Raw genomic sequence first — 57,671 nt, 5'->3', positions numbered from 1 at the left:
TGCCGTCATTATTGGCACATCCTCTTCTACATTCTAGCCTATACATCGCTAGGCTCCTCTCTTTTCAGGAAGAGACTAAGAAAGGGTTTATCCAGCTACAGGGCCACCGCCACCTTCTTTCTTTCCTTTCTCTTTCTTTTCCTCCTTCTCTTTCTCATCCTTCCACTCCTCCCAGTAGATAGTTTCAGACACCAGCGAGCGAGTAGCAACCTTATTGCTCTGCGTGCGCGATGATTCAGGGATAAAGCGAACACGCACGCCCTTAATCTGCTTTGCTGTCACTTCTTCAGGCTTCGCGATACCCTTATCAGCATTGATGGTATAGTAGAATGTACCCACACCCTCCAGTTTCACCGTGCGCCCCTCGCCCATAAAGGAAGCCATCACACCGCCAAGATCCTTCAATACAGCATACGTGTCACCACGACTCACCGTCGAAATCAATGCCAAGCGGTCTGCTACCTGGTCTGTTGTTACTGGTTTTCCAACCGTCACTACCTGTGGATACCACAGGCCTGTAATCTTTTTCTTTACTTTTTTGAAAAATGCCATAATATTAATACTTTAAAGTTGATAAATATAATTTGTAAATTATTTTCTTAATTAAGATAGTCTCACCCCTATTCTCAGGGTACCTCGGTATAGGACTAAGGGTATCTCAGTATAGGACCGAGGTACCCTTAGTCCTATACCGAGATAGTCTATTTTACAATGCATTGATAGTCAATATATTACAAAAGAGCATAAACACTCTTATGTTTGTAAATATTTTTCGCATTAATTATTCCCAAAATCTGAAAATGGCTGCGCTCTGAAGCCAAAGTGGCGCCCCATAGCCCCTCCCATAGTCATATAACCATTAGAAAAGTTAATTGAGTTCGCCTGGTTGTTGCTACTCCCAGCACTAGCACTAGATGACCAGTAACCACCGTAAGAACCAACCTGAGATTGCTGACCAAGGATAGAGTAGCCCAACGCAGGTAGGTAGAAGTATTTATTAGCATCAGCTGCCGTAGGCAAGCCTGGAGTCCAACTGGTATTACTATAGCTACTTGGCATTATACGTAGATCCGTTATATTATCTGCAGACTTCTCTGTATTATAATGACCTTCTGCAATCAGTACTGATTTCTTCTTAAACCACGCTCCACCTTTATATAAGTGTCCCATAGTTGTCCAAAGCCTATCGGCATCCCAACGAGGATCACCGTACACAACATACCAACTCAACTCATTAGCATTAGGAAGTGTCTTGAAATAGGAGGTCTGTGCATCATTTCTTACACCACTTCCAAGGTAACTATCATTATACCATCGGGTAGGATCTGTAGCCTTACTCTGCGGATAGAAGGTAGAAGTTGTAGCACCAGATAGGTAACTACTGAGTGTTGGCTGCCAAAGCGGATTCTTATGTGTCCATTCGAATCCTTTCCAGTATTGCTCCTGCGCATCCCACATGTAGTAATGGTCACCATCGTAATCCTTTATGTCAAGGTTAGCTGTCATATCGTAATAGGTGTTCTTGTCGTAATTGAAAGCACTTAGGGTCTTGGTGATAGTTCCCTCTACGTTGGTGGCAATATCTTTTAAGGTGTATTTTACCGTGAGCGTATGTGTACCCGGCTTGATGAGTACATAGGCACTGTTATCTGTTACGCTGGCTACTTTCTTTATTGGGAAACCGTTAGGAGAAACGCTACTTCCGGCTGTTGTAACAACAATCTGTTTGCCTGTACCTGTACCAGTAAGCTCGCCACTTGATGGGTCAAGCGTGTAAGTTCCTGTGATGTTATTGTCGGAAGTTACTTCAACTTTTGTAAGGTAGCAATCATTTAAGGTTGCGTTTGGGTTATAAGGCTGGAGAACAAGGATCGCTGCTTGATGATCAAGCGCAAAAGAGAATGAACCACCACCTACGGTTCCTGTTGCTGTGGCTGTTCCGCAGTCGCCTGACACGCCAAAGTGAGCGGTGCTGTTTGGCTCTGATTGGCTTTGAGCTGCTGGAATGGTTACCTGATCATTGCTACCATTCTTGCCAGGATAGTAAACCTTATAAGTTGTATGATTCTTGAACTTTCCTGGTACCTTAAATTTAAAAGAAGCAACCTTGCCTGTTGGGGCATTGCTACTCTTCTGCCATGTGCCGTCGTCGTCCTTTACATAAATATAGTCGCCTGCTTCCCAATAGAAATTACCACTGGTGTAGTCCATTGAGGTACGGGTCTTAGCCTCATCGCCTGCAACGAAAGTTGTTAGATTCTTATCGTTATCAATCTCTGTGCCTGTTGTGCCTTGTGCTACGTCTTCATTAGCGCACGATACGAACGCCAACGCAAGGCCGCAGAAAGCGGCAAACGATAACAGGCGTGTCTTAAATAATTTCTTTTTCATTGTCTGTCTTTTCTTTGTGATTTTAATTCTGTTTAATAACTCTCATTTAGTCTTCCCATGATGAAGAAGTTCCCTTACTACTCTCTTCTAAATCCTCCCATTCAGCTACAGCTTTAGCACTTGATGGGCCAGAAGCGTGATGGCCTGGGTTGTGCTGGCTAGGAAAAGAGGTAGCCATAAGGTTACTTTCTTCATTCATGTGTGCTATCTGGCACTGTGGCACGAGATAGACTTTTCGTTCTTTTGTTTTCATCATCTTTTTGATTTGATTAAAATAGTTGTTATTTACTCTCTATGTGGCTTTGTCGCTCACCTTTTATTATATACATCCTGATGAATTCATTATCTATTCTTCTTAACCGCTTGCCCTCTCCTCTCTACAGGCAGACAGCATATCACTGCTGCCTGCCCGAGAAATCAACGAGAGAAAACAAACTATTATCAGAGAATTACAATTATCTTTTGTGATAAAATCAGTACTTAAAACGTCCTTATTTTGCTTTCTTGATAGCTCGCAAACGGGCACAAAAAAGCGAACAAAGGAAACTCCTAGAAGTCCTTTGTTTACAAGGGTTACGCCACGCTTCGCGCGCGCGTAGGATGGAAGAAAAAAAGTATGATTAAACGCTAGGTGCGCCTGTGTGTGTGTGTGTGTGTGTGTGTGTGTGTGTGTGTGTTAGCAAAATATCTGAAATTACCAAATATAAAGCACTAAAAAAGGCAAAGAAATCAAAGTTTCTTTGCTGCGCTGGATTGGTCTGATATGTCATTGCTAATTGTTTCACGGCTGCAAAGATAAGACATCTTTTTAGAATTGGCAAGGAAATCTAGAAGAAATGTATAAATTAGACAAAATAAGCGAGAAAAGACAAGGTAACAAAAAAGCGAGGAGCCCAATAAGGTTCCTCGCTTTATATGAATAGGATATTGATTTATCCGAAGTTATCGTACATGATTGCATCCTGATCAACACCGATGCTGTCAAGATAGTCTGTAACAGTCTTGATAAGCATTGGAGGTCCACAGAGGTAGTACTCACAATCCTCTGGTGCCTCGTGATCCTTTAGATACTCATCACGGATACAGTTTACTGCAAAACCAGTGTAATACTTCACGCCAGCCTCATCAGCCTTAGGGTCTTGACGGTCGAGAGAGAGGTGGAAATGGAAGTTAGGATATTCCTTCTCAAGTTCCCAGAAGTCTTCCAAGAAGAATGCCTCACTGAGTGAACGCGCACCATAGAAGAAGTGCATCTCACGATCACGAGTGTGGAGGGTCTTTGTCATGTGCATAATCTGCGCACGCAAAGGAGCCATACCAGCACCACCACCAATCCAAATCATCTCCTTACCAGAAGTGAAGTTAGGATGGAAGTCGCCATAAGGTCCACTCATCATCACCTTATCACCCTCCTTAAGAGAGAAGATGTAAGTAGAACCAATACCAGTTGGTACGTTCTGGAAACCAACCTGCGGACGTGGCAGGAATGGAGGTGTTGCAATACGAACAGTCAGTGTGATGATGTCACCCTCAGCTGGATAGTTCGCCATAGAGTAAGCACGAACAGTTGGCTCTGGATTCTTTCCCTTCAGAGAAAGGAGGTTAAATTGCTTCCAAGGACCAAGGTATTCCTCACCGATATCGTTCTTATCGAAGTCCTTATCATAGTCAATGCAGTCGTAAGCAGGAATAGAAATCTGTGCGTAAGAACCTGGAACGAAGTCCATGTGCTCACCAGGAGGCAAGGCAACCTTGAACTCCTTGATAAAGCTTGACACGTTCTTGTTAGAGATAACGGTACACTCCCACTCCTTAACGCCCATGACAGACTCAGGAACCTTGAGTGACATATCACCCTTCACCTTACATTGACATCCGAGACGCCAATGATCTTTAACATCCTTACGGCTAAAGTGAGGACGTTCTGAATCGAGAATCTCACCGCCACCTTCTACTACCTGCAACTTACACTGGCCACAGCTACCCTTACCACCACAAGCAGAAGGGAGGAACACACCGTTCTCATTCAGCGTAGACAGAACTGAGCTACCCTGATCAACGGTCATCTCCTTATCACCGTTAATTGTTATCTTTACCTTTCCGCTTGGACTGAGATACTTCTTAGACACAAGCAGAAGAATCACCAACACAAGGATGGTGATAAGGAATACCACAATACTTATTGTTATGAATTGTCCCATTGTTTACTTAGATTTTAAGACCTGAGAAGCACATCATTGCCATTGCCATCAGTCCTACTGTAATAAATGTGATGCCAAGACCCTGCAAAGGCTTTGGTACATCAGAATATTCCATCTTCTCACGAATAGCACCCATTGCCACGATAGCCAATGTCCAGCCAAGACCAGAACCTGTACCATAGACAAGTGCGTCCCATACAGTACCAATATACTGTGTGCTTGCTGGGTCAAGACCGATACGCTGCTGCATAAAGAGTGAAGCACCCATGATAGCACAGTTAACGGCAATCAGCGGAAGGAAGATACCCAACGCACCATAAAGTGAAGGTGAGAACTTCTCAACAGCCATCTCCACAATCTGTACGATACCAGCGATGACAGCGATAAAGAGAATGAAACTAAGATAAGTAAGGTCAACACCCTCTGCAAGACAGTCTGGACCGAGGACCTTAGTCAGCAAAAGATAGTTGATTGGTGTGGTAACAAGCAACACGAATGTTACGGCCACACCAAGACCCAATGAAGTCTTTACGCTCTTAGATACCGCAAGGTATGAACACATACCGAGGAAGAACGCAAATATCATATTGTCCACAAAGATGGACCGGAAGAATAAACTAATAAGATGTTCCATAATTACTTCTTGTCTTCTTTATAGAAATATGCACGATGAACCCAAATAACACAACCGAGAAGGATGAGTGCCATTGCTGGCATTGACATCATTCCGTTGTCCATATAACCTGCATCATAGAGGCTTTGTGGGAGAATCTTGAAACCGAGCAATGAGCCACGACCAAAGAACTCACGAACAGCACCTACAACAACAAGTATCATAGCGTAACCTAAACCGTTGCCGACACCATCAAGGAAACTTGGCCAAGGCTTGTTTGTCATAGCAAAAGCCTCAAGACGTCCCATAAGGATACAGTTGGTAATGATAAGTCCAACATAAACTGAAAGCTCTACACTCACATCGTAAGCCACAGCCTTAAGAATCTGACTAACAATCGTTACCAGAGCTGCAACAACCACCAACTGCACGATAATACGAATACGGTTAGGGATTGTGTTACGGATAAGTGAAATAATAACATTAGAGAATGCCGTAATAATGGTAACGGCAAGTCCCATAACTATTGCCGGCTTCAGCTGTGAAGTTACGGCAAGGGCAGAACAGATACCGAGCACCTGGACCATAATTGGATTGTCCAGATTCAGCGGATTGCTGAACACCTCTCTATTTTGTTTTGAGAATAAATCCATATTCTTATTGTTCTAAAGATTAGAATATTATTTGCTGTTCAGGAATTTAACGTAAGGCTGAAGTCCACCCTTGTCTGCATGGAACATCTCTGTTACACCATTACTGGTAAGCGTTGCACCTGTTACGGCATCTACCTGCGTAGATGGGTCTTCGATTTTCTTTTCAACAGCAAGTGCTATCTTCTGAGTATCGTTTCCACTAAAGAGATGCTTACCCTTGAACAAATCCTGCCATGCCTTGTTGTCTTTGATTTCAGCACCGAGACCAGCAGTCTCACTCTCGTGGTTGAAGTAAGCACCAAAGACGGTTCTCTTATCACCATTGATAGCGATGAAGCCATTGATAGGTCCCCAAAGACCATTACCATAAACAGGGATAACATACTTATCTTCACCGTTTACCTTACAACGGAACAAAGCGAGTTTGCCTTCCTTGGCATCCTTACTATTCAACTTAAAGCCGGCATCAACGCCACCCTGCTTTCCAGCCTCAACGACCTTACCATCTGCATTGATGATATCATCTGCTATGATAATCTGCTTCCAAAGCTTAACAGCCTCCTCATTGCTCATATCACGATTCTGATTGAGTGCAAAGAGAATCTGCTTCTGCTGATCAAGCTGTACATTAGCATCCTGCATTGGCTTCAATGCTTGGAATACGAAAGCAAGCAAAAAGGCTACAATCAGCACGAGGATGGCAGAATAGATAATTGTATAAGAATTACTATTTGTTTTCATTTCTTCGTCCTCCTTATTTATTTAGCACGCTTTGCGCGCTTGCTGATGTTTGACTGAACTACACAGTAGTCGATGAGTGGGGCGAACATATTACCAAAGAGGATAGCAAGCATCATACCCTCTGGATAACCTGGGTTCAATACACGGATGATGATAGCCATCGCACCAATGAAGAAACCATATACCCACTTACCTGTCTCTGTACGTGCTGAGGTTACTGGGTCGGTTGCCATGAAGACTGCACCGAAGCAGAAACCACCTAAAACAAGGTGTTCATACCACTGAATTGGTGTTGCACCAGTTGAATGGAAGATAAGTCCCATCACAGTACCACCGAGGAATACGCTCAACATTGTCTTCCAGCTGGCGATGTTTGTCCAAAGAAGGATTACAGCACCGATAGCGATAGCGATAACAGATGTCTCACCCACAGAACCTGGGATAAGACCTAATACCATATCACATACAGATGCGTTCACACTTGTTCCCTGTGCAATCTCACCCAATGGGGTTGCCATTGTGAAACCGTCTGGCAAGGTATAGCCGAGACCTAAGATAGAATCCTTTGCTACCCAGATGCTATCACCCGTCATCTTACTTGGATAAGAGAAGAAGAGGAAGGCACGTGCAGCCAAGGCAACGTTAAAGATATTCATACCTGTTCCACCGAAGATTTCCTTCGTGAAGATGACAGCAAAGGCTACTGCAAGCACAAGAATCCAAAGTGGTGTGGTCACAGGAATAATCAATGGAATCAGAATACCTGATACAAGATAACCTTCCTGAATCTCCTCACCCTTCCACTGTGCCCAAGCAAACTCAATACCTAAGCCGACAATGTAAGACACAAGAATCTTTGGCAACAGGGCAAGCATACCATAGAGGAACATTCCCCAGCAGGTAGCATCAGCCAACTTACCAGCTGCTAAAGCGTTCTGATAGCCGATATTGTACATACCGAAGAGCATAGCTGGTACTAATGAAAGTACCACCAAACTCATAATTCGCTTCGAGTCAATAGCGTCATGGATAGAAGTTCCGCTCTTTGATGTCTCGTTAGGAACATAAAGGAACGTCTCGAAACCATCGTAGACACTCTTGAAAGCGTGAAGCTTTCCGCCCTCTTCAAAGTTTGGGCGTATCTTATCGAGATAATTTCTTAAACTCATATTACTTTTATTATAGGGTTCTTAAAGTCCAAAGTTTCTGTTTCTTGAATTGTTACCAAACGTTTGTAATGTTTGTACAAGCCGTTTGTAATATCTGTACAAGCCGTTTGTAATCATCTTACTAAGCTCTGCCAACATCATTCTCTGCCAACGAGAACTTTCCGTTACGTCAATGACTACTGGCTGACTGCTGACGGATAACATTCTGAGAAAACTGAACTGAAACTGAAGTTAAAGTCATTGTGGGCTCATAAGACCCCTATGCATTCTCTTTTCTAAGGATATCCAAGCCCTCACGCACAATCTTCTGCAAAGGTAACTTAGAACTATCAACGAACTCAGCGAGTGCAAAGTCTTCTGGACTTACCTCATAGATACCCAACTGCTCTTGGCTGTCAATATTGCCAGAGATAATTGACTTGATGAGGTACTCACTGTAGATATCCATTGGTAACACTCTGTCGTACTCGCCACTCATAATCATGTGACGCTCTCCACCCTTGACACGTGCATCGAGATTGTACGCCTTCTTGCCCTGCAACCAAGTGAAGTAGCTGTGAGAAGTAGAGAAGTCATTGAAACGAGGGAGCATCCAACCGAAGATTTCGTGTACGTCATCACCCTCTGGAATCAATGTTATCTCTGAAGTATGTGCACCAAGCACTGATTCTTCATTAGCGATGACACCAGTGAGAGGATTACCGTTGAGGATGCGAACATGACAGCCATCAGCGATGTTGTCTACAAGAATCTGCTTCAATGGAGTACCAACGAGGGCATCTACATAACCAGTCTGCTTTACCATACTACCTGCAATGGCTACACGACGAGTGAGGTTTACCTTACCGGTGTTAAACAAGCGACCAAAGAAGATAACGGCTGTTGGCTCAACAGTCCATACCACTTCGCCCTTATTAACTGGGTCGATGTGATTTACCTGTACACCAACATTACCTGCTGGGCAAGGACCATCGAAAACAGTTACCTCAACATCCTTTGCTCCAGTCAACGCTGAAGCCGACTGCTTTGCACCAATACCCAAATAAACCTTTGCAATCTTAGCGAGAGCTGTCAAACCAGTCTGGAAGTCTTTCTCCTGACCATTCAACTCAAACTCGAAGTCATTCTGCAAAGGTTTATCACGAAGTGCAGACACGAAAATTGCCTTTGGTTCTGTGTCTGGACGTGTAGCAACAGCATAAGGCAGTTGATTGATATAACCAAACAATCCCGCCTGCAGCAATGAAGCCTTGACATCATCAGCGGATAAGCCCGCCACGTCCTTCACGCCGAAGTCAGCATACTCCTGCTGCGCATCGGCAGCAATCTTCACACGCAACACCTTACGTCTTTCTCCGCGCTCAACAGCTGTGACGGTACCGCTCACAGGAGAAGCGAAGCTAACTTCAGTGCACCCTTTGTCAACAAACAATGGGTCACCAGCTCGGACATGATCACCTTCACGAACGGTCACCTTAGGTGTCAATCCTGGGAAGTCATCTGGAACCAAAGCGTATTCCGTAGATGATTTCACAGGTAACATCTGTTCCTGCGCGCGTCCTGTAAGGTTAATGTCTAAGCCCTTTCGTAACTTAATTACATTTGCCATAACAATGATAAAGCGATTTTTATATTATTTCATCTTAATATTTTCAACCCTAAATAAGCTTCACAAAACATAAGATAAACAATCCTTTGCTTGCCGAGCGTAGCTTATTTTCTGCAAATGTAGCAAATTTTAAGCAGATTTGGCACATTTAGATATAATAATTTCAGTATAAAATGGTTTTTTTGTAGTTTTGTAGACGCATTGAAGAAACTTAGAACAATTATACGATGGGTTATATGGACCATAGCGGGTCTTTACATAACCACAATCGTACTGCTACACATACCAGCAGTACAGGGTTTTCTTGCCCAAAAAGTAGGCGACGTAGCGGGCAATAAATTGGGTACAGAAGTACACGTAGGACGTATTGATTTAGGCTTTATCAATCGTTTCGTATTAGACGACATTCTCATCTATGACCAAAGTCATAAGAAGATGTTATCGGCATCACGAGTAGGAGCAAGGGTCGACATCTGGCATCTCTTACGTACAGGTGAGATTAATATTTCCTCTGCACAGCTTTTTGGTTTACGGGCAGAACTATACAAAAAGAGTAAAGATGCCAAACCTAACTTCCAATTTGTATTGGATTCATTGGCATCTAAGGACACAACAAGTCACACTCCTTTACACTTGTCCATTAATAGTCTTGTGATTCGACATGGCAACATTAAATACGATTGTTTAGATGCACCTACCACGCCTAACAAACTGAATCTGAACCATATCAACGTAAGTGACATCTCGTCTTACCTCATTCTTAACAAGTTGGATGACACGAGTGTGTGGGCTGATCTTAGGGCATTGGCTTTCAAAGAAGCATCAGGTTTAGAGGTGAAGCAGTTGGCTTTTGAATTAAAAGCTAATCAACAGCAAGCCGCATTACATGACTTTATCTTCGATGGAACTAACAGCAAGATTGCGCTAAAGGAGTTACTTACAACTTACAAGTTCAATAACAAGAAGTTGGATTTCAATACTTTACATTACACCATCAAGGGCTTCAAAGCTGCAATAAAGCCTTCCGACTTTACCCCTATCCTACCCGATTTAAAGCCATTGACGACCAGCTATACAGCTACAGTTGATGCAGAAGGTACAAGTCAGTCTGTATTGGTAAAACATCTTAACGTCTCTGATCAGACTCTTTCGACTCAAATTAAGGTGAAAGGATGGGTAAGAAACATCCAAAAGAGTCCTATTTGGGACTTCACTTTCAGCCCACTGAAGGTTAGCAAGAACACCCTTCAATCCATCACAAAAGTTACGCACAAACCCCTCCCTAAACCATTGAATAACATTGGTAGTATCTACTATCGTGGTACTTTCGCCCATAACATGGGGAAATATACAGCAAAGGGACTGCTAAACACAGATGCTGGTAACGTTCAGTTAGCTACTGTTATTCACGGAAAGAACATCCAAGGAACGGTTAGTACTACCGAATTGAATCTTGCGAAAGTACTTGACAACAACGACTTTGGTAAGTTAAGCACGAATATCAAGGTGGAAGGCAACACCAACCTATCCTATATCGCCGCAAAGGGTGACGTTTCCTCTTTCTATTATAAGGGCTATACTTATAAGAATATTCACCTTGATGGAATCTATAAGAACGACATTTTCATAGGTAAAGCAGCGATAAACGACCCTAATGGAAAGCTGAATATCGACGGAAAAGCTGCCAACATAATGGCTTTCATGCAACACAAAGAAAAACTATCTACCGACATCTCAATCATTGCTGATGCCGTCAACTTACACAAACTTCAGCTAACAGAGGCGTTAGGTAACAGAACAATCTCCTTTACTTCTAAGATTAAAGGACAGGGTGCGAGCTTGAATGATATCATAGGAAATCTCGATGTCAACAACTTTGCTATGATTGGGGAAGGTCAGAACATTATCCTTAACCAGGTAAGTATCAAGACTAACAACGGACTCTTAGGTAAGTCGCTTGACGCAGAGACTGACTTTGGTGAGCTACACCTTGCTGGACAGTATGATTATAATCAATTGCCACAAAGCATAAGACGTATCTTAGGACATTATATCCCAAGTCTTTTCTCACCACCTCCACGCTTTAACATGGGAATTGGCAAGGCAAGCTATGCCTTCACTTTGCGCCTAAATGACACGAAGTTTATCAATAGTCTGCTGAATACTAATATTGTTTCTTCACATGCTATAAGGCTCGCAGGACTTGTAAGAGAACGCCAGAACGAAATAGACTTACACGTCAATGCGCCCGACGTAACCTACTCAGGACAGCAGATTAAGAATCTCATCTTGAACATTAAGAGTGAGCCACAAGGCTTGCAGACCACTATTTCTGGTGAACGAAAGGGAGAAACTGGAGCACATGTCCTTATCAACGCACAGGGATTGATTGCAAACAATACCGTTACTTCCAACATTTCTTTTCGTATACCGGGACTTTCTCCTATATACGGAAATGTCAACAGCATTGCCTCTTTCTCTCGTCGTCATGGCGACTTAGAGACTCGCTTGCACCTCAACCCATCAGAAATCAACTTCGATTCCATTGCGTTACAAGTGCAACCTTCCGATATCTCTTATCATCGGAACAATCTGACCATCGACCACTTTGAGCTTTCCAACCACAACCAGCATATCATTGCTAATGGTCAGACGTCTGGAAATCAAAGCGATTCTATCCTTGTAAGATTCAAGGATATCAACGTTCCATATATTCTTAACCTTGTTGACTTCCAAAGCGTTAAGTTTGCTGGTACGGCTTCTGGTACAGCTTCTATCAAATCGTTCTTCCATCATCCACAGATGCAAGCGAAACTTGAGGTGCAAGACTTCCAATTTGAAGATGGAGATATGGGTACGCTCTTTGCGGAGGCAAACTATAATGACAAAGAAGGTAAGATTAATATTGACGCCTATGCTGACCCAGGTGATGGCACACGAACAGACATCCAAGGCTATGTAGACATTAAGAAAAGCTATATCAACCTTCCTATCTTTGCCAATAACACACATCTCTACTTCCTAAAGAGCTTCTGTGGCTCTTTCATGGACAAGATTCAAGTGCAAGGAAACGGCTGGTGTAAAGTCGTCGGACCCCTTAGTGCCATCAATCTTGAAGGTGACATGCAAGTGCATGGAAGCGTATATGTAAAGCCAACAGGTGTTACCTATAAGATGCGCGACGCACGTGTTCGCATCATTCCAAACGAAATTATCTTTGGAAACGACACTATTACTGACCCACAAGGACATATCGGTATCGTTACAGGTGGATTACATCACAAGAATCTTACCCACCTCACTTTCGACATCAATATCCTCGCACGAAACCTCTTAGCTTATAACTTCCCTAAGAAACAAGGGAAAGACTCGTTCTGGGGTGTGGTGTACGGCACTGGTAAATGTAATATAAAAGGTGAACCGGGTTCAACAACAATGAACATTGATATGGAACCGGAAAAGAACACCTATATTACTTATGATGCCTCTTCAACCAATGATGCAAGTACAAGTAACTTCATTCGCTGGATTAACGTACCAAAGGATAGCACTGGAGTTTTAATCCCTGAGGCTGCGGACACACTCAGTTTTGCGGCAAAACCAGCTCCAAAGAAGGTATCGGATATCGTCAAATTCAGAGACATACCGAGCGACCTACACATCAACTTCCTCGTACATTCAAATCCGAATCTTACGCTTGGCGTCTTACTTGATGATGCCACTGGCGACAATATCCGTCTGAATGGTTCGGGAATGATTCGTGCGTCCTATTATAATAAGGGAGCCTTCCAACTCTTTGGAAACTATAACGTAGACTACGGACAGTATAACCTCACGATTCAGAATATTATCAAGAAGCAATTTATCTTCCAGCCGGGTTCAACGATTGCCTTCGGTGGCGATCCGTTCAATGCTGCATTGAATCTAAAAGCTAACTATATCATCAATTCTGTTCCTTTGGGCGACCTTGGAATGGGTAAGTCCTTCACATCCAATAACACAAAGGTTAACTGCTTGCTGAATATCGAAGGAACACCAGGTGCACCGATTGTCTCTTTCGGTCTCGACCTCCCAACGCTCTCGCCTGATGCACAACAGATGATACGCTCTATCCTCAACTCTGAGCAAGAACTTAACCAGCAAGTACTCTACCTTTTAGCAGTCGGACGCTTTTACCCACAGAGCAAGAATAACAATCCAGCACGAGACAGTGAATCGCCAAGTCGTGCATCTCTTGCTATGCAGAGTCTACTCTCTGGTACAATTTCACAACAAATCAACACCGTATTGTCCAATGTTGTGAAGGATAACAACTGGAACTTCGGTGCCAATATTGCGACAGGTAATGAAGGTTTCGACAATGCAGAATACGAAGGACTACTCTCAGGAAGCATGCTTAACAACCGTCTGCTCTTCAACGGACAGTTTGGTTATCGAGACAATGTAGCCAAGGATAAATCGTCCTTCATAGGCGACTTCGACATCCGTTACCTCCTCCTCCCAAGCGGTAACGTAGCCTTCCGTGTCTATAACCAAACCAACGACCGTTACTTCACACGTAACTCTCTGACAACTCAGGGTATAGGTTTGATTCTGAAGAAAGACTTCAACAGATTGACTGATATTTTCGGAAGTAGAAAGAAAAAAACAAAAAAACAGAAGCAAAAGCACTAATATACAGAATATTATTCGTAACTTTGCACCCGATTTGGGCGAACTACGCCCATATTACAGGTAATATAAAGTCGAACTTTATTAATTAAATTATTTTTTAAACACTTTATGACAAATTTCAAAGACGTCCAGAATGTACAGCCTTTAGCTGACTTCAACTGGGATGAGTTCGAGAACGGCGCACACGCTGAGGCAAGTAAGAGCGATCTTACTAAGGCTTATGACGAAACTCTTAACAAGATCCAGGAGCACCAGGTAGTTGAAGGTACTGTTATTTCAGTTGACAAGAAGGAAGTAGTTGTTAACATCGGCTACAAGAGCGATGGTATCATCCCTGCTTCTGAATTCCGTTACAACCCAGAGCTCAAGGCTGGTGACAAGGTAGAGGTTTATGTTGAGAACCAGGAGGACAAGCGCGGTCAGCTTGTTCTTTCTCACAAGAAGGCTCGCCTCCAGAAGAGTTGGGAGAATATCAACAAGGCACTGGAGAACGACGAGGTTATCCAGGGTTACATCAAGAGCCGCACTAAGGGTGGTATGATTGTTGACGTATTCGGTATCGAGGCATTCCTTCCAGGCAGCCAGATTGACGTTCACCCTATACGCGACTACGACGTATTCGTTGGTAAGACAATGGAGTTCAAGGTTGTTAAGATCAACCAGGAGTTCCGTAACGTAGTCGTTTCACACAAGGCACTCATCGAGGCTGAGCTCGAGGCACAGCGTAAGGAGATTATCTCTCACCTTGAGAAGGGTCAGATCCTCGAGGGTACTGTTAAGAACATCACATCTTACGGTGTATTCGTTGACCTCGGTGGTGTTGACGGACTCGTACATATCACTGACCTCTCTTGGGGCCGCGTAAGCGATCCACATGAGGTTGTTGCTCTCGACCAGAAGATTAACGTTGTTATCCTCGACTTCGATGAGGAGAAGAAGCGTATCGCTCTCGGTCTCAAGCAGCTCACTCAGCACCCTTGGGATTCTTTGGATCCTAACCTCAAGGTTGGCGACCACGTTAAGGGTAAGGTAGTTGTTATGGCTGACTACGGTGCATTCGTAGAGATTCAGCCAGGCGTAGAGGGCTTGATTCACGTTTCAGAGATGAGCTGGAGCCAGCACTTGCGTTCTGCACAGGAGTTCATGAAGGTTGGTGACGAGGTTGAGGCAGTTATCCTCACACTCGACCGCGACGAGCGTAAGATGTCTCTCGGTATCAAGCAGCTCAAGGAAGACCCATGGGAGGCTATCGAGGTTAAGTATCCAGTAGGCTCTAAGCACACTGCAAAGGTTCGCAACTTCACTAACTTCGGTATCTTCGTAGAGCTTGAGGAAGGTGTTGACGGTCTTATCCACATCAGCGACCTCTCTTGGACTAAGAAGGTTAAGCACCCATCTGAGTTCACTTCACAGGGTTCTGAGATTGAGGTTGTTGTTCTCGAAATCGATAAGGAGAATCGTCGCTTGAGCCTCGGTCACAAGCAGCTCGAGTCTAATCCTTGGGATGAGTACGAGGCAATCTACACTCCAGGTTCAATCCACGAGGGTAAGATTACCGAGTCTATGGACAAGGGTGCTGTTATCACTCTCAGCGAGGGTGGTGAGGGCTTCGCTACTCCAAAGCACCTTGTTAAGCAGGACGGCACACAGGCACAGCTTGGTGAGGTTCTTCCATTCATGGTAATCGAGTTCGTTAAGGACACTAAGCGTATCATCCTTTCTCACTCTCGTACATTCGAGGAGGTTAAGGAAGAGCCACGTCGCCAGCGTCCAGCAAGCCAGAACAAGCCAAAGAATGACGCAGCTGCTATCAACAACGTTGCAGCAGGTACATCTCTCGGCGACCTCGGTGTTCTCGCTGACTTGAAGAAGAAGATGGAGGGTGGCAAGTAATTTGCACACTAAAATCTAACATAAATAAAAAGAGTATCAAGTTTTCTTGGTACTCTTTTTTTGATTACATAATTCATAGTTAATTAATTATTGCTATATGGTAAACTTTTTCCACATATAAAAGTTCAAAAGCCAAAAACTCTCCTGAATATCATCTAATTTATAAAGAATCCAGCATAAGTGACAAAAATCACTGAATAATATACTCATCATAATGAATAAAGACAAATAACTCATCAAAAACTTAATTTATTTGATCAAAAAGCATAGATTTAAACAATGAATGTAGATATAGCTATATAGGGATATTCAGAATTTTTCTAACTAATTGTTTGTCAGCATAATATATTATTTGTACCTTTACATAAAATCCCCCGAACGACCCATCACGGGCAGAATCGGGGGAAAACTTAAAATAAATCGTCGTGAAGATACAAAAAATTTCTGATATAACACCAACTTTGCCCTTTACAGAGTTCGATTTTTTACAGAGCTATCGTGAAAGCTTTGCACAAAGCGAACTTGGACGCATTCATTCCCAGCTCCCACTAAAGGAGTTGGCAGCAGAGTATACGAACCTTAGCCATAAGAGCAAGCGAGGCAAAAAGCCTCTTTTCTCGGGTGAAGGAGTAACTATTCAGCGGTATTGATCAGTCTGTATTTTCTCCTCTAAAATCTTAGTATAAAGGCTATAAATATGCTTGTTTTTCTTGCGTATTTCAGATTTTCTTTGTACCTTTATACCTATGAAAGAGCAGGTTACGGACATATCAAAAGTATTACAAGGCATGACGGAAGAGATGCGATTATTACGTGCAACTGTTAATCAGCAGTATGCCGAGATTATCAAATTGAACCGTAACATAAATGCTTTGAACCTCCAAATTCGCAAGAAAGATACGGAACTTATAAACTTACGGGAACGCTTAGCTAAGTATGAAAAACCTGACAAAAACTCTAATAACAGCAGCACTCCTCCAAGCAAGGAGCGTATAAAGGATGAGGTTATCAGAAGAACAAGAAGCCTCCGTAAGCCAAGTGGTAAGAAGCCGGGAGGACAAAAGGGGCATGATGGGCATAAGTTGTCTTACTCTTCCATACCTGACGAGATAATTGATGAGATACCCAACTATTGCACTCGTTGCGGAGAATCTTTATCAGATGCAGAACGTGTGCTTGATTATGTGACGCAGGTTATTTCCATTCCAGAGTTGAAGCCCGTAATCAAGGAAATCCGACACTATGTGATGGTATGCAAGAACTGTGGTGAACGTATTCGGACAGTACCGAGACGGCGGTCAAACAACGTGGTATATGATTCAAGCATAAAGTCCTTAGTGGTTTATCTGAGTGTCGTACAATTTCTTCCTTACGGTCGCATAGCAAGTTTTTTGCGTGAGGTATTTGGACTCACTCCAAGCGAAGGCTCACTGGTGAACTGGGTAAATGAGGCAAAGAGAAATGCGCAACCTGTGATTGATAAAATTAAAGGATATATTAAGTCATCAGCAGTTGTTGGTTTCGATGAGAGCGGCTTGTACTGTAAGAAAAGACTCGACTGGGCATGGATTGCACAAACCGTTTATTACACACTGCTTTTCCGTGCTAATGGAAGAGGGTCGAAGGTATTAGCAGACAAGTTTGGCGATAGCCTGGAACGAATGACTGCCGTTACCGACCGCCATAGCGCATACTTTGCACTCCATTTCCTCAATCATCAGGTATGCCTTGCTCACTTACTGCGCGAACTGCAATATCTCTCAGAGTTGAACACTAAGCAAGAGTGGTCTGGGAAAGTAACCAATCTGTTCCGTGAAGCCATTCACAAGCGGAATACCAATCCGAACGACGTTATAGACAAGGTGTCATGGACCCGACGTTTAGACAATCTGCTCAAACAGAATATAGAGGAGCTTGGTAAAAAGTTTATTACGTTCAGAAAAGGCTTGGTCAAATGCAGAGATTACATTTTCAATTTCCTCGAAAATCCGATGATACCATTTGACAATAATGGAAGTGAACGTGGAATACGCAAGCTAAAAATCAAACTGAAGAACTCCTGTGCTTTTCGTTCAGACTTCGGAGCAGACGCTTTCCTTGAACTTCATTCGATTGTAGAAACAGCTAAGAAGCACGACAAAACTCCATATAATGCGATTCAAGCCTTATTTAAGGTTTGATAATATATATCAATTATCGCTGAATAGTTACGTGAAGGAGAAATAGCCCTAATGTTCCTTAAGTCATACACAGGTCTGTCTGACGATGGTCTGATAGAAATGCTTAACGGAAGCATCCACATGCAGATGTTCTGTGGTGTTCTGATAGACCCCTCCTGTCCCATCAAGGATGGAAAGATTGTAAGTGCCATACGCAATCGTCTTGGTCAGTTTCTTGACATAGACAGCTTTCAGGGCATATTGTATGCCAAATGGAAAGACAACCTTAAAGACAAAGACCTGTGCTTGACGGATGCAACCTGTTACGAGAGCTACCTGCGTTTTCCTACGGATATCAAGCTGCTCTGGGAGTGTTGTTATTGGCTTCACACTCTGCTGGTCTCCGAGTGTAAACACCTCTCAGAGCGTATTCCGAGAAGCAAGTATAATAATATTGACAAGGCCAGGCTTGCATACGCTAAGCAGCGCAAGCACACAGCCTCGTCCACGCGCAAGCTCAGGAGAAGACTCCTGAGGCTTCTGTCCAAACTCCTGTCCCAATGGAATCGTCTGCGTAAACAGTACAGTCCTTGCATCTGTCTGTCGGCAGAACAAGAAAAGCGGCTGTCCGCTGTGCGTGAGGTATGCCTCCAACAGTCAGAACTATTCTCCGGCAAGGAAGTCAAGCACCGTATCGTCAGCATCGACCGCCCCTACCTCCGTCCTATTGTCAGAGGCAAGGAAAACAAGCGTGTAGAGTTTGGGGCAAAGGTCAACAACATACAGATAGACGGCATATCATTCATAGAGCACCACAGCTTTGAGGCATTCAACGAGGGTGTCCGTCTTAAGCTATGTATAGAATATCAAGAATCTTTGACGGGAATCAAAGTCAAGCGTGTAGGTGCCGATTCCATATACGCCAACAATGCCAACCGCACTATGTGTACAGAAAAAGGCATAACGACCTGTTTCACTAGAAAAGGTCCAAGACCCAAAGAAGAAGCTGAATGTCTCAAGACAGCGAGAAAGATTATTGGAAACCTCAGAGCTACGGTAATGGAGGGTAGCTTTGGAAATCAAAAGCAACACTATAGCCTTGGACGCATCAAGGCACGCAATATGTTTAGCGAGAGGCTACTACTCTTCTTCGGAATCCATACAGCAAATGCTGCCATTCTTGCCGCAAGGGAGATGGCTCGGAGGGGGAAGAAGGCTGCCTAATAAAACTTAAGGATAATTTTACAAGTCCATAGATAGTATGGAAAGGGCAGGTGTGCTCATATGACTCATTATTTGAGATTTTTGAACAAATAACACAGCATATTCTTTTTCTGGGACCTTCTCCAAGGAAAAGAATGCAGTTTTTGGCTGCCTTGGAGAGCTCTAAGAGGGAATTAACTGAAATTCCCTATATAAATTCGATACCATAAGAAATTATGTGCTATTTAAGTTTTATCAGATAGCAAGATAAATTAAAAAACTTCTGTATATACTATTGCTGCTTAATAACACAAACAAAAATCTCTGTATCTCTATATCTATCTGTATTGTTGAAGTTTTACATATTTAAAGATTTGGTATCCTGCTTTGATTATAAGCATTACAAAAAACGTTTTTCTATAAAGAAAGATCTATAATAGAATAACTAAAGAAATCATAAAATTAAATCTAGCATATCTAACTTCAAACAGTTCAAAAATATATAACAACAATATATTTATTTATCTTAAGACTAAAAATAATACATTTTACGAGAAAATTTCTCAGAAAAACGCACAAATAGACATATATATTTATTATCTTTGCAACAGATACAATAAAAAATAATATGCTATGTTAATTAATTTTAGTTTTAGCAACTTCTGTTCTTTTAAGAACATAAAGAGTTTACGGATGGAATCTGCACAGATAAAGGACTTAAGCGATTCTGTTATAGAAAAAGATGGCTTACGTCTACTTCCTGTAGCTGTTCTTTATGGGGCTAATTCCAGTGGTAAAACAAATGTAATAAAAGCATTTGGAGTTTTCAGACATATTCTTATTAACAATGTAAAACTAAATTCTGATGAGCCAATTAAATATGAGCCATTTATGCTCGATAACATCTCTGACAAGAAACCTACACTATTTGAAGTTCAGCTCTTAATGGATGGAGCACTGTATAGATATGGTTTTGAATATACACGCAAAGCAATTATTGGAGAATGGCTTTATGAACGCAGGCTTTCTTATGGCGCCAAAGAACATTATCTATTTCGTAGAGAAAGACAGAATTTCTCCATATCATCTACATACTTTACAGAAGGAAAAAATAAAGAAAGTTCTACAACTAAGAATAGACTTTTCTTATCACTTGTTGCACAACTAAATGGTCAAATCTCTCAAAAAATCATTCAAGATCTTAAGCACTATAATGTAATCTCAGGTCTTGAGGATTATGCGTATAATCATGTTACACTTAAAATGTTAGAAAAACATCTTAAAGGTTGTGATGATGCAATGGCTCTTTTTGAAAACCTTGACTTAGGCTTTACCAATATTAAAGTTAAGGAAAGGGAAGTTCCTGATGAAATAAAAGAAAAGTTAGCTAATTTACCATTTCTAAATCAAGAGAAAGTAAATAGCCACAAGTTCTTAGAAACATTTACAACGCATCATATTTATGACTCAGATGGAGAGATTGTTGGCCAAAAAGTATTCCGAGCAGATGATAAAGAATCAAATGGAACAAACAAAGTAATTAGCCTAGCTGGTCCCATTTTTAATACGCTTATCAGTGGAAAAGTACTATTTGTAGATGAACTCGATGCAAAACTTCATCCAATGATAACACGTGCTATCGTTCATTTATTTATGGATAAAGAAACTAATCCAAAAGGTTCACAACTAATTTTTACGACGCATGACACACATTTGCTAAATACAAAACACCTGCGGAGAGACCAGATCTGGTTTACAGAAAAAGATAAAACAGAAGCAAGCGATCTTTATTCATTGCTTGACTTCAAAGTAAGAAATGATCGAGATATAGAAAATGACTATATAAATGGACGTTACGGAGCAATTCCTTTCATCAAATAAAAATATATAAGAAAACCATGAGGAAAGAGATGAAAAATAGAAAACCTTTAGCAGGTGGAAAACGTAAACAAGGCTCAAGAATAATATCTATACGATTCTTAATAGTATGTGAAGGGACAGAAACAGAACCTAACTATTTTAGGTCCTTTATAAAAGATCAATGGTCAGAAGTTCATACTGCAAGTTCTGATATTAAAGGATGTGGGAAAGGAACCTGTAGATTATTAACTGAAGCACAGAAAATACGGAGTGAGTTAGAGAATAGACGACAAATTAAATTTGATAGAGTTTGGCTTGTTTTTGATAAAGATGAATTTAAGGACTTCAACAAGGCAATTCTAAGCGCAAAAAAGGAAAATATAGGATGCGCTTGGAGTAATGAATCCTTTGAACTATGGTACTGCCTTCATTTCCAAAATATTAGCACAGGATTAAATCGTAAGGGTTATATAAAAGTAATAGAGTCAAATATAAGAAAAACTTCTGGCCAAAATGATTTTAAATATGATAAGGCTTCTACTAACTTTTATAATTTATTGCAAAAATATGGAAACGAAGACGAAGCTTGTAAAAGGTCTCGCCAACTCCGAGAAAAATATAAAAATAAAGACTTTAAAATGCACAATCCACGTACAGAAGTCGACTTATTAATTGAAGAACTAAAGCATCCCGAACTACTTTAATATTTTATCTAAGATAAAAAAAGGAAACTATTACTACGCATTCAACAGATACGCAGAAAAATAATTACAAAAACACAGAAAAGTATCAAGCCTAAAAACAAAAAAGTAAACAATCCTTTTAGTATCTTTACAACGACCTGTTTATCAAGTCATTACAAATTTGTAATTCAAAAGATGCTCTTTAAGACTTCAATAAATGCCCTATTGAAGTCTTAAAGAGCATCTTTTGCAAGCCTATTGGGCGTCTTTTAGAAGCCAATTAAGCATCAATTGGGATGGGATGGGATGAAAAGTTAGGACAAAAGGGAAAGCCCCTCCCCCATCCCCTCCCCCAAAGTGAGGGGCGTGATTAATGTGATAGCATAATTATTGGGCTTATGAGGCTAATTGGGCTAATAAGCCCAATTAATCAAAAAAAACAGGGACAAGCAAAGAGCTTATCCCTGTCTATTAGATTCTTTTCACTGCCTTCCCCGAGGGGAAGCAGGAAGTTAGTTATTTACCGTACCGCCAACAATATCGAGCAACTCAGACGTAATGGCTGCCTGACGCGACTTGTTATACTGCAAGTTGAGTCCACGAAGCAGGTCGTCAGCATTATCTGTTGCGGTCTGCATGGCAACCATTCGCGCTGCATGTTCAGAGGCATTACTGTCTAAAAGGGCAGTATAAACCATGTTATTCAGCAGTTTCGGTACCAATGTTGTCAAGACTGTGCGCAGGTCTGGCTCAATGATGAAGTTATCATTCAGAGGAACAACAGCCTCATTATTAGACTTCTGTGTTCCAGACTGTCCTTTCCTCTTGAGATATTCCTGTGCAGCCTTCGTTGCGATATTTGATGAAAGATCGCGCGTAGAGTCGGCATTGACTTCTTCCTCAAGGTCAATTGGAAGGAAATTCTTACGTTGGAGAATCTGGCTTCCTGCACTCTTGAAATGATGGTAGATAATCTCCACCTTGTCAAACTCGCCCTTCAACCATTTCTGGCTTAACTCCATGGCAATACTGCGGCACTCCTCAAAATTTGGTTTATCAGCAAGCAATGGATAAGGATATACACAGGTATACCCACGCTTTTTTGCTGATTCATACACCTTTCGTCCTACAGGATAGATGACAATATCCTTGTCGGTCAGGCCCTGCGCATGATATTCGTCTATCGTATGCTGCATCAGCTTGATGACATTCGCATTGAATCCACCACAGAGAGAACTGTTTGAGGAGAACACGAGTAAGGCAACACGTTTCACCGGTCTCTGCTCGTCGAACGGAGTATCCGTATCGGGCGTAGAGACAAGGAAAGCCTTAAGAATGTGTTCGAGCATAGCCGCGTATGGAAGCATACTCTCGATGGCATTCTGGGCATGGTGTAACTTACTCGACGCAACCATCTTCATCGCACTCGTAATCTTACGAGTACTCTGAACACTGGCTATACGAGTCTTGATTTCCTTTAAGGATGCCATTCTGTATTGTCTTTATTTATATTGTCCGGCAATATTGCCCATGACTTCTTCGATTACCTTGATAGAAGTGTCTTCGAGGTTACCAGCAGCCAAATCGCTGATGACATCGGCATGAGTAGTGCGCATGGTCTCAAGGAACTGGTCCTGACACTGGCGAACCTGATCAACAGGTACATCGCGCATCAAGCCGTGTACACCGCAGTAGAGGATAGCAATCTGCTCACCCACAGGCATTGGACTGTACTGTGGCTGGATAAGTAACTGGTTGTTCTTACGTCCACGGTCGAGGGTCATCGCTGTGACCTTGTCCATATCTGATGAGAACTTAGAGAATGCCTCCAACTCACGATACTGTGCCATATCAATCTTCAACGTACCAGCTACCTTCTTCATACTCTTAACCTGCGCTGAACCACCTACACGAGATACGGAGATACCTACGTTAATAGCTGGACGGAAGCCCTGATTGAAGAGGTCTGACTCAAGATAAATCTGACCGTCAGTGATGGAAATCACGTTAGTTGGGATGTAGGCTGACACGTCACCTGCCTGTGTCTCAATGATAGGCAGTGCGGTGAGTGAACCACCACCACGTACATGACCCTTCATACACTCTGGGAGGTCGTTCATCTTCTCTGCAATCTCCTGCTGGTTGTTGATACGTGCAGCACGCTCAAGCAGACGAGAGTGGAGATAGAAGACGTCACCAGGATAAGCCTCACGACCTGAAGGACGACGGAGAATCAGTGATACCTCACGATAGGCAACAGCCTGCTTTGACAAGTCATCGTAGATAACGAGGGCTGAGTAGCCACGATCGCGGAAGTACTCACCAATGGCAGCACCGGCAAATGGAGCATAATACTGCATAGCAGCAGGATCAGCCGCTGTAGCACTTACGATAATTGTATAAGGTAATGCGCCACGCTCCTTGAGGTTCTGCACCAATGTAGCAACGGTAGAAGCTTTCTGACCGATGGCAACATAGATACAATAAACAGGATTACCCTGCTCGTAGAAGCTCTTCTGATTGATGATAGTATCAACGGCAATGGCTGTCTTACCTGTCTGGCGGTCACCAATGATAAGCTCACGCTGACCACGACCGATAGGAATCATTGAGTCAACAGCCTTCAGACCCGTCTGGAGTGGTTCCTTCACTGGCTGACGATAGATAACACCTGGCGCCTTACGGTCCAATGGCATCTCGAAAGAGTCAGTCAAGTCGATTTCACCCTTACCATCGATAGCCTCTCCAAGCGGATTGACTACACGTCCCAAGAAGTTGTCATTGACACGGATAGAGGCAATACGATGTGTACGCTTCACGCTCTGTCCCTCCTTGATACCTTCAGTAGGACCAAGAAGGACACAACCTACATTGTCTTCCTCCAAGTTCATGACAATAGCCATGGTGCCATTCTCAAATTCAAGCAACTCATTGGCTTCAGCATTGCGAAGACCATAGACACGTGCTACACCGTCGCTGACGGTCAGTACGCTACCGACTTCATCAAACTTCTCCTCAGAGTTGATGCCTTGAAGTTCTTTCAAAAGAATCTCTGACACCTCACTTGGTTTAATTTTATCTGACATGTTATTAATCTAATTACTTTTTTAATTGTGTGAGGATAGCATTCAGTTTGCTCTTCACGCTGGTGTCCATTCTGTAAGTATCATACTCAAGAATAAAGCCACCTATGAGTGAAGGGTCAACCTCAGTGTTGAACTCAACGGTTCCCTGTGCTCTGGATTGTACCAGTGCTTTCATCTTGTCTTCCGTCTGGGAAGAGACAGGCGAGGCTGTAATGACCTTTCCGCGAATGATGTTCTTCTGCTTACGATACAGAGCGACATAGTCATTCGCCATAAGCTGTAGCAACTCCTCTCTATCTCCCTTCAAGACAAGGGAAAGGAAGTTACCAACAAGCTCAGGACAGTCGTCGCCACAGGCTACTTCCAATAGCTTGCGCTTCTTGTCCTTCGGAAGCATCGGGCTTTCAATCGTCATGCGGAGTTCGGGCACCTGAAGGTAATTCTGGGCAAGTGTTTGCATAATAGCATACACCTTGTCTTCGATACCTTGCTCACAGGCAGCCTTCAACAGCGCACGAGCATAGCGAACCGATATTACACCTGTATTCATAAGCGATTATTTACTTTCTGTTCCGTTAGAAGAAGCAACTTCATCCAATAAGCTGTTGATAAGCTGAGTTTGCTCGGCTGAACCAGACAGTTCCTTATGCAGAATCTTCTCAGCAATCTGCACAGAAAGCTCTGCAACCTGCGAACGGATGTCGCGGATGGCAGCCTGCTTCTGACTTTCAATCTCTGCCTTGGCTTCAGAAAGGATACGAGCACTCTCGTCGCGTGCCTTTTCCTGTGCCTGTCCGACTATGGTGTCACGTGTCTCAGACGCCTCTCTAAGGATTTGCGCCTGTTTCTCACGTGCCTCCATAAGCAGCTCCTCACCTTGTTTCTGAATGTTGGCAAGCCTCAAGTTGGCTTCTTCTGCCTTTGCAAGACTCTCGTCAATGTACTCCTTGCGCTCGTTCACCATCTTGATGATAGAAGGGAATCCCCACTTCCATAAGATGAAGAAGACCACTAAGAAGACAAGGGTCATCCAAAAGAGTAAGCCACTATCTGGCAATAATAATGACATAAGCTGCTAAATTACTTTTCTTACCAATTTGTTTAATAATTCTCTGAGTAGTTTAGAATACACAGAGGAGAGCGATAATTGCAGCGAAGAAGGCAACACCCTCAACCAATCCGGCTGCAATAATCATAGCAGAACGAAGTTCACCGATCTTCTCTGGCTGGCGAGCCATAGCGTCCATAGCCTGACCACCGATACGACCAATACCAAGACCTGCGCCTACGGCTGCGATACCTGCACCGATAGCGGCGCCTAACTTTGCAGTTTCTGCTGCTAATAACAATGATGTCAACATAGTTTCTTTCTTTTAATTATTAATTATTTTTTATTTCTTATCTATTAATAGGGGGATGAGAAGTATTTATCTCCTTCACTCCTTCTTATCCTTCTGCCTCATGAACACGTGCCAAAGAGATAAACACAGCACTCAACATCGTGAATACTAAAGCTTGAATAAAGCAAACCAGAATCTCCAAAAGCATCATGAAGATACTCATTTCCACACTCACAATCGTCATGAAAGAACTTAGGACAACACCCATCGTTGCCACGATGAAGATGATACAGGTTAAAGCTAACGCAATAGCATGTCCTACCATCATATTGGCAAAGAGACGCACCATCAATGCGAAAGGTTTTATGAAGATACCAAATATCTCTATCACAGGCATCAATGGCACTGGAACTTTCAACCATGCGGGTACGTCTGGCCAAAAGATATCTTTCCAATAATGCTTTGTTCCGGAGAAGTTGGTTACTAAGAACGTACAAATAGCCAAGAAGAAGGTGATGGTTATATTACCCGTAAGGTTACCACCTCCTGGTGGGAATGGCACAATACCCATGACATTAGCCACAAAAATGAAGAAGAAACACGTCAGAAGATAAGGTGCATACTTCTCTGAGTCCTTACCTAATATCGGTTTAATAACCTCATCATAGACATACATCACAAACATATGCATCAAACCAGTGAAGCCTTTTGGTGCCTTATCGGTAACCTTATGGCGACGACACCAGCGTGCTGGAATCAAGATACACAGCAAGAGAATGATGGCATCAATGAAGAGTACACACACCGTCTTTGTGATAGAGAGGTCGAGAGGGCGCACTTCTGTGCCATCCTTCTGCAACTCAACGATACGACCTTCGTAGTTCCCCTTCGTTGCAATGAATAGGTCTGGGTTGTTCTTACAAGGACGATAGCCCGCATGTGGACCTTCTTCTAATGGTTCCTCAGCGAAGTCTTCAGCCCAACCCGTGTACCAGCCATTTGATGTCTTCACAATGACTGGCAGGTTGATGATGATAGGCTTATCCCCGATATTGGTTACATGCCACTCGTATGAGTCCTTGATATGTCCCCACAATATCTCCTGCAGGTTAACACCCTCCCCTTTACTCTCTGATGCAGCAACACCAGGCAGAAGCAGGAAGAGCATCATCACCATACAAATCAGATGCTTGAGATATTTCATTCGTTAATTATTAATTTTATTGTTCTTTTCCACTTTGTAAAAATAGACGGTATCGAATGCCAACAGCACAAGATAGAATATCATAAAGATAACGACAAAGCCGATTACCATTGCGCGTTCTTTCACCACCATTGCATAAACGACAACAGTCAAGAATGCCAACAGCATACGAAAACCAGAGCCCGCAAGATAAAAGTTATTCATAACCGTGGGCGACTGACTGGCTATCGCTTTCCATGCTCCTCCATAGATAGAAGAGGTGATAAGCGAGTAAACAGCACTGATAGTCAGCAAATTGATATAAGCCGTTTGCTGCGTTAGCTGCACAACGAGTAAGCCAATAAGATAAAGACCTGCGATAATCCACAAGTTATTCTTATAGTACTTCTTATACACCTTGTTAACATTCATCATCCGTATTCAGCTGTCTGTCGGTTATATCTTTTAGATTTCTACGCAAAGACTGACCAAGTTCTTCTTCACCTCAACGAATCCGCCAACGATATGAAGTTCCTTTGTATCACCTTTTACGCTGTAAGCTACCTTGCCTTCAACGAGTGTAGAGATGATAGGCGCATGATTATTGAGAATCTCAAATGGTCCCACTGTACCAGGAACCAGCACACTATCCACCTCACCTGTAAAGACAATCCTTTCGGGAGAAACTATTCTAAGTGTCAACATAGACAATTCAATTATTATTCAGTTTGTGCAAGAAGATGATTACTTAGTAGCCTCCAAAAGACGCTTAGCCTTCTCCTTGACATCCTCTATCGTACCAACGTTCAAGAACGCCTGCTCTGGGAGGTCGTCAACCTCACCATTCAAGATAGCGTTGAAGCCCTTGATGGTCTCCTCGATTGGTACCATAACACCCTTAACACCAGTGAACTGCTCAGCAACAGTAAATGGCTGAGAGAGGAAACGCTGTACACGACGAGCGCGGTTCACAACCAACTTATCCTCGTCTGACAACTCGTCCATACCCAAGATGGCGATGATATCCTGCAATTCATTATAGTGCTGTAGCAACTGCTTTACTCTCTGCGCACACTCATAGTGGTCCTTACCAACGATCAGTGGGTCAAGGATACGTGAGGTACTACCCAATGGGTCTACCGCAGGATAGATACCAAGCTCGGTAATCTTACGGCTCAACTCTGTTGTTGCATCCAAGTGGGTAAAGGTAGTAGCTGGAGCAGGGTCGGTCAAGTCGTCAGCAGGCACGTAAACCGCCTGTACTGAAGTAATTGAACCATGCTTTGTAGAAGTAATACGCTCCTGCATCGTACCCATCTCACTTGCCAAAGTAGGCTGATAACCTACAGCTGATGGCATACGACCCAACAACGCTGATACCTCAGAACCAGCCTGCGTGAAACGGAAGATGTTATCGATGAAGAACATGATATCCGCCGCCTCACCATTCTTACCTCCGTGATCGCGGAACTCCTCAGCAACGGTCAGACCAGAGAGTGCCACTGATGCACGTGCCCCTGGTGGCTCATTCATCTGTCCATAGACAAGTGTTGCCTGTGACTTCTGCAATTCTTCCTGATCAACAAGCGAAAGGTCCCACTTGCCTTCATACATTGCCTTGCGGAACTTCTCACCATAACGGATAACACCTGACTCCAACATATCGCGAATCAAGTCGTTACCCTCACGTGTACGTTCACCTACACCGGCAAATACAGAGTAACCATTGTGACCCTTAGCGATGTTGTTAATCAGCTCCATGATAAGCACCGTCTTACCTACACCGGCACCACCAAAGAGTCCAATCTTACCACCCTTCATATAAGGCTCAAGCAAGTCGATGACCTTAATACCCGTCTGAAGCATCTCCTTATGCGTAGAGAGGTCTTCAAACTTTGGCGCCTCGCGGTGGATAGGATAAGCACCTTCCATACTCAGTGCCTCCATACCGTCGATAGGCTGACCGATAACGTTCATCATACGACCCTTAATCTGGTCACCAGCTGGCATAACGATAGGACTGCCTGTTGGCACAACCTCAAGGTTACGCTGCAGACCATCCGTATTATCCATAGCCACACAGCGCACGGTGTCTTCACCAATATGCTGCTGTACCTCGATAATCAAATCCTGCCCATTCGCACGTTTTACGCGTAGGGCATCATGAATCTTTGGCAGAACCTTCTCAGGATTCTCTCCCTTGGTATCAAAGTAGACATCGATAACTGGACCGATAATCTGGGAGATGCGCCCATTAATCTGTGACATAAATATCTTTGTTGTTTTTTATTATTATTTCCTCTATATATAAATAAGGTGGAAAGCCCCCTCTTAGATACTCAACTCGTCGAGAACCTTAATAAGTTTCTTGTCGAAAGGCTTATCTGAACGGATTGCCTCAGACAATGGAACATAAACCACCTCATTGTTTCTTACACCTACCATAATATTACGTTGTCCCTGCATAATGGCCTCAATAGCACCAACACCCGTACTACTTGCAAGGATACGGTCGCGTGCTGAAGGGCGGCCACCACGCTGCAAGTGACCAAGAATTGACACACGTACGTCATAGTCAGGGAACTCCTTGCGTACACGGTCAGCATAATACATAGCTCCACACTTAGGACTCTCAGAGACAATGACGATACAACTTCTCTTAGACTTACGAATACCACGTTCCATGAAGCGACCCAACTGGTCGACGTTAGTAGAGTCTTCTGGAATAATCGCTGCTTCTGCACCGCTGGCAATAGCCGAGTTCTGTGCAAGGAAACCAGCATCACGTCCCATCACCTCTACAAAGAAGATGCGTTCATGGCTCTGAGCGGTATCACGAATACGGTCGACACACTCCATAATTGTGTTCATCGTCGTGTCATAACCGATGGTGCTGTCCGTACCATAGAGGTCATTATCTATCGTACCTGGCAGACCGATGCAACAGAAATCAAACTCCTGTGCAAACATCATCGCACCCGTCAACGAGCCATTACCACCAATGACAACTAACGCATCAATACCCTCCTTGACAAGGTTATCGTATGCCTGCTGACGTCCTTCCATCGTTTTAAAACCTTTTGAGCGTGCCGTCTTGAGGATTGTACCGCCCTGACCGATAATACCACTAACATTCTCAGTGGTAAAAGGCTTAATGTCATCCGTAATCAATCCCTCATAACCACGATAGACACCTTTGATTTCAAAACCATTATAGATGCCGGCTCTGGTCACAGCACGTATTGCTGCGTTCATTCCAGGGGCGTCACCGCCAGAAGTCAGAATACCTATTGTCTTTATTTTGCCCATATATAGTCTTAGAACTCTTTTTAAATTAAATCCAAGCGCAAAGATAACAAATAAATAGCACAAACGCAAAGTACAATCAGAAAAGTTACCCATATCTTAAAAAAAATATCTTAAATCTGCGAACTTTCACTACTTATCTATGAACTTTAAAAGGTCACACAGAGAAAAGGAGAACAGGGAAGATTATTAAACCCTAATCGTTCATTAGTCCACAATATGTAACAATAAGGCAAAGAGAGAGAGAGGAGGGACGGAGACAATGATCAATCCAAATTTTTGAAGGGACACAAAAGCCATGAAGGCACTATCGATGTGTGGAGCAACAGACATAACAATAAATTAGGTTCTTCCGAAATATGGAGTGATAAAGTAAGCCTACTACATATAAAATAAAAGGCACACAGAGAGAGGGAGAGCACGGAGGTGAAAGCATAAAAGACAATAGCACGGAGGTGCCGAAGGCACAAAGAGCGACAGAGCTGTAGTGTACGTGTTGCTGATAACTTTGGTAATAAACGTTTTAAGAAATCTTGCAAACCACAGTTTTGTAATGAAGTAGACAAAAAACATTAATAAAAACTCGCAAATATCCTCTGTTTCTCCACGCACCAACGGTGCCTCTGTGTCTAACGATTTCTGCTATATAAAACCTCTGTGTTCTCCTTTGCTCTGTGTGACAATACATCAAAGTTCTGATCTCAAAAGATATCACTCCAAATTGCTGAAGACCCATAAATTACTCATGGAATCTTTCTCCGTTAGGCAACTCCCCTCCTTCGGAGGGGTTGGGGGAGGTCCTTCTTACGAAATATCCTTACATATTATTACATAAAAAGGCAGAAAAGGTGGTTAAAAACGCACCTTTTCAGCGTCCCTGTAAGTTTCTTATTATCAATCAGTTGCAAAACAGAGTTTCAAAAGGTGCTTAGTAAGGGTTCAAAAGGGCGTTAGTAAGGGGCTTAAAGGGCGTCTTTTCGGAGCCAAAAGAGCATATATTGAAACCGAAGATATGAAATATTTTTACAATAAAACAGAAATAAAGAAGACAGAAAGCGTGTAAATACTTTCTGTCTCCCCTATTATTTCCTCCCCTATCGACATCAAGAGCGGTAGGGATAAGCTATTATTTTTCTCGTTTAGAACCACCAGCAACCACCAAGCGGTCCCTTCCCTTGAGGGTATATCAAAAATGATACACTCTCAAGGGAAGGGACTACTACTCTTTCTGTGGATTCGATATGTACACAAACTACCTCAACTCATGCACTGCATATGGTGCACCAGAGGTTTTTACCTTGAGGGTCTCGTAGGTGGCAGTGGCTGGATGATAGACGGAATAGCCCATACCTTGGTCGGTGGACATACCGAAGATGATGTCATTACCCGACTTACAGAGGGTTGCAGCCCACCCAGCTGTGGCAGAGAGGTCCAACTTTGTACAGCTCTTATTGTAGAGATTAATCTCGAAAGGTTGGAAGCATTTATCGTGGACATAGTCTGGTGGATTGCTTGCAGCCCCTGGGATGTTCAGGTAAGCATACACCTTTCCGTTGCCGCCATACACCTTCATATAAGCATACGAGGTTTTATTGCCTTTGACTCCTACTAAGTCAACATCCGCAAGGGTGAAGCAGTAGGATTTATCAAAGTCAGTCTGACCTTTCTTAATACGCAGAAATCCCTCCTTGACACCAGGTTGATAGCCGAACATCGCTACACAGTAAAAGTAGATATCACCCTTCTCATCGATGAAAGGATCGCCAGCTGGCGACTCACCAGAGGCCATTGAGACACGAGGATCACTAACGACTTTGATAGGTTTATCGGTTTTTGTGTCAATCAAAGCCACGTAAGCACCCGCCTCACAGGTGTAGGTAGACTTCATCTGACTAAGTGCCACATAGAGTATTCCGTCTCTTATGATAGATGCGGCAGGCTCTGGATTATTGTCACCAGCGGCTTTCCCCAAGGAATACTCCGCCAAGTCAATCTCTCCAACCTTCTCCATTGTGGTAGGATTGATGATGATTACCTTTCCTAAACCAGAACAAGAGACGTATGCCTTATGGTCGGAAGCGAAGGTGATGTACATTGCTGCAGCCCCACTTGGGAGTAGGATAGTATTCCCCTCCTGCACTAACTTTCCCTCTTTCTGGGCATATTTATAGATGTGTTCGGTGTCGGTTATATACACTTTCCCCTTATATACGAAGGAAAAAGCACCCTTCGGCATAACCAGCGCATTATCGGTATTGAGCGAGCCAACGTTCATGTCTTTGAAAACACTTACGTATGTATTGTCTCCGATGTTAACACTATGGACGAAGCCCATCTCCGTCTTTGCCGGTGCAGGCGGTGTGTCAGGTGAGTCTTTGTCGCAAGATAGTAGTCCGACGGTCGTTAGCAGCATGATTGCTGCAGTTAAGAAATAATGTTTCATTGTGTTTTGATTAAAGAAGTTAATAATTATAAGCTCATTGCCCCACCTGCCAGTTTGTCTCTGAACAGGTTGAAGCGTAGTTTTGCCTTTAATGTTCTTCTGGGCAGAGGCATCTTAAATTCCATGTAGTTCTCCTTGTTGAAGACGTTTTCTAACTCAAGGCTCAGTGACATATTATTATGCCATAAAGACTGTTGGAGGCCTATCGTGAAGACATCATTGGATGGGATACGCCATTTCCTACGCTCCTCTGCAAGCGAACTCATCTGCCACCCCCAGTCAAACTCGCCCACATGCGACACGTCGATATAGACTCTCGACAGCTCACGGCGGCCTATCAAGCCCTCTGCATGGTACTCCATGCCATAGTTATAGTAAAAGGCAGGGATGTTAGGGACGTGCTTATTATAGGTAGGGTTGCTCGTTCCTTGTTCGTCATTAAACCATCTTTGCCTGTCTCGGATATCCTGTAAGGTCAGATTAAAGTAGAGATAGACATTGCGTGTGACGTCCACCTTCACGTCGGTGTCCATTCCAATGGTCCTTGTCTTCCCTAAGTTTGTATAGATAGAACGTGTGTCAGCAGGGAAGAGTCTTATCATGTTCTTCATCATCATATAGTAGAAATTCGTCTCCCACTGCACCCTCACGAGTCCGCACAGTCCTCTTCTATCGACGATGAAACCAAGATTCAGATTATTCCCCACCTCTGGCTGCAGGTTGACCGACGGTTTGATGCTTACCCCATTACCAAAGAGTTCGCCCGTATCGGGTATCCTCACGTTATGCGAGAACGACAGCTTCGCCCGCACATCCTTCCACAGTTCATAGCTGAAGCCCTCACTGAATCCATAATACGCCCGTTCCACACGGGTCTGCTTCGGTGCTAACTCGTCTGTTGCCTGCCCTTTCGCCAGTGCGTCACTGGTTCTGTAAACCCTTGAATTAAGGTAGTATATGCTGATTGTCAATGAGTTTTGTAGTCGACGATTATCCGAGACAAACAGATGACTGAGCCCGATGTTGTTAGCAGTCATCCTACTTGGATAGGCACTGGGGTCAAAGCCAAGATAGCCTTTCATGCGTTCGTCCTTAGGAGTATAAGCCGAGTAGGCGTATTGGTCATTGAGATTAAGCGTGTGCCGACCCCGTGTATATTTCAAGTTAAACTTACTCCTCACCTCAAACTGCCGATCATGCGACTCGTTAAAAAGATTGTCGTCCGTCTCTCCTACGGCTTGTGTGATTGTTCCGTCCCACTGTCTCCTCGTAGTGGCGGTGTCTGTCATATTCGAGCGGATGATAGGAGTGACCATAGTGTACTTCATATCCAGTCCTTTAACGAGGAAGTCTTGTTTCTCCAACACGAGGTTTGGCATGATATTTATCCCTTTTGTATAGGCATGACGAGCGTCGAAATTAAGCGACTGTATCCCCTTCTTGTTCTGATAAAAGGCACATTCTAAGTCGAACTTATCAAAGTAAAGTTTCCTAAACCCTAACCCAACATGATAAAAATTGGCTTCGTAATAGTCGTTCCTACGTCTCACCTTTCTATATGCCGACGCAGGCAGATTGGTCTCGAACACTGGCCACGACATCATATAGTCGTTTTTCGACTTATTCTTAAAGAATGCCACGTTAAATAATATCCCCGGTCGGCTAAAGAGTTTTTGTCCACTTACGAGTGTCTTCACCGTCCCAAAGGATGCCAGTTCTTGTGTGAAGCCCACCAAGTCGCACTCATCTTCTCGCGTGACGATGTTGATGGCACCTCCTAAACCATCTCCCCCATACTCCGCAGGAACAATCCCTTTATACACCTCGATATACTTGATGACGTCTATCGGGATGTCGTTAATATCGAACGAACCGTCGGGACTGTTCAGTGGGAACCCATCGATATATACCGCCACACGCTTCCCTTCTAAGCCATGAACCGAGATGCGCGATGCACTACCCAGTCCACCTGCCTTCCGAACCTTAATTCCTGATGTCCTCGTCAGTATCTCCTCAATGCTACTCGACCGTCCTCTCAGTTTCGCACCATCCACAACTGTCACAGCCATAGGGCTTTGTCGTATCTGGTTTATCTCTGCACTCTGCACTGAACTCCGCACGACAACCTCGCGAAGCGAGGTCGATGAGGGTTCGAGATAGTAGTCTCTTGTCACATCACCACCCGCCGCAACGACCTCCCTCAGCCGTTTGAAGCCTACTGCCGACACCTCTATCGTATAGGCACCCGCTGCGGTAATCGTCAGTTCATAACCGCCTGTCTTGTCAGAGAGCACCTTCTGCTTCGTTCCCTTAACTGCTATGCACGCTCCACAGATAGGAGTCGACGTTTCTTTCTCCACTATCTTACCCCTTAACAGCCGTTGGGCCGCCACAAGCAGAGGGCACAGACATAACATTGTAATAAGGATTAATCTCTTCATACCTAACTTATTGTTTTATGAGTTCTTGCCACCCTGCCGTGTTGTAGCGTATATATTCGGTCAGAGCCTGCCTCACCTCCTCCTGCTGAAGGTCGGGTCTTGACACAATCTCACCGATGATTGTCAGCCATGTAGAGGCGCTGATACGAAAGAAGAGGGGCGACACACTCGTCTCCACCTGCTCCATGTAGGCCCTGCTTATCGCTACTTGTTCGTCGATAAAGGCCTCACGGAAATTCTCTAAGGAGGTACCCTGCGACTCAAAGAGCAGCAGTCTCAGTTCTTCCTTATATAAGAAAATGATACGAAGCATTTCCTTTAAAAAATCCTTCTGCCGTTGTCGGGAGAAATCAAGACACTTTTCCTCGTGCTCACCCTTGCTGTACACCGTCATACGCTCGCCTATCACAGAGAGCAACGGACGAAGGACAACACAGAAGATATCGTCCTTTGTCTTAAAATAATTATATATATTCCCCAGCACAACACCAGACTTAGCCGAGATTGTTCGCATCGAGGTCTTCCTATATCCATACTTAATAAATTCACTGCGGGCAGCCGTAACAATCCTACTCCGCACATCTTCTTTTAATGTTTTCATTATTATCTTATTAACGGACAATGTTTTATTTTGTTCATAAAAAAAAGCGTATTGCATTCAACCTGCAATACGCTTTCTTCCACTTGACGTTCTATGGCATACTAATCGTTTCTCCATTCTGTCGATTTTTGCTGCAAAGATAGGCGAAGATTTCCGTCTTGTCAATACTTACTAATAGGTATTTTAACCCAAATCGATTATTAGAGCCTAAACATATTTTGTTTTATCATCGAGCAGATTATTTGTCTTTTAGGCGCAGACGTAGCAGGCTACGTCAAGTTACAAGGACAGACAAGATGCCGATAAGAAAATAAAAGTTGTTAGGAAACAATATCATATCACCGTAAATCTGTGCCCTCAATGAGAAAATTCATCCGCACAACGTTATGAAATATTGTTACAAAATAGCAAGAAAAAAGATGGGGTAAAAGACTAAAAACGAGCATTTCAACCATCGTCATAACACTCTCGCTTTCAAGTAGTTGCAAAAGAGGTTTTCAAAAGGGCGTTAACAAGGGTTCAAAAGGGCGTTAGTAAGGGGCTTAAAGGGCATCTTTTGCAAGCCAAAAGGGCGTCTTTTCGGAGCCAAAAGATGATGTTTTGAAACCGAAGATATGAAATATTTTTACAATGATACAGAAATAAGGGAGACAGAAAGCATGTAAATACTTTCTGTCTCCCCTATTATTTCCTCCTCTCTCGATATTAAAAGAGGAAGGAATAAGTCTTTAATTCTTGCGATTAGAACCAGAAACCAGCATCGCTGTGCTTGCTATCTCCGTGGAAATTCCACCAGAAATCGAGGACAGCAGTCTTGATATCGGTTATTCCAAAGGCATCCATCAGCGAACGAATTGACACCAAGTTGCTCTCTGAATAGTCCTTTGCATCGTTGCTTAACTTATCTAAATCAGTATCAAAAACCTTTGAATCCAGTTCGCGCTCATCACTGTCCATATAGATATTCATCGGCACAACGATGGTTGGTAGCCATGCTTCTTCCTTCAACTGGCGTTCGGTTGGCGCACAGAAACTGCTTGCTTTGCCATTGGTCAACTTAGAGTTATGAGCGCGCATCAGGCGAATTTCGAGGTTAAATTGCTTATGTGTACGCAAGAATTCGAAGTATCCTTTATGTCCGATAGGATTATTATCTTTAAGGAATTTAGCACCATCAAACTTGTTTGTCTTATTCCATGGGTCTGTATCACAGTAGACATACTTAAAGAAGTCAGTAGAATTGACATCGGTAGCCTCCTTCTTTCCGCCATAAGAAGGGCGAATATCGTCTACCATAAAGAAGTGCTGATAGTGACTGTCTTCGCCATTATTGACGATTTGAGAGGTAATTTCGTTGCCTGCCTTGTCGTAATAGTGAATGACAAAAGCCGACACATAATACCCCTGACTACTTCCCATAAGGTTCACACTCTTATCATTCTTTGGATCAGCCACCCACTTTCCATTCTCCAAAGTATAGGTAAGCTTATAGTTACGTCCGATATACTTCAATTCTTTTGGTGTTGGGTTCTGATGAAATTGCTTTTCTCCATGCAGGTGGCCGTTATAGATTTCAATCACAGCCTTTGCAGGATTGATAAGTGAAGGGTCGGTAGTACTCTCCTCAGTTGACTGCCCATCAATCACGATAGGCAGTTTAACGTTGATATCCCAAAGTCCAGTGCTAAGCAACTTTCCAGTTGGATTGTAGAAAGGAGAGGCCTTTCCATCGTCACCAAACTTACTTCCAGCAGCGTGGAGCAGGTCGACAGAGAGGGTAAACTCACGTCCAGGCTTCACGAACTTGATAAGACCTTGGAAGCCCATAGGGTTCGTGTCGCCAATGAAAGTGCCGTTCAACTCGTCTATATAGCGGTAGTCGTAAGGCAGTTCTGCTTTGTTTGTGACACGCACAGAGCTCATCTGTCCCTCATACATCACCTGCTTGAACATTGAGAAGAAGTGCTGATGAATCTTGTCCTGACCGAGGTTGTAGAACTGACTGTTCATCATTTCTCCCTTTGCATTATAATACTCCATCTTCAAAAGATAGACAACAGAAGGGTTGTCTACACTATTCTTTACATTGAACGACTTTGTTTCGCTCGTCACATGCCAGCCCTGACCAGCCGTTGTCTCCCACTCTATCACTTGAGCAGGTGAAGAAGCGGCTTTGAAATTAGCCATCTTTGGCGTATTATCAAAGGCAGAAGCATTGTTGAGTGTTCCTTCCTGCAGTGTAAAGACAGCCCGAACAGGGTCTTCATGGAGTTTGTTTTCTTTCTCATTCTCTGGCTGTTCTGGGTTACAACCCACGAACAACATGGTCATTACTGCACTGAAAGCAAGTACAAGACCATTTATAAATCTCTTTGTTTTCATCGTTTTTATCTTTTTTATTAGAAGTTCCATGTAATCATACAACGCACGTCACGACCCATATCGTGGGCATAGTAGCGGCTGCGGTTAGTGTATTCTTTGTACTCACGATTAAGGATATTGTCGCCCATCAGTCCTACACGAAGCGACTGTCCCTCACGCATAGGCACCGAAAAGCTAAGTTCAAAGCCCATAAGATGATAGGAATCAGGACTGTTGGCGATAAGGTCTGTAGCAGGATTGAAGCGTGTTTGCTTCGCCACAAAGCGATGAGTGAGTCCTAACTTAGGTGAGAATGCCTTGAAGAAAGGCAGCGACCACGTCAGTGAATGGGTCAGACGGAAGCTCGGAATATAAGGTAGATAAGCGTGAGAAGGCATCTCACGTGCCCAAATCATTGCCGTAACAAGATGATAATCAAGCGATGATACTGGTCGAACGTGGGCATCTAAGTCGACACCTTGGAAGAAAGCACGTGTCTGTCTGTACTGGAATACAGGATAAGCACCTGATACAACCGTGATATTCCGTCCTGTTGGCTGGTCGAAGATGTAGTTATTAATCCACTGAAGGTAGCCATCGAGCTGAACATCAAAGTACTTACTTGCATATTTCAATGAGGTTATCCACTTGTAACTCTGCTCTGAAAGGAGGGTTGAATCGCCTTTCACAAAGATGCCAGAACTAAGTTCATTACCATTACTATACAGTTCATAGACGTGTGGGGCACGCCAAGCCACACCGAAATGAGAGGTCAATTTCAGTTGTTTATTGATGTGGTAATGACCGCCAAGACTGTAAGTAAAGTTCGTGAAGTCACGCTTTCCGCCATATCTTCGCCCTGTCCAATCATAGCCGTCAGCCTTTGTTTGCTGCCCATCAAAGCGTACTCCAGCCTCCATTCCCCATCGATCAGCAGTATATTTCTGCAACGCATAGAGTCCGAAAGCTACCTCCGTGTAATTCGGAATGATAGGAACAACACCCGTTCCACGCTCGTTCGTGTTATCAGTTATCAGCAGTTGCGCTCCTGCTTCACTCTTCCAATGCTGATAACCCTTGTTCCAAACGAGTGAGTTCTGCAACGAATTCAAGTGCAAACTGACGGTAGGAATGTCCGAATGGTTCAGACGTCGGATGCGGTTTTCGCGTCGATTGTCCTGCTGGAAGGTTGATTGAAAAGCAAAATGTCCTATCTTTTCGTGATCAAAAAACGCCTTGAAATAGACATTATGATGAGTTATCTGCTGAAAAGGATAGTCTATATGCCGACTGAAAGGTGTGAAGTCGACAGGCTGACCGAGGCGGATACGCTCTTGTAACAGCTGTTCGTTACCCATCTGAGCACTCTGCATAACACCCAATTTCTGTGCAAACAGACTATAACCTGTCTCTAATCGCCAAGCCCCACGCCTATAACCTAAGGCGAGGGATAGGTCGTTTTCACGCATTCCGGTGTTGTTTAGCAGGTAATGAGCCGTACTTCTGTCGCCTCCATTCTCGGTATTCAGATGTAAACGCCACGCCCAGTTGCCATGCCACTTAAAGCTATTTTCAATATAACCTGAGGCTCCGAAGCGTCTGCCATTGGTGCCATAAAGTCCCGCTACCATACCGTGAAGACCACTGACGTCATAAGGTAAGGGGGAAGGTTGCATAAGAACTATACCGCCAAGTGCCTCAGAACCATATCTTACAGCATCTGCTCCTTTCACCACTTCGATGTTACTATAACTGTTTTTATCTACTTCTGGGGCATGATCCGCACCCCATTGCTGACCCATCAGACGTGCACCATTGCTCACCAAGAGTATGCGATTGCCATACATTCCGTGTATCACAGGCTTTGAAACAATTGTTCCTGTCTGGATAGAACTGATACCACTGACTCCCTCAAGCAGCGAACCCAAGGAGCGTCCCATAGCATTTGTAATGGCGGTTTGATTGATTTGACTGCCTATTTGGTTTACACTCATCATCTGGCGACGAGTAGAAACCACAACTTCACTTAGGCAAATGGAATCATGAGCAGGCTTAGTGCTTTTCTCATTCTGTGCAGCTAACGGCATAGACCAACACAGCAATGCGAACAAAACACCAGCCCACTGATGCCTGTCTAATTTTAATTTAAGCATCATAGACTAAATATTAAATGTCAATAGACGGCTCTTTCGCTCCCTTTTAATGGGCAAAGAACCTACAAAAAGTTTGTCATACGGAATTGCATGCACACCTCAGTGCGCACTTATCCCATATAAATAAGGTGATGATTAGCCCACTGTCGGAGGCGAATGGCTATTGATTGAGACAACAACCTGATAGACAGTTTGTTCTGTAAATATACGTTTTGGGACCCAACTTATCGCTACAACAGGTTGAAAAACTGTTGCTTTAGCTTCGACAGACTCGTGCATTGTGAAGTCACAAGTACTACACACCTGCTTCAACGAAGCATTATGGCTTACAGAAGCCTTGTCTGAACCGTGATAAGAAGTGTTATGATAGTGGAAATCTTTGAGCAAAAGCATAGAAGTGAACACAAAAAGAAGTGTCCACGCATAGATAAGTTTTATCGTTGTCTTTTGCTTCATCTATTTCCAATATGCGGCATGTAAATGTATTATCAAACATGCCTTAAATGATTTCGGGCATAAAATTACGAAAAAAACAGCACGTATTTCTCCACAACCTATTTATTTTTTGCGATTTTAAACATCGTTAACACAGAAACTATCCAGTAGTTATTCTGCAATCACTTTATAAACAAGAGGGGTTCGTCTGTTAAATTCATAGAGTAGAGATAGGGTAAAGATTTATACGCTTGTAGGGTATTAATATCTCAAATGACTTGGTCTTACAAAGGAGGATAAACTACAAGATAAAATGCAAATAGATATAAAACCTATCCGTCTTCTGCAAACAACTGATTTCCATATATTGATATTTGTAAACTATTTTCATACAACTCAAAACCAATACATGCTCTTTTGGCTTCTAAAAGATGCCTAATTGACTTGCAAGAGGTGCCCTTTTAAGGTCTAACTAACGCCCTTTTGAAGTCCAATTAGGCACCTTTCCCGATACTACTTTATAACTAATTGATATTCTGTTGGTTGCAGACTTGCTTTTAATATGTGTTTTTATTCTTATTTATAGCTGTCTTACTTGAGTTTATGTAATGATTTTTCAAATCCTTATCGCTGGATTTTCGAGTATCAAAAAGAAAAAGGTTTCAGTGTCGGAGGATAAGAAAAAAACAGATAGTGAGAACAAAAATAATAACAAATACTTGCTTATTAATGTAGAAAAACGTAAATTTGCCACATAACTAACTTTAACAATAACAAATGATTCGTGTTATTCGAGAAAATCGTTGTCGCTAATCATAAAGTTTAATGTTTAAACCTCAAAGTTCAAAGTTCTATGCTCACAGTTCAAAGAATTAAAAAGTTCAACCTTAAACAACCTGTTTGCCTTGTCGCAACGCTCCTCTCTATAACACTTCTTGGCAGTAGTTTCAGAAGTGGTAAGACTGATGTACACGAGATGCCAGATAGCATTCATATGGCCATCGACTCCATAAACAAGTATAATATCTTTGCTGATACCTACGTACTCGGTCCAGAACATCATCGCTCTAAACAATATGACTACGCTAATTGGCTGCGCCGTCACGCCACACCAGACCAATTAGCCGAGATAGCTAAGACAAATCCTAATCCTGCCACACGTCTTTGGGCTTTCAGAATCTTGTTAGAGAAACCTCACAAGCAAGTCTATGATGTCCTGAAAGCAGCTATCAACGACACCACAGAGACTGAGCAGATGAGTTATTGTTTCTATAGCAAGGAACCTTATAACCTCAGAGCTTTCTCTCTCTACTATTTTGACCAAGTGAATAGTCAGACACCAGAAATGCAAGAGGCGATTGATAGTTTAGCTTTCTTCGACTATATGAAGCGTTATGGATATTCCTATGGAATACTCAAACACTTCAAACCTAAACAGAAATACTATGCAGCAGTAGTCGAAGCTGCCAACAACGGACAGGTAGAAGTCCTGCCATTGCTCATCAAATATAAGAATCTTAACGACTTACAGCACATCCGTAAGTTGCTGCAAGCTGACTTTGAGGAGAACAAGCGACTGACATACGATACCCGTGAAATCCTCGAAGAATGGGGCAAACCAGACTTTGAAGAATACGCAAAAAGCGTTTGTCAAGCCGTTATTGGTAAACCAGATTACTTTAGTGTAAGAGAGTATTTCCCTCTTCTTTGGCAATATCCTGCGCCTTGGAGCTATCAACTTCTCGAGAATATCCTTTCCGGTAAAGACAGATATAGTAACATTCACGAAATAAAGGAACACTTTATAAAGTATGCTAAGGAAGGACCTATCCCTCCTATCTTCCAACCGCTGTACGACAGATATCTAAAGGAAAGACGTACTGTCAGAAGTGGAAGACCACAAACGGAAGAGTCGCTTAAAACACTTAGAATGGCTCTTGACGCCTTAAACAAGGAGACTTTCTTTTCTGAGGATGAGACTGCAGGTTTCTCTAATCGTTATCGTTTAATGCAATTTGACTATGCTGACTCATTGCGCTACAACGCTACAAGCGACCAATTGGCTGAGATTGCCCAAACAAGTCCTTCGCATATCACACGCCTTTGGGCATTCAAAATCCTGTTGGAGAAACCCAATGGGCAAATATTCAACATTCTCAAACAGGCTATAAACGACACAACAAAAGTAAACTATATATCCAGCTCTGAAGAAGAATTCAAAGTTCCCTTCCACCGTTCTATTCTCAGCGTCTACTATCGTAACGTAGATGAGGACCTGCCAGCACAACAGCAAGTAGCCATTGACAGCTTAGTGTTCTTTGATTATATGAAAAAATATGGATATGAAAAAGGGTTCCTTCATGACCTCCAACCACTCAAATCCTATTACCCAACCATCATCAAAGAGGCTGACAAAGGCAATGACGAGGTTTTGATGTTCCTTGCTCGATACAAGAACAAGAACGATATCGCTCGAATCAATAAGTTTCTGAAGCGCGATCTGAAGAAGAATGGGCGAATGACGAACGAATCTTATTGGCTTCTTAAGGCGTGGGATAAGCCAGACTTTGAATGGTATGTAAAGACCGTCTGCCAAGCTGCAGCCAAAAAGAAGACACATTACGGTGAACCTCGTTACATCAGCCTCCTTTGGAGCTACCCTGCACCGTGGAGCTATGATATTTTTAAAGATATGATTTCCCAAGAAGAAAAATACAAGAACTTCTCAGATATAAAGGCTTTTCTTCAACAACAAGCGCAACACGGAACGTTTCCTCAAGTCTTCCGACCGCTGATTGAGAAATAAGTGAAGTCTTATCCCCCCAAAAAATAACACCAAGCAGCCCCTCTCCCGATCCCTCCCCCATAGGGAGGGGGAGTGATTTGTAATTTTTTTTCATACTCTTTACAACCAACACATGGTCTTTAAGCTTTCAATTAACGCCCAATTGACTTGCAAGAGGTGCCCTTTTGAGGTCTAACTAACGCCCTTTTGAAGTCCAAGTAAGCACCTTTTCTGACGCTACTTTATAACTAACTGATTTCCTGTTGGTTACAAACACACTTTTTATATATGTTTTTATCCTTATTTATAGGGGTTTTATTTGAATTTATGTAATGATTTTTCAAAGCGTTATCCACATCTTCGGAGGAGTATGGGAAAAGGCTCTTCTATATCGGAGGATGAGAAAAGAAAAGATAGTGAGAACCACAAAAAACATAACAAACACTTGCTTATTAATGTAGAAAAACGTAAATTTGCCCCATAACTAACTTTAACAATATGCAAAAACCACAATGGAATAGAATAAAAGACTTTGTTCAACGCAAAGAACTATCGCTTGCAATGGGCTTACACCTTGGTGCAATATTTCTCTGTGGACTGATTTATATCCTGCTACCCGAAGACGTACACCTGCGCTGGGGACTGACTTACATACCAATTTGGACTGCTCTTCTGTCACCGATTGCACTGATGATTGCAGCACGGAAAAGCAAAAGGAAGGTGGTGATACGCCTTTATAGTGGAGTGATAGGCATAGGACTTTGGCTACTTGCCATCTTCCTTCAAATCATAGGAGGCGATATCTTTCTCCCTGCGACCTGCTTCTGCAAAGACGGTGATTACCTCGTAAGACGAGAGTACGACTTCTTTGACAACAACTTAATAGGTGTTTATAAAATTAACGGACTAACAGAAAAGAGAATAGCAATCTATAGTTACAGCAGTCCCGACTCTATCAAGGTTTACGATTCATTGAATGTCATCGCTTTTTACTGCCCTTCCGAAATACAGGAAGACCCATGGGCCACCGACACCATTGCCCCTCTCCGTGTCATCGAACAGCTTCGCGACAACGAAATAGATTCTGAAAGGAGGAAGAAGATAGAACAACTTGCCCACCGCCTTAACGCCCGACTCGGCTATACACTGACTGAATAAATAACGAAAAAGATATAATAATGAACTACTTAGTGCTTAAACAACGTATTTATCTTGTCATATCAGCCCTCACACTGATAGCTTTAGGCAGTGGCTATGGCTCTTGCACAAAGTTTTCAGACAGGTTATCTGATAGTGCTATGGTGGCACTCGATTCCTTCCACCACTGTCAGTATATGGCACTTTCAAGGGGTATCGGTATGGCAGGGAGGCGGTCAGAGCAATTAGATTATGCCGATCAGCTCAGCCGTCACACAACTGCAGAACAATTAGCGGAGATTGCCAATACCGATACTTCACGCATAACAAGGCTATGGGCATACAAAATTCTATTGAAGAAAGCTGACAAACAAGTATTTGACATATTAAAGCAGGCATTAAAAGATACGACACACGTAGAGTTGGAGTCTGGCTGTATCGGATATGAAGAACCTTACAACCGCGCTGCTATCATTGTCTATAGTCACGATGGCAACAAACTTAAACTATCCAACCAGCTGCGTTTCTCCCTTGATAGCCTCATCTTCTTCGGTTATATGAAGAACAAGGGCTTTGAGAATGAATTACTCATGGACTTCAAACCCCATAAGATTTATTATGCCACAGTCATCGAAGAAGCCGACAAAGGGAATGATGCTATCCTCCCTCTCCTCGCTCAATACAAGAATCCCAATGACCGCCAGCGTATCAACAAGTTGTTGAAAGCCAATCTAAAGAAAGCAGGTGTATGCTCCTATGAGGCATGTGAAGCCATCAGTAACTGGAACGACCCTGCCTTCGAGTGGTATGCTAAGGCTGCTTGTCAAGCTACTATCAAACAAGAAGACTATTATGCAGGGGGTATCCTCCCACTTCTTTGTGCCTACCCTGCCCCTTGGAGCTACCAAATACTTAAAGAACTGCTCACTCAGAAAGGAGATTATAGCAACAGTGACACTGCTAAGGATTATCTTAGAGAGCGATATAAAACGCGCCCCGTTCCCCCTATTTTCAAACCATTATATGATAGGTATGTGGCAAGAAAGAAGTAAGACATAAACCTTGTTGCCTCACAATGCACATGGTATTTACCTTTATGATTACGCTTCAGAAGTTTAGAGAGATAAGGAGGCAGCCTAAATTTATGACTCTGACAAAGTCTCACACAGAGTCACGGAGGGGACGGAGGATTATTAAATACAAAGCAATGGAAGTCACGGAGACACCGCTGGTGTGTGAAGCTACGGAGATAGTTTGCCAATTTTATTAGCAATTTATATGTAAAGCGTTTACCCCAAAGGGCATCAGGAGGCTGTACACTACACCTCTGTCCCTCGTTGTGCCATTCGCACCTCCGTAACATTACCCTTACCTCCGTCCCCTCCGTAACTCTGTGTGACTTATTACATAAGAGTTTTAGTTGATTATTCCATATCTCGGAAGAACCAAGAAAGAAACCACCCCCACACCCATATTGTAAAGAAAAATCACAACCCGAAATTTTATTGGTGCTTAATTGCACTTGAATTAAGGCTTAATTGGCTTGCAAAAGGTGCCCTTTTGAGGTCTAACTAACGCCCTTTTGAAGTCCAATTAAGCACCTTTTACACCGCTATTTCCCAACTATCTGATTACTTGATAGTTACAAGAGTAACCCAAAACGCCATTTTTAACCATTTAAAACTACAAAACAAAGATGTTTTGTAAATATATTTCATTATTCATCTCACACATTTATCAAGGACTTTTTCACTATCTAACAGCTGAAAAGAAATGCAAACAAAAAACATTTAGAACTCACTTAAACATACAAACAGCCATTATGTTAATTGTTTTTAACACACCATACCCTATTATTTTCAAAGTTAAGTTTGCAGTTATCGTTTATTTTTATTTACTTTGCAGGTCTTGAAACAGTAACTAAAAACAGAACATCATGGTAAATACCGAAGAGACACACTACGCGTGTGGACTGAAAAAAGAAGACTTCCAGACGACAATAAGCGGTAAGAAAACCGATCTTTATGTACTCAGAAATGCCAAGGGCAATGAGGTTGCAGTCACTAATTACGGTGGTGCGATTGTTGCTATTATGGTTCCTGACAAAGAAGGTAAATTAGCAAATGTCATTCAAGGACATGACAATATACAAGAGGTTATCGCCTCACCAGAGCCTTATCTTTCAACACTTATTGGCCGTTATGGCAACCGTATTGCTAAAGGTCGTTTCCAGTTGAACGGAAAGGAGTATAAACTTGCTATTAATAATGGTCCTAACTCTCTGCATGGAGGTAAGGAAGGCTTTAATGCAAAGGTATGGGATGCAGTACAAGTTAACGACCACGCCGTTGTTTTGAAGTACATTTCTTCTTATGGAGAGGAAGGCTATACAGGCGAAGTTGAAGTCTGGGTAGCCTATTCATTCTCTGATAACGACGAACTCATTATCAAGTATTCTGCAAAGACAAACAAGAAGACGATTATCAATCTTACCAGTCATGGATTCTTCTCTTTGGCAGGTATTGCTAATCCTACACCAACAATTGACGACTTAGAATGCCAGATAAACGCAGACTTCTATCTTCCTATTGACGAAACATCCATCCCAACAGGTGAGATTTTGAAGGTAGCTGGTACTCCATTCGACTTCCGTGAACCAAAGCCAGTAGGTCAGGACATCGATGCTAACAACGAACAGATTAAGAATGGCGCAGGTTACGACCACTGTTTCGTACTGAATAAGAAGGAAGAAGGCGAGCTATCATTTGCTGCACGCATCAAAGAACCAAAGAGTGGCAGAACAATGGAAGTGTATACAACAGAGCCAGGTGTTCAAGTATATACCCATAACTGGGCTGACGGCTATAAAGGACAGCATGGTGCAACCTTCCCACGTCGCAGTGCTATCTGCTTTGAAGCACAGCACTTCCCAGACAGTCCAAACCATCCTTATTTCCCTTCAGTCATCTTAGAGCCATGTAAGGAGTACACACAGAGAACGATCTATAAGTTCGGTGTAGAGAAATAAGCATCTAAAAAGGAAATAATAAATAAAAATTGAAATATCAAAATGGAAAATCAAACTAACAAGAAAGGAACCTTGGTGGCTATTATCACCATGATGTTCTTATTTGCGATGATCTCTTTCGTAACCAACATGGCGGCACCATTTGGTACAATTTGGAAGCAGCACTATGAGTGGGCTGGTATGATGGGTAACATGATGAACTTCTTGGCTTACCTCTTCATGGGTATTCCAGCAGGTATGATGATTACAAAATACGGATATAAGAAGACTGCTCTTGTTGCCTTAGCACTTGGTTTCATCGGTATTGCCATCCAATATGGTTCAAGTAGAATGGACGGAAACGAAATCGGCACATACGTAGTTTACCTTGTTGGTGCCTTCGTTTGCGGTTTCTGCGTTTGTATCTTGAACACCGTTGTAAACCCAATGTTGAACCTTCTTGGCGGTGGTGGTAACCGTGGTAACCAGCTGATCCAGACGGGTGGTTCGTTGAACTCACTCGCAGCGACGCTGACTCCAATGCTCGCAGGTTCTATGATAGGTGAGATTACAAAGGAAACATCACTCAAGGCAGTAACTCCATTGTTGTTGATTGCGTTAGTTATAATTGTTTGTCAGCATAATATATTATTTGTACCTTTACATAAAATCCCCCGAACGACCCATCACGGGCAGAATCGGGGGAAAACTTAAAATAAATCGTCGTGAAGATACAAAAAATTTCTGATATAACACCAACTTTGCCCTTTACAGAGTTCGATTTTTTACAGAGCTATCGTGAAAGCTTTGCACAAAGCGAACTTGGACGCATTCATTCCCAGCTCCCACTAAAGGAGTTGGCAGCAGAGTATACGAACCTTAGCCATAAGAGCAAGCGAGGCAAAAAGCCTCTTTTCTCGGGTGAAGGAGAAATAGCCCTAATGTTCCTTAAGTCATACACAGGTCTGTCTGACGATGGTCTGATAGAAATGCTTAACGGAAGCATCCACATGCAGATGTTCTGTGGTGTTCTGATAGACCCCTCCTGTCCCATCAAGGATGGAAAGATTGTAAGTGCCATACGCAATCGTCTTGGTCAGTTTCTTGACATAGACAGCTTTCAGGGCATATTGTATGCCAAATGGAAAGACAACCTTAAAGACAAAGACCTGTGCTTGACGGATGCAACCTGTTACGAGAGCTACCTGCGTTTTCCTACGGATATCAAGCTGCTCTGGGAGTGTTGTTATTGGCTTCACACTCTGCTGGTCTCCGAGTGTAAACACCTCTCAGAGCGTATTCCGAGAAGCAAGTATAATAATATTGACAAGGCCAGGCTTGCATACGCTAAGCAGCGCAAGCACACAGCCTCGTCCACGCGCAAGCTCAGGAGAAGACTCCTGAGGCTTCTGTCCAAACTCCTGTCCCAATGGAATCGTCTGCGTAAACAGTACAGTCCTTGCATCTGTCTGTCGGCAGAACAAGAAAAGCGGCTGTCCGCTGTGCGTGAGGTATGCCTCCAACAGTCAGAACTATTCTCCGGCAAGGAAGTCAAGCACCGTATCGTCAGCATCGACCGCCCCTACCTCCGTCCTATTGTCAGAGGCAAGGAAAACAAGCGTGTAGAGTTTGGGGCAAAGGTCAACAACATACAGATAGACGGCATATCATTCATAGAGCACCACAGCTTTGAGGCATTCAACGAGGGTGTCCGTCTTAAGCTATGTATAGAATATCAAGAATCTTTGACGGGAATCAAAGTCAAGCGTGTAGGTGCCGATTCCATATACGCCAACAATGCCAACCGCACTATGTGTACAGAAAAAGGCATAACGACCTGTTTCACTAGAAAAGGTCCAAGACCCAAAGAAGAAGCTGAATGTCTCAAGACAGCGAGAAAGATTATTGGAAACCTCAGAGCTACGGTAATGGAGGGTAGCTTTGGAAATCAAAAGCAACACTATAGCCTTGGACGCATCAAGGCACGCAATATGTTTAGCGAGAGGCTACTACTCTTCTTCGGAATCCATACAGCAAATGCTGCCATTCTTGCCGCAAGGGAGATGGCTCGGAGGGTGAAGAAGGCTGCCTAATAAAACTTAAGGATAATTTTACAAGTCCATAGATAGTATGGAAAGGGCAGGTGTGCTCATATGACTCATTATTTGAGATTTTTGAACAAATAACACAGCATATTCTTTTTCTGGGACCTTCTCCAAGGAAAAGAATGCAGTTTTTGGCATCTTTGCAGCTTCATTCGTTATCGTTTGGTTTACACAGTTGACAGAGCCAGAGACAGAGAAGACAGACGTCGTTGGTGGTGTCAAGGAGGCTTTGCGTTATCGTCAGTTGTTGCTCGGTATCATTGCTATCTTCTTCTACGTAGGTGTTGAGGTTGGTATTCCTGGTCAGCTCTTGTTCTACCTCAGTGAGCCAGTTGCAAACGGCGGTGTACTTGGTAGTGCAGCAACAGCAGGTTTGATTGCAGGTGTTTATTGGATGTTGATGCTCGTAGGTCGCTTCGTTAGTGCCTTCATCAGCGGTAAGGTATCATCTCGTATGCAGTTGACCGTAACCTCAGCAGTAGCCCTCCTCCTCTTGCTCGTGGCTATCTTCATGCCAGAGGATGTAAAGATGAGCCTTTCAATTCCTAACCTTGCAGAGAGCACATTCGACCAGGTAGAGGTCCCAACAAAGGTATTGTTCATCATCCTTTGTGGTATCTGTACATCAGTTATGTGGGGTGTTATCTTCAACCTCGCTACCGAAGGCCTTGGTAAATACACAGCAACAGCTTCTGGTCTCTTCATGACCATGGTTGTTGGTGGTGGTGTAATGCCATTGATTCAGAACCTTATGGCAACAAAGGTAGGCGACATTCAGAGCTACTGGCTCATCGTTGGTATGTTGGCTTACATGCTCTTCTACGCATTAGTAGGCTCACATCCTTCAAAGAAGGCTTAAAACATACATCTTTATAATGGCAGGCATTACGCTTGCCATTATAAAAAGATATATACATAAAACCCTAACTATCATTCAAAACATTACTAACATGGACATAGAATTCGTAAGAAGCCGTTTTATTAAGCATTTCGACGGCCAGACTGGAAACATTTATTTCTCACCAGGACGTATTAACCTTATTGGCGAACACACTGATTATAATGGTGGTTTCGTATTCCCAGGTGCAGTAGACAAGGGCATTATGGCAGAGGTTCGTCCTAATGGTACAAACACTGTTATGTGCTACTCTATCGACCTCAAGGACCGTGTAGAGTTCAAAGTTGACGACCCAGAGGGTCCACGCGCTACATGGGCACGCTTCATTTATGGTATGGTACAGGAGTTCAAGGCACTTGGTGTTGACGTAAAGGGTTTCAACATTGCCTTTGCTGGTGACGTTCCTCTCGGTGCAGGTATGAGTTCATCTGCTGCTATGGAGAGCTGTTTCGGATGCGCATTGAACGACTTGTTTGCTGATAATAAGATATCAAAGTGGGACATCGCACTCGCTGGTCAGGCTACAGAACACAAGTATATCGGTGTGAACTGTGGTATCATGGACCAGTTTGCAAGCGTCTTCGGTCAGGAAGGTAAGCTGATGCGCCTTGACTGCCGCAGCCGTGAATTCGAGTATTTCCCATTCAATCCACAGGGTTATAAGCTCGTTCTTGTCAACTCAAAGGTTAAGCACGAACTTGTTGGTAGCCCATATAACGATCGTCGCAGAAGCTGTGAGAACGTTGTTGCAGCTATTGCTAAGCAGTTCCCAGAGAAGAAGTATGAGACATTGCGTGATGCTAACTGGGACGAGTTAGAGGCTGTTAAGGACAAGGTAAGTGCTGAGGATTACCAGCGTGCACATTTCGTTCTCGGTGAGAAGGAGCGCGTACTCGCTGTTTGTGACGCACTTGTTGCTGGTGACTATGAGACAGTAGGTCAAAAGATGTATGAAACACATCACGGACTTAGCAAGGAATATGAGGTAAGCTGCGAAGAACTCGACTTCCTCAACGATGTTGCTAAGGAGAATGGCGTAACTGGTTCCCGCATCATGGGTGGTGGCTTCGGTGGTTGTACCATCAACCTCGTTAAGGATGAGTTATATGACAAGTTCATTGCTGATGCAACAGAGAAGTTCATAGCCAAGTATGGTCATGCCCCAGAAGTCTATCCAGTGGTTATCAGTGAAGGTTCTCACAAGGTCTGTTAAGAGCATAATGGCATCTAACGAGGTGTCATTTTCATCGATATTTAATTAGTATAAGGGCTGGATTCAACATAAGAAGTTCAGCCCTTAGCTAAAAATAAGCGTCATAAACACAAGAAGTAATCCAACACAGGAAGACCTTTAAATCCCAATACACAACAAAAAAGATATTACTACCTAACCAAGAGATATTTACAAGTTTACATCTCATATCAAAACCTACAACATGAATAAATACTACAAAGGTGAACCCAAACTATTAGTTTCGGTCGACTGCATCGTACTCGGGTTCGAAAACAAGAAGCTACAGTTACTCGTTGGTAAGCGTAAGGTTGAACCGTACAGCGGAAAACTATCTCTCTACGGCGGATTCGTTAGAGAAAACGAGAGCTTGAAAGAGGCTGCCAACAGAGTTCTTTTCCAATGCACGGGCATCAATGACATCTATATGCGACAGGTAGGAGCCTTCGGTGAAACCGACCGTGACCCTGGTGATCGCGTTATCTCAATCGCTTATTGTGCACTCATCAATGTGTCTGACTACGACCATAAGCTATTGGAAGAGAACGACCTACAGTGGGTTGACATAAACAATTTACCAGAGCTATATGGTGACCACATCGAAATGGTACACATAGCATTGAGCCAACTCCGCAAACTCATCAATAAAGACCCACTCGGCTTCAATCTTCTCCCAGAACTCTTCACGCTCACACAGCTTCAGAATGTTCACGAAGCGATTATGGGTGTTGAGATTGACAAACGCAACTTCCGTAAGCGTATCAAGCAAATCGACTTCATTGAGAAGACAAAGTATATTGATAAGATAACCAGTAAGCGTGGTGCAGCATTGTATCGCATCAACAAACAAGCCTATTCAGATGCCTCTCTATAATCCTTCATAGGAAGGCTAACGATAGAAGCGTTTAGCTAAGATAACACATAAAAAGGGTATATCAGAATGTTTGTCAGTGACCTTTTAACATTCGATATACCCTTTTATCGTGTTCTTATCCATCCATTGCAGTCTCTCTTACGCCTGACCGTATACCTGATTACCCACAAGATGATTCGTATTAACGCCCCGCACCAGTTGTGCGAAGCCTCCGCACACTATGTGCGAAGCCTTAGCACAACTATAAAAGGTGACGATAACGACATCATCCAACGCTGAAACAAGCTACTGCAAAAGGATGATGAATTACGATAAAACAGTCATAAAACAACCACTCATCAACCAATCGGAGCAAAGCAAATACTAAGCTTTAGGCATTTTTGAATATTTTGGGGAAAATAGTAAGTTTATTATTTTGATGTCTCCATATTTATCTTTATATTTGCATTATAATTTCAAAAATCCTATCTATTTATGAATGACAAGCATTTGATGGACCAAGCAGCGGATAACATCAGAATTCTCGCAGTGTCAATGGTTGAAAAAGCTAAATCAGGACACCCTGGTGGCGCTATGGGCGGTGCCGACTTTATCAACGTTCTCTTCTCTGAATTTCTCGTCTTTGACCCAGATCAGCCTGAGTGGGCAGGACGTGACCGATTCTATCTCGACCCAGGTCACATGTCACCAATGCTCTATGCAGCGTTAACACTCCAGAGAAAGTTCACAATTGACGATATAAAGCAATTCCGTCAGTGGGGTTCAATCACACCAGGTCATCCAGAGAGGGATATCGCACATGGCATAGAGAACTCTTCTGGTCCACTTGGACAAGGCCATGCCTACGCTGCCGGTGCAGCAGTTGCTGAGAAATTCCTTGAAGCACGACTTGGTCATACCATGATGCAACACAAGATTTATGCCTTTATCTCTGACGGTGGTGTCCAAGAAGGTATTAGTGCAGAGGTAGGACGATTGGCAGGAAACTTAGGACTCAACAATCTTATTATGTTCTATGACGCTAATAACATTCAGCTTTCTACTGAGTGTGAAGTGGTTATGGACGAAGATACTGGCATGAAATATCGTGCTTGGGGTTGGAATGTGTTGGAGATTGATGGCAATAATCCAGACGCTATCCGTGAAGCACTTGTAGCTGCTAACAAGGAAGAAAGCCGCCCTACGCTTATCATCGGTAGGACTATTATGGCGAAAGGAGCATTGCAGGCTGACGGTAGTAGCTACGAAAACAGCATTAAAACACATGGCGCACCATTGGGTGGTGATGCCTATAGAAATACAGTAAAGAATCTTGGTGGTGACTTAGAAGACCCATTCAAGATTTTCCCAGAGGTTCAGAAGCTTTATGATGACCGTGCAGCAGAACTCAGAAAGATTGTTGCTGAGCGTCATGCAGCTGAAGCACAATGGGGAAAAGAGAATCCTGAGAAGGCAGCACAGATGCGTGAGTGGTTCTCTGGCAAGGCTCCAAAGATTGACTGGAGTGGCCTTGTACAGAAGCGCGACATTCCTACACGTAATGGTTCTGCAGCTTGTCTCGGTGTTATCGCAGAGCAAGTTCCTAACATGATTGTATCATCAGCCGACCTCAGCAACTCTGATAAGACAGATGGATTCCTTAACAAGACACACGCACTCACACGTGATGACTTCAGCGGAGCCTTCTTCCAGGCTGGTGTTAGCGAGTTGGCAATGGCATGTATGTGTATCGGTATGATGCTTCATGGTGGTGTCATCACTGCTATGGGAACCTTCTTCGTGTTCTCAGACTATATGAAACCGGCTATTCGTATGGCTGCTCTCATGCAGACTCCAGTTAAGTTTGTATGGAGTCATGACGCTTTCCGCGTTGGTGAGGATGGTCCTACACACGAGCCAGTAGAGCAAGAAGCACAGATTCGATTGATGGAGAAGTTGCAAAACCACGCTGGACAAGACTCTGTTCGTGTGCTTCGTCCTGCCGATAGTGATGCTGCAACCGTTTGCTGGCAGATGGCTATGGAGAACATGGATACGCCAACAGCACTCATCTTCTCACGTCAGAATGTGAAGAGTCTACCAGAGGGAACAGACTATCAGCAGACTCGTAAGGGTGCATACATCGTAACAGGCTCTGACGAGCAGTTTGATGTTATCCTCGTTGCAAGTGGTTCTGAGGTTTCTACCTGCGTTGCTGGAGCTGAGTTGTTGCGTAAGGACGGAGTGAAGGTACGTGTTGTAAGCGCACCATCAGAGGGTCTCTTCCGCCGTCAGAGTAAGGAGTATCAGGAGCAGATTCTGCCAAGAGAAGCTAAGATTTTCGGTCTAACAGCAGGTTTGCCAGTGACTATCGAGGGCTTAGTTGGTGCCAATGGAAAGGTATTCGGTCTTAACAGCTTCGGTTTCTCAGCACCTTACACAGTCTTGGATGAGAAGTTAGGCTTCACTCCAGAGAATGTATATAAGCAAGTAAAAGCATTTTTAGCATAAACGTTTAACCTGAGTCTCTAAGTTCATCACCGAAGGCGGAGGCTCATAAAAACCTAAACAGCTTATGGAAATTAAGACAGTAGGAGTTGCCTGCGACCACGCGGGCTATCCATTAAAGCAGTTCGTTATCCAGTATTTGGAAGAGCACAAGTATGCATATAAGGACTTTGGCTGTAATAGCGATTTAAGTTGCGACTATCCTGACTATGCTCACCCATTGGCTGAAGCCATTGAGAGTGGTGAAGTTTATCCTGGTATCGCTATCTGTGGTAGCGGTGAGGGTATGGCAATTGCACTTAACAAGCACCAAGGTGTACGCGCAGGTTTGGTATGGAACAAGGACGTTGCAGAGTTGACTCGTCAACATAATGATGCAAATGTTGCTGTACTTCCTGGCAGATTTATCGATAATAAGACAGCAGAAAAGATTCTCGATGCGTTCTTCAAAGCAAGCTTCGAGGGTGGCAGACACGAGCGTCGTGTTAAGAAGATTCCTGTTCAACAGGGCTAATCATAGCTTTGTCTGATTGAATAAGACAAACAAAAGACAAATAATTAAGGTGTTCAGAGGATTCTGGACACCTTTCTTTTTTATCGTCATTCATGCCAATTCGGTAGGAAGAAACCTACACAGCCATATTCATTCATATTATTCATTAGCTTCTACCCCTCTCTTATTTTATTGTTGCACATGATATTTGCCCGTACAACAGGCATATCAGTCTATATCAAGGTAGAAAAAACCTCCTTCAACTCCGTTCCTCTGTGTGAAATTTACCCCTCAAAAACAAAGAAATATATTGACAAAATCTTTAAAGAAAAGGTAAGGAAATAGCTTAAAAGTGAGTCAATTTAACGCTACTGTAACTATTTTGTTATCAAGTAGTTGCGAAGTAGGCTTTCAAAAGGTGCTTAATTGGACTCCAAAAGAGCGTTAGTAAGACTTTAAAAGGGCACCTTTTGCAAGCCAATTAGGCGTTATTTGCAAGCCATTTGGTGATCTTTAAAAAATCAGTATGTGAAAAAATCGAACAAAATAGGATTCATCCGGAGTTTGAATGAATAGGTTTTGTCTTTACGTTTAGCACTTTAATCCCACTCGTTTATTAGACCACAATAGACCGATTTCAGTTTAAGAGATAAAAAACAGAGCAACTCTAAGTTTCTGACTGTAAACTTAGAATTGCTCTGCATGCCGTATTATATGATAGCTTTAGCTTATCACTCCATATCTCGGAGGAACCTTATTTGTCTCAATAACAAAGATGTAGCAGACTATATCAAGCTAAAAAGCGAGATAAAGTGCCAATAAGAACATGATAGAAGTTGGGAGACCATACCACACATAGTAGTAATAATGCGTATTGTAATCTACTAATTAGTTTGGCTTAAATAGCCCCCACGCCTTCAATTTTACTTCATGTGACATTCACGCTGTGAGAAAACAGGGTTATTCCCCGTCCTCATCCGTGTTCACTTCTTCAGGGAGATGGAAGCGATACTTGCGTGCAAAGACATCACCCACCTTGTTAATCTCAAGGAAGGTAGTGCCACCACCTACGCCAAACGTACCAGAAAGATAAGCAATCTTATCCTCTAACTCAATGTAACCCTTCTGACGAAGCATGCGCAAGGCAGCTGTAAACATCTCCTCATTTGACTTATAACGATGCTGATAAACTGCAATAACACCGTAGCTAAGGTTCAGCCAACGCTGTACCTTATCCTTGTAGCAGATAGCCAACACTGGGTGTGGACCACGGAAAGCAGCAAGATTACGAGCAGTCTGACCTGTCTCGCTATCGGTGATAATACCCTTTACACCCAACTGTTCAGTAGCCTCGATAGCACTTCTTGACAAGAACTCACGCTGATCATTCTGGTTGACCATCGGAACAGTTACATGTCCACGCTTATGTGCATCCTGCTCCGCTGCTTCAGCAATA

Annotated in this window: 42 protein-coding genes and 2 pseudogenes (1 of these 44 only partly in view); 18 read left to right on the top strand and 26 right to left on the bottom strand. The window is 43.1% G+C overall.

Annotation, left to right across the window (positions count from 1 at the left end; genetic code table 11):
* Positions 1-87 precede the first annotated feature (87 nt).
* From J4861_RS02355 to J4861_RS02315, 9 genes are all read right to left on the bottom strand, one after another.
* Positions 88-552 (bottom strand): HU family DNA-binding protein, encoded by a 465-nt coding sequence (locus J4861_RS02355; protein ID WP_211816550.1) that lies wholly within the window; start codon positions 550-552, stop codon positions 88-90.
* 225 nt (positions 553-777) lie between these two features.
* Positions 778-2,391: a hypothetical protein gene (locus J4861_RS02350; protein ID WP_211816549.1), complete on the bottom strand. Its 1,614-nt coding sequence runs from the start codon at positions 2,389-2,391 to the stop codon at positions 778-780.
* A 46-nt stretch (positions 2,392-2,437) separates the two neighbouring features.
* Complete coding sequence (locus J4861_RS02345; RefSeq protein WP_211816548.1) at positions 2,438-2,647, bottom strand: hypothetical protein; 210 nt, start codon at positions 2,645-2,647, stop codon at positions 2,438-2,440.
* A 676-nt stretch (positions 2,648-3,323) separates the two neighbouring features.
* Positions 3,324-4,592 carry an NADH:ubiquinone reductase (Na(+)-transporting) subunit F gene (gene nqrF, locus J4861_RS02340; RefSeq protein ID WP_021670849.1) on the bottom strand — a complete coding sequence of 423 codons (1,269 nt, stop codon included), beginning with the start codon at positions 4,590-4,592 and terminating at the stop codon, positions 3,324-3,326.
* Positions 4,593-4,599: 7 nt separating this feature from the next.
* Positions 4,600-5,226: an NADH:ubiquinone reductase (Na(+)-transporting) subunit E gene (gene nqrE / locus J4861_RS02335; RefSeq protein ID WP_004360385.1), complete on the bottom strand. Its 627-nt coding sequence runs from the start codon at positions 5,224-5,226 to the stop codon at positions 4,600-4,602.
* Between the two features lie 2 nt (positions 5,227-5,228).
* On the bottom strand, positions 5,229-5,858 hold the full coding sequence (locus tag J4861_RS02330; RefSeq protein WP_204868245.1) for an NADH:ubiquinone reductase (Na(+)-transporting) subunit D: 630 nt from the start codon (positions 5,856-5,858) through the stop codon (positions 5,229-5,231).
* Positions 5,859-5,885: 27 nt separating this feature from the next.
* On the bottom strand, positions 5,886-6,599 hold the full coding sequence (nqrC, locus tag J4861_RS02325) for an NADH:ubiquinone reductase (Na(+)-transporting) subunit C (RefSeq protein WP_009434655.1): 714 nt from the start codon (positions 6,597-6,599) through the stop codon (positions 5,886-5,888).
* Between the two features lie 17 nt (positions 6,600-6,616).
* Positions 6,617-7,768 (bottom strand): NADH:ubiquinone reductase (Na(+)-transporting) subunit B, encoded by a 1,152-nt coding sequence (locus J4861_RS02320; RefSeq protein WP_036923861.1) that lies wholly within the window; start codon positions 7,766-7,768, stop codon positions 6,617-6,619.
* Positions 7,769-8,027: 259 nt separating this feature from the next.
* Positions 8,028-9,377, bottom strand: coding sequence for a Na(+)-translocating NADH-quinone reductase subunit A (locus J4861_RS02315; RefSeq protein WP_211816547.1), 1,350 nt, complete (start codon positions 9,375-9,377; stop codon positions 8,028-8,030).
* Between the two features lie 201 nt (positions 9,378-9,578).
* Between J4861_RS02315 and J4861_RS02310 the strand changes: the two genes are divergently transcribed.
* The 7 genes from J4861_RS02310 to J4861_RS02280 all read left to right on the top strand — a co-directional run bounded on the left by J4861_RS02310 (position 9,579) and on the right by J4861_RS02280 (position 21,870).
* Positions 9,579-14,051, top strand: a complete 4,473-nt coding sequence (locus J4861_RS02310) for a translocation/assembly module TamB domain-containing protein (RefSeq protein ID WP_211816546.1) — start codon at positions 9,579-9,581, stop codon at positions 14,049-14,051.
* A 108-nt stretch (positions 14,052-14,159) separates the two neighbouring features.
* Positions 14,160-15,944 carry a 30S ribosomal protein S1 gene (rpsA, locus tag J4861_RS02305; RefSeq protein WP_211816545.1) on the top strand — a complete coding sequence of 595 codons (1,785 nt, stop codon included), beginning with the start codon at positions 14,160-14,162 and terminating at the stop codon, positions 15,942-15,944.
* A gap of 425 nt (positions 15,945-16,369) precedes the next feature.
* Positions 16,370-16,594 (top strand): hypothetical protein, encoded by a 225-nt coding sequence (locus J4861_RS02300; protein WP_211816544.1) that lies wholly within the window; start codon positions 16,370-16,372, stop codon positions 16,592-16,594.
* A 96-nt stretch (positions 16,595-16,690) separates the two neighbouring features.
* Complete coding sequence (tnpC, locus tag J4861_RS02295; protein ID WP_211816543.1) at positions 16,691-18,124, top strand: IS66 family transposase; 1,434 nt, start codon at positions 16,691-16,693, stop codon at positions 18,122-18,124.
* 51 nt (positions 18,125-18,175) lie between these two features.
* Entirely contained in the window at positions 18,176-19,327 is a 1,152-nt protein-coding gene (locus J4861_RS02290) for a DDE transposase (RefSeq protein ID WP_249110800.1), read from the top strand.
* A 672-nt stretch (positions 19,328-19,999) separates the two neighbouring features.
* The gene (locus J4861_RS02285; protein ID WP_346267011.1) at positions 20,000-21,187 is read left to right on the top strand and encodes an AAA family ATPase; all 1,188 of its coding nucleotides are present in this window, start codon (positions 20,000-20,002) and stop codon (positions 21,185-21,187) included.
* 17 nt (positions 21,188-21,204) lie between these two features.
* Entirely contained in the window at positions 21,205-21,870 is a 666-nt protein-coding gene (locus J4861_RS02280; RefSeq protein WP_211816541.1) for an RloB family protein, read from the top strand.
* Positions 21,871-22,361: 491 nt separating this feature from the next.
* Here the strand turns inward: J4861_RS02280 and J4861_RS02275 are convergent, their stop codons facing one another.
* The 16 genes from J4861_RS02275 to J4861_RS02200 all read right to left on the bottom strand — a co-directional run bounded on the left by J4861_RS02275 (position 22,362) and on the right by J4861_RS02200 (position 41,219).
* Entirely contained in the window at positions 22,362-23,339 is a 978-nt protein-coding gene (locus tag J4861_RS02275) for a F0F1 ATP synthase subunit gamma (protein WP_211816540.1), read from the bottom strand.
* Positions 23,340-23,351: 12 nt separating this feature from the next.
* Complete coding sequence (gene atpA, locus J4861_RS02270; RefSeq protein WP_211816539.1) at positions 23,352-24,935, bottom strand: F0F1 ATP synthase subunit alpha; 1,584 nt, start codon at positions 24,933-24,935, stop codon at positions 23,352-23,354.
* A 13-nt stretch (positions 24,936-24,948) separates the two neighbouring features.
* On the bottom strand, positions 24,949-25,485 hold the full coding sequence (locus J4861_RS02265) for a F0F1 ATP synthase subunit delta (RefSeq protein WP_211816538.1): 537 nt from the start codon (positions 25,483-25,485) through the stop codon (positions 24,949-24,951).
* A 6-nt stretch (positions 25,486-25,491) separates the two neighbouring features.
* The gene (gene atpF / locus J4861_RS02260; protein ID WP_036923885.1) at positions 25,492-26,004 is read right to left on the bottom strand and encodes a F0F1 ATP synthase subunit B; all 513 of its coding nucleotides are present in this window, start codon (positions 26,002-26,004) and stop codon (positions 25,492-25,494) included.
* A gap of 52 nt (positions 26,005-26,056) precedes the next feature.
* A complete protein-coding gene (gene atpE, locus J4861_RS02255; protein WP_204868217.1) occupies positions 26,057-26,296 on the bottom strand; it encodes an ATP synthase F0 subunit C in 240 nt (79 codons plus the stop codon).
* 85 nt (positions 26,297-26,381) lie between these two features.
* A complete protein-coding gene (gene atpB, locus J4861_RS02250) occupies positions 26,382-27,479 on the bottom strand; it encodes a F0F1 ATP synthase subunit A (protein ID WP_211816537.1) in 1,098 nt (365 codons plus the stop codon).
* Positions 27,480-27,482: 3 nt separating this feature from the next.
* Complete coding sequence (locus J4861_RS02245; protein ID WP_211816536.1) at positions 27,483-27,893, bottom strand: hypothetical protein; 411 nt, start codon at positions 27,891-27,893, stop codon at positions 27,483-27,485.
* 30 nt (positions 27,894-27,923) lie between these two features.
* Positions 27,924-28,163: a F0F1 ATP synthase subunit delta/epsilon gene (locus J4861_RS02240; RefSeq protein ID WP_004360672.1), complete on the bottom strand. Its 240-nt coding sequence runs from the start codon at positions 28,161-28,163 to the stop codon at positions 27,924-27,926.
* 39 nt (positions 28,164-28,202) lie between these two features.
* A complete protein-coding gene (gene atpD / locus J4861_RS02235) occupies positions 28,203-29,726 on the bottom strand; it encodes a F0F1 ATP synthase subunit beta (RefSeq protein ID WP_211816535.1) in 1,524 nt (507 codons plus the stop codon).
* A 63-nt stretch (positions 29,727-29,789) separates the two neighbouring features.
* Positions 29,790-30,767, bottom strand: a complete 978-nt coding sequence (pfkA, locus tag J4861_RS02230; RefSeq protein WP_013265475.1) for a 6-phosphofructokinase — start codon at positions 30,765-30,767, stop codon at positions 29,790-29,792.
* A 1,249-nt stretch (positions 30,768-32,016) separates the two neighbouring features.
* A complete protein-coding gene (locus J4861_RS02225) occupies positions 32,017-33,207 on the bottom strand; it encodes a YncE family protein (protein ID WP_211816534.1) in 1,191 nt (396 codons plus the stop codon).
* Between the two features lie 26 nt (positions 33,208-33,233).
* Positions 33,234-35,648, bottom strand: coding sequence for a TonB-dependent receptor (locus J4861_RS02220; protein WP_211816533.1), 2,415 nt, complete (start codon positions 35,646-35,648; stop codon positions 33,234-33,236).
* Between the two features lie 7 nt (positions 35,649-35,655).
* Positions 35,656-36,249, bottom strand: a complete 594-nt coding sequence (locus J4861_RS02215) for a TetR/AcrR family transcriptional regulator (RefSeq protein WP_211816532.1) — start codon at positions 36,247-36,249, stop codon at positions 35,656-35,658.
* 741 nt (positions 36,250-36,990) lie between these two features.
* Entirely contained in the window at positions 36,991-38,631 is a 1,641-nt protein-coding gene (locus J4861_RS02210) for a hypothetical protein (RefSeq protein WP_211816531.1), read from the bottom strand.
* A gap of 17 nt (positions 38,632-38,648) precedes the next feature.
* Positions 38,649-40,766, bottom strand: a complete 2,118-nt coding sequence (locus J4861_RS02205) for a TonB-dependent receptor (protein ID WP_211816530.1) — start codon at positions 40,764-40,766, stop codon at positions 38,649-38,651.
* A 132-nt stretch (positions 40,767-40,898) separates the two neighbouring features.
* Positions 40,899-41,219, bottom strand: a complete 321-nt coding sequence (locus tag J4861_RS02200) for a hypothetical protein (protein WP_204868210.1) — start codon at positions 41,217-41,219, stop codon at positions 40,899-40,901.
* Between the two features lie 832 nt (positions 41,220-42,051).
* On the opposite strand from J4861_RS02200, the gene J4861_RS02195 reads away from it, so the two are divergent.
* From J4861_RS02195 to rpiB, 11 genes and pseudogenes are all read left to right on the top strand, one after another.
* Positions 42,052-44,004, top strand: coding sequence for a hypothetical protein (locus J4861_RS02195; protein WP_211816529.1), 1,953 nt, complete (start codon positions 42,052-42,054; stop codon positions 44,002-44,004).
* 477 nt (positions 44,005-44,481) lie between these two features.
* Positions 44,482-45,141 carry a hypothetical protein gene (locus J4861_RS02190; protein WP_211816528.1) on the top strand — a complete coding sequence of 220 codons (660 nt, stop codon included), beginning with the start codon at positions 44,482-44,484 and terminating at the stop codon, positions 45,139-45,141.
* Between the two features lie 20 nt (positions 45,142-45,161).
* Positions 45,162-46,172 carry a hypothetical protein gene (locus J4861_RS02185; RefSeq protein WP_211816527.1) on the top strand — a complete coding sequence of 337 codons (1,011 nt, stop codon included), beginning with the start codon at positions 45,162-45,164 and terminating at the stop codon, positions 46,170-46,172.
* Positions 46,173-47,056: 884 nt separating this feature from the next.
* Positions 47,057-48,148, top strand: coding sequence for an aldose epimerase family protein (locus J4861_RS02180; protein WP_211816526.1), 1,092 nt, complete (start codon positions 47,057-47,059; stop codon positions 48,146-48,148).
* A 42-nt stretch (positions 48,149-48,190) separates the two neighbouring features.
* Positions 48,191-48,808: pseudogene (locus J4861_RS02175) on the top strand (MFS transporter); the annotation flags it as partial.
* Positions 48,809-48,852: 44 nt separating this feature from the next.
* Positions 48,853-50,220 carry a transposase gene (locus J4861_RS02170; protein WP_211815910.1) on the top strand — a complete coding sequence of 456 codons (1,368 nt, stop codon included), beginning with the start codon at positions 48,853-48,855 and terminating at the stop codon, positions 50,218-50,220.
* A gap of 148 nt (positions 50,221-50,368) precedes the next feature.
* Positions 50,369-51,091 (top strand): annotated as a pseudogene (locus J4861_RS02165) (MFS transporter); the annotation flags it as partial.
* A gap of 91 nt (positions 51,092-51,182) precedes the next feature.
* Positions 51,183-52,343, top strand: a complete 1,161-nt coding sequence (galK, locus tag J4861_RS02160; RefSeq protein WP_211816525.1) for a galactokinase — start codon at positions 51,183-51,185, stop codon at positions 52,341-52,343.
* A 223-nt stretch (positions 52,344-52,566) separates the two neighbouring features.
* Positions 52,567-53,235: an NUDIX hydrolase gene (locus tag J4861_RS02155; RefSeq protein ID WP_211816524.1), complete on the top strand. Its 669-nt coding sequence runs from the start codon at positions 52,567-52,569 to the stop codon at positions 53,233-53,235.
* A gap of 474 nt (positions 53,236-53,709) precedes the next feature.
* Positions 53,710-55,725, top strand: a complete 2,016-nt coding sequence (locus J4861_RS02150) for a transketolase family protein (RefSeq protein WP_211816523.1) — start codon at positions 53,710-53,712, stop codon at positions 55,723-55,725.
* 64 nt (positions 55,726-55,789) lie between these two features.
* On the top strand, positions 55,790-56,236 hold the full coding sequence (gene rpiB, locus J4861_RS02145) for a ribose 5-phosphate isomerase B (RefSeq protein WP_004360642.1): 447 nt from the start codon (positions 55,790-55,792) through the stop codon (positions 56,234-56,236).
* 939 nt (positions 56,237-57,175) lie between these two features.
* On the opposite strand, the gene pyk is transcribed toward rpiB, so the two are convergent.
* A protein-coding gene (gene pyk, locus J4861_RS02140) for a pyruvate kinase (RefSeq protein WP_211816522.1) crosses the window boundary here: on the bottom strand, positions 57,176-57,671 show its final stretch. The gene runs 968 nt beyond the window's last position; the window shows 496 of its 1,464 coding nt (coding positions 969-1,464); the start codon falls outside the window, past its right edge; its stop codon occupies positions 57,176-57,178.

The organism is Prevotella melaninogenica (genome assembly GCF_018127925.1).
Classification (GTDB): Bacteria; Bacteroidota; Bacteroidia; order Bacteroidales; family Bacteroidaceae; genus Prevotella; species Prevotella melaninogenica_C.
Note: the sequence above shows the minus strand (reverse complement) of the source record. Positions and strands in the feature narration are given on the sequence as shown.

What these genes read in the sequence shown, in the direction of transcription:
- J4861_RS02355 (WP_211816550.1), bottom strand. Translation starts at nt 552, where the DNA reads ATGGCATTTTTCAAAAAAGTAAAGAAAAAGATTACAGGCCTGTGGTAT.
- J4861_RS02350 (WP_211816549.1), bottom strand. Translation starts at nt 2,391, where the DNA reads ATGAAAAAGAAATTATTTAAGACACGCCTGTTATCGTTTGCCGCTTTC.
- J4861_RS02345 (WP_211816548.1), bottom strand. Translation starts at nt 2,647, where the DNA reads ATGATGAAAACAAAAGAACGAAAAGTCTATCTCGTGCCACAGTGCCAG.
- nqrF (WP_021670849.1), bottom strand. Translation starts at nt 4,592, where the DNA reads ATGGGACAATTCATAACAATAAGTATTGTGGTATTCCTTATCACCATC.
- nqrE (WP_004360385.1), bottom strand. Translation starts at nt 5,226, where the DNA reads ATGGAACATCTTATTAGTTTATTCTTCCGGTCCATCTTTGTGGACAAT.
- J4861_RS02330 (WP_204868245.1), bottom strand. Translation starts at nt 5,858, where the DNA reads ATGGATTTATTCTCAAAACAAAATAGAGAGGTGTTCAGCAATCCGCTG.
- nqrC (WP_009434655.1), bottom strand. Translation starts at nt 6,599, where the DNA reads ATGAAAACAAATAGTAATTCTTATACAATTATCTATTCTGCCATCCTC.
- J4861_RS02320 (WP_036923861.1), bottom strand. Translation starts at nt 7,768, where the DNA reads ATGAGTTTAAGAAATTATCTCGATAAGATACGCCCAAACTTTGAAGAG.
- J4861_RS02315 (WP_211816547.1), bottom strand. Translation starts at nt 9,377, where the DNA reads ATGGCAAATGTAATTAAGTTACGAAAGGGCTTAGACATTAACCTTACA.
- rpsA (WP_211816545.1), top strand. Translation starts at nt 14,160, where the DNA reads ATGACAAATTTCAAAGACGTCCAGAATGTACAGCCTTTAGCTGACTTC.
- tnpC (WP_211816543.1), top strand. Translation starts at nt 16,691, where the DNA reads ATGAAAGAGCAGGTTACGGACATATCAAAAGTATTACAAGGCATGACG.
- J4861_RS02290 (WP_249110800.1), top strand. Translation starts at nt 18,176, where the DNA reads ATGTTCCTTAAGTCATACACAGGTCTGTCTGACGATGGTCTGATAGAA.
- J4861_RS02285 (WP_346267011.1), top strand. Translation starts at nt 20,000, where the DNA reads ATGGAATCTGCACAGATAAAGGACTTAAGCGATTCTGTTATAGAAAAA.
- J4861_RS02280 (WP_211816541.1), top strand. Translation starts at nt 21,205, where the DNA reads ATGAGGAAAGAGATGAAAAATAGAAAACCTTTAGCAGGTGGAAAACGT.
- J4861_RS02275 (WP_211816540.1), bottom strand. Translation starts at nt 23,339, where the DNA reads ATGGCATCCTTAAAGGAAATCAAGACTCGTATAGCCAGTGTTCAGAGT.
- atpA (WP_211816539.1), bottom strand. Translation starts at nt 24,935, where the DNA reads ATGTCAGATAAAATTAAACCAAGTGAGGTGTCAGAGATTCTTTTGAAA.
- J4861_RS02265 (WP_211816538.1), bottom strand. Translation starts at nt 25,485, where the DNA reads ATGAATACAGGTGTAATATCGGTTCGCTATGCTCGTGCGCTGTTGAAG.
- atpF (WP_036923885.1), bottom strand. Translation starts at nt 26,004, where the DNA reads ATGTCATTATTATTGCCAGATAGTGGCTTACTCTTTTGGATGACCCTT.
- atpE (WP_204868217.1), bottom strand. Translation starts at nt 26,296, where the DNA reads ATGTTGACATCATTGTTATTAGCAGCAGAAACTGCAAAGTTAGGCGCC.
- atpB (WP_211816537.1), bottom strand. Translation starts at nt 27,479, where the DNA reads ATGAAATATCTCAAGCATCTGATTTGTATGGTGATGATGCTCTTCCTG.
- J4861_RS02245 (WP_211816536.1), bottom strand. Translation starts at nt 27,893, where the DNA reads ATGATGAATGTTAACAAGGTGTATAAGAAGTACTATAAGAATAACTTG.
- J4861_RS02240 (WP_004360672.1), bottom strand. Translation starts at nt 28,163, where the DNA reads ATGTTGACACTTAGAATAGTTTCTCCCGAAAGGATTGTCTTTACAGGT.
- atpD (WP_211816535.1), bottom strand. Translation starts at nt 29,726, where the DNA reads ATGTCACAGATTAATGGGCGCATCTCCCAGATTATCGGTCCAGTTATC.
- pfkA (WP_013265475.1), bottom strand. Translation starts at nt 30,767, where the DNA reads ATGGGCAAAATAAAGACAATAGGTATTCTGACTTCTGGCGGTGACGCC.
- J4861_RS02225 (WP_211816534.1), bottom strand. Translation starts at nt 33,207, where the DNA reads ATGAAACATTATTTCTTAACTGCAGCAATCATGCTGCTAACGACCGTC.
- J4861_RS02220 (WP_211816533.1), bottom strand. Translation starts at nt 35,648, where the DNA reads ATGAAGAGATTAATCCTTATTACAATGTTATGTCTGTGCCCTCTGCTT.
- J4861_RS02215 (WP_211816532.1), bottom strand. Translation starts at nt 36,249, where the DNA reads ATGAAAACATTAAAAGAAGATGTGCGGAGTAGGATTGTTACGGCTGCC.
- J4861_RS02210 (WP_211816531.1), bottom strand. Translation starts at nt 38,631, where the DNA reads ATGAAAACAAAGAGATTTATAAATGGTCTTGTACTTGCTTTCAGTGCA.
- J4861_RS02205 (WP_211816530.1), bottom strand. Translation starts at nt 40,766, where the DNA reads ATGATGCTTAAATTAAAATTAGACAGGCATCAGTGGGCTGGTGTTTTG.
- J4861_RS02200 (WP_204868210.1), bottom strand. Translation starts at nt 41,219, where the DNA reads ATGAAGCAAAAGACAACGATAAAACTTATCTATGCGTGGACACTTCTT.
- J4861_RS02195 (WP_211816529.1), top strand. Translation starts at nt 42,052, where the DNA reads ATGCTCACAGTTCAAAGAATTAAAAAGTTCAACCTTAAACAACCTGTT.
- J4861_RS02190 (WP_211816528.1), top strand. Translation starts at nt 44,482, where the DNA reads ATGCAAAAACCACAATGGAATAGAATAAAAGACTTTGTTCAACGCAAA.
- J4861_RS02185 (WP_211816527.1), top strand. Translation starts at nt 45,162, where the DNA reads ATGAACTACTTAGTGCTTAAACAACGTATTTATCTTGTCATATCAGCC.
- J4861_RS02180 (WP_211816526.1), top strand. Translation starts at nt 47,057, where the DNA reads ATGGTAAATACCGAAGAGACACACTACGCGTGTGGACTGAAAAAAGAA.
- galK (WP_211816525.1), top strand. Translation starts at nt 51,183, where the DNA reads ATGGACATAGAATTCGTAAGAAGCCGTTTTATTAAGCATTTCGACGGC.
- J4861_RS02155 (WP_211816524.1), top strand. Translation starts at nt 52,567, where the DNA reads ATGAATAAATACTACAAAGGTGAACCCAAACTATTAGTTTCGGTCGAC.
- J4861_RS02150 (WP_211816523.1), top strand. Translation starts at nt 53,710, where the DNA reads ATGAATGACAAGCATTTGATGGACCAAGCAGCGGATAACATCAGAATT.
- rpiB (WP_004360642.1), top strand. Translation starts at nt 55,790, where the DNA reads ATGGAAATTAAGACAGTAGGAGTTGCCTGCGACCACGCGGGCTATCCA.